Source organism: Myxococcus sp. CA051A (assembly GCF_013336705.1).
In the GTDB taxonomy this organism is placed as follows: Bacteria; Myxococcota; Myxococcia; order Myxococcales; family Myxococcaceae; genus Myxococcus; species Myxococcus llanfairpwllgwyngyllgogerychwyrndrobwllllantysiliogogogochensis.
Map to the genome: position 1 here is coordinate 57,672 of NZ_JABUMS010000010.1, position 56,762 is coordinate 114,433.

48 protein-coding genes (2 of these 48 cut by a window edge) are annotated in these 56,762 nt (G+C 69.2%); 22 read left to right on the top strand and 26 right to left on the bottom strand.

The window, feature by feature from the left end; genetic code table 11:
• The 3 genes in view from HUA74_RS27250 to HUA74_RS27260 are tightly spaced (at most 33 nt apart) and all read right to left on the bottom strand, a layout consistent with a single transcriptional unit that may run on beyond the window.
• Positions 1 to 978 carry the 5' portion of a hypothetical protein gene (locus tag HUA74_RS27250; RefSeq protein ID WP_217443581.1) on the bottom strand. It extends 639 nt beyond the left edge of the window, so the window shows 978 of its 1,617 coding nt (coding positions 1-978); it begins with the start codon at positions 976 to 978; its stop codon lies beyond the left edge, outside the window.
• Positions 975 to 1,553, bottom strand: coding sequence for a DUF1175 family protein (locus tag HUA74_RS27255; RefSeq protein WP_141643096.1), 579 nt, complete (start codon positions 1,551 to 1,553; stop codon positions 975 to 977). Before HUA74_RS27255 ends, HUA74_RS27250 begins: the two co-directional genes overlap by 4 nt.
• Positions 1,554 to 1,586: 33 nt before the next feature.
• Positions 1,587 to 2,486, bottom strand: a complete 900-nt coding sequence (locus tag HUA74_RS27260) for a DUF2135 domain-containing protein (protein ID WP_174456902.1) — start codon at positions 2,484 to 2,486, stop codon at positions 1,587 to 1,589.
• A gap of 242 nt (positions 2,487 to 2,728) precedes the next feature.
• Between HUA74_RS27260 and HUA74_RS45200 the strand changes: the two genes are divergently transcribed.
• From HUA74_RS45200 to HUA74_RS27305, 9 genes are all read left to right on the top strand, one after another.
• Complete coding sequence (locus HUA74_RS45200) at positions 2,729 to 3,418, top strand: hypothetical protein (RefSeq protein ID WP_217439214.1); 690 nt, start codon at positions 2,729 to 2,731, stop codon at positions 3,416 to 3,418.
• A gap of 125 nt (positions 3,419 to 3,543) precedes the next feature.
• A complete protein-coding gene (locus HUA74_RS27270) occupies positions 3,544 to 4,161 on the top strand; it encodes a hypothetical protein (protein ID WP_217439215.1) in 618 nt (205 codons plus the stop codon).
• On the top strand, positions 4,158 to 4,727 hold the full coding sequence (locus HUA74_RS27275; RefSeq protein ID WP_141643094.1) for a hypothetical protein: 570 nt from the start codon (positions 4,158 to 4,160) through the stop codon (positions 4,725 to 4,727). The genes HUA74_RS27270 and HUA74_RS27275 overlap by 4 nt, the downstream gene beginning before the upstream one ends.
• 211 nt (positions 4,728 to 4,938) lie before the next feature.
• Complete coding sequence (locus HUA74_RS27280) at positions 4,939 to 6,786, top strand: glycoside hydrolase family 15 protein (RefSeq protein WP_174456903.1); 1,848 nt, start codon at positions 4,939 to 4,941, stop codon at positions 6,784 to 6,786.
• A 16-nt stretch (positions 6,787 to 6,802) separates the two neighbouring features.
• Positions 6,803 to 8,161 carry a glucose-6-phosphate dehydrogenase gene (locus HUA74_RS27285; RefSeq protein WP_174456904.1) on the top strand — a complete coding sequence of 453 codons (1,359 nt, stop codon included), beginning with the start codon at positions 6,803 to 6,805 and terminating at the stop codon, positions 8,159 to 8,161.
• Between the two features lie 96 nt (positions 8,162 to 8,257).
• Positions 8,258 to 8,701: a DUF3302 domain-containing protein gene (locus tag HUA74_RS27290; RefSeq protein ID WP_174456905.1), complete on the top strand. Its 444-nt coding sequence runs from the start codon at positions 8,258 to 8,260 to the stop codon at positions 8,699 to 8,701.
• Positions 8,701 to 9,882, top strand: a complete 1,182-nt coding sequence (locus tag HUA74_RS27295) for an HlyD family secretion protein (RefSeq protein WP_174456906.1) — start codon at positions 8,701 to 8,703, stop codon at positions 9,880 to 9,882. Before HUA74_RS27290 ends, HUA74_RS27295 begins: the two co-directional genes overlap by 1 nt.
• A 13-nt stretch (positions 9,883 to 9,895) precedes the next feature.
• Positions 9,896 to 11,326 (top strand): efflux transporter outer membrane subunit, encoded by a 1,431-nt coding sequence (locus tag HUA74_RS27300; protein WP_174456907.1) that lies wholly within the window; start codon positions 9,896 to 9,898, stop codon positions 11,324 to 11,326.
• A gap of 150 nt (positions 11,327 to 11,476) precedes the next feature.
• A complete protein-coding gene (locus HUA74_RS27305) occupies positions 11,477 to 11,839 on the top strand; it encodes a cupin (protein ID WP_141643088.1) in 363 nt (120 codons plus the stop codon).
• 8 nt (positions 11,840 to 11,847) lie between these two features.
• On the opposite strand, the gene HUA74_RS27310 is transcribed toward HUA74_RS27305, so the two are convergent.
• Positions 11,848 to 13,458: a hypothetical protein gene (locus tag HUA74_RS27310; RefSeq protein WP_174456908.1), complete on the bottom strand. Its 1,611-nt coding sequence runs from the start codon at positions 13,456 to 13,458 to the stop codon at positions 11,848 to 11,850.
• A 260-nt stretch (positions 13,459 to 13,718) separates the two neighbouring features.
• Between HUA74_RS27310 and HUA74_RS27315 the strand changes: the two genes are divergently transcribed.
• Positions 13,719 to 13,937 (top strand): hypothetical protein, encoded by a 219-nt coding sequence (locus tag HUA74_RS27315; RefSeq protein ID WP_174456909.1) that lies wholly within the window; start codon positions 13,719 to 13,721, stop codon positions 13,935 to 13,937.
• Positions 13,938 to 13,947: 10 nt separating this feature from the next.
• Here HUA74_RS27315 and HUA74_RS27320 read toward each other — a convergent pair whose 3' ends face one another.
• Positions 13,948 to 14,556, bottom strand: a complete 609-nt coding sequence (locus HUA74_RS27320) for a DUF1579 domain-containing protein (protein ID WP_174456910.1) — start codon at positions 14,554 to 14,556, stop codon at positions 13,948 to 13,950.
• Here HUA74_RS27320 and HUA74_RS27325 point away from each other — a divergent pair.
• The 3 genes from HUA74_RS27325 to HUA74_RS27335 all read left to right on the top strand — a co-directional run bounded on the left by HUA74_RS27325 (position 14,547) and on the right by HUA74_RS27335 (position 17,603).
• The gene (locus tag HUA74_RS27325; RefSeq protein ID WP_174456911.1) at positions 14,547 to 15,656 is read left to right on the top strand and encodes an ATPase, T2SS/T4P/T4SS family; all 1,110 of its coding nucleotides are present in this window, start codon (positions 14,547 to 14,549) and stop codon (positions 15,654 to 15,656) included. The genes HUA74_RS27320 and HUA74_RS27325 overlap by 10 nt on opposite strands.
• 160 nt (positions 15,657 to 15,816) lie before the next feature.
• Positions 15,817 to 16,452: a hypothetical protein gene (locus HUA74_RS27330; RefSeq protein WP_174456912.1), complete on the top strand. Its 636-nt coding sequence runs from the start codon at positions 15,817 to 15,819 to the stop codon at positions 16,450 to 16,452.
• Between the two features lie 290 nt (positions 16,453 to 16,742).
• Positions 16,743 to 17,603 (top strand): TonB family protein, encoded by an 861-nt coding sequence (locus HUA74_RS27335; RefSeq protein WP_174456913.1) that lies wholly within the window; start codon positions 16,743 to 16,745, stop codon positions 17,601 to 17,603.
• Here HUA74_RS27335 and HUA74_RS27340 read toward each other — a convergent pair.
• Complete coding sequence (locus tag HUA74_RS27340; RefSeq protein ID WP_174456914.1) at positions 17,584 to 19,128, bottom strand: DUF4153 domain-containing protein; 1,545 nt, start codon at positions 19,126 to 19,128, stop codon at positions 17,584 to 17,586. The genes HUA74_RS27335 and HUA74_RS27340 overlap by 20 nt on opposite strands.
• Positions 19,129 to 19,264: 136 nt before the next feature.
• Entirely contained in the window at positions 19,265 to 19,672 is a 408-nt protein-coding gene (locus HUA74_RS27345; protein WP_141643080.1) for a low molecular weight phosphatase family protein, read from the bottom strand.
• A gap of 270 nt (positions 19,673 to 19,942) precedes the next feature.
• Here HUA74_RS27345 and HUA74_RS27350 point away from each other — a divergent pair, with 270 nt between their 5' ends.
• On the top strand, positions 19,943 to 20,923 hold the full coding sequence (locus tag HUA74_RS27350) for a TerC/Alx family metal homeostasis membrane protein (RefSeq protein WP_174456915.1): 981 nt from the start codon (positions 19,943 to 19,945) through the stop codon (positions 20,921 to 20,923).
• Here the strand turns inward: HUA74_RS27350 and HUA74_RS27355 are convergent.
• The 6 genes from HUA74_RS27355 to HUA74_RS27380 form a co-directional block, all read right to left on the bottom strand.
• Positions 20,920 to 21,777: a hypothetical protein gene (locus HUA74_RS27355; RefSeq protein ID WP_141643078.1), complete on the bottom strand. Its 858-nt coding sequence runs from the start codon at positions 21,775 to 21,777 to the stop codon at positions 20,920 to 20,922. The two genes, HUA74_RS27350 and HUA74_RS27355, sit on opposite strands and share 4 nt — an antisense overlap.
• A gap of 125 nt (positions 21,778 to 21,902) precedes the next feature.
• A complete protein-coding gene (locus tag HUA74_RS27360) occupies positions 21,903 to 24,170 on the bottom strand; it encodes a PAS domain-containing protein (protein WP_174456916.1) in 2,268 nt (755 codons plus the stop codon).
• 284 nt (positions 24,171 to 24,454) lie between these two features.
• A complete protein-coding gene (locus HUA74_RS27365; protein WP_174456917.1) occupies positions 24,455 to 24,940 on the bottom strand; it encodes a thermonuclease family protein in 486 nt (161 codons plus the stop codon).
• Positions 24,928 to 26,784 carry a lamin tail domain-containing protein gene (locus HUA74_RS27370; protein WP_254625278.1) on the bottom strand — a complete coding sequence of 619 codons (1,857 nt, stop codon included), beginning with the start codon at positions 26,782 to 26,784 and terminating at the stop codon, positions 24,928 to 24,930. Before HUA74_RS27370 ends, HUA74_RS27365 begins: the two co-directional genes overlap by 13 nt.
• 75 nt (positions 26,785 to 26,859) lie before the next feature.
• On the bottom strand, positions 26,860 to 28,965 hold the full coding sequence (locus HUA74_RS27375) for a hypothetical protein (RefSeq protein WP_371817314.1): 2,106 nt from the start codon (positions 28,963 to 28,965) through the stop codon (positions 26,860 to 26,862).
• A 106-nt stretch (positions 28,966 to 29,071) separates the two neighbouring features.
• Complete coding sequence (locus tag HUA74_RS27380) at positions 29,072 to 29,263, bottom strand: hypothetical protein (protein ID WP_141643074.1); 192 nt, start codon at positions 29,261 to 29,263, stop codon at positions 29,072 to 29,074.
• Positions 29,264 to 29,481: 218 nt separating this feature from the next.
• Here HUA74_RS27380 and HUA74_RS27385 point away from each other — a divergent pair, with 218 nt between their 5' ends.
• Positions 29,482 to 30,255, top strand: coding sequence for an alpha/beta hydrolase (locus tag HUA74_RS27385; RefSeq protein ID WP_174457110.1), 774 nt, complete (start codon positions 29,482 to 29,484; stop codon positions 30,253 to 30,255).
• 10 nt (positions 30,256 to 30,265) lie between these two features.
• Positions 30,266 to 30,838, top strand: coding sequence for a TIGR02265 family protein (locus HUA74_RS27390; RefSeq protein WP_174456919.1), 573 nt, complete (start codon positions 30,266 to 30,268; stop codon positions 30,836 to 30,838).
• 10 nt (positions 30,839 to 30,848) lie between these two features.
• On the opposite strand, the gene HUA74_RS27395 is transcribed toward HUA74_RS27390, so the two are convergent.
• From HUA74_RS27395 to HUA74_RS27405, 3 genes are all read right to left on the bottom strand, one after another.
• Positions 30,849 to 32,012, bottom strand: coding sequence for an acetyl-CoA carboxylase biotin carboxylase subunit family protein (locus HUA74_RS27395; RefSeq protein ID WP_141643072.1), 1,164 nt, complete (start codon positions 32,010 to 32,012; stop codon positions 30,849 to 30,851).
• A gap of 155 nt (positions 32,013 to 32,167) precedes the next feature.
• Positions 32,168 to 33,220 carry a GNAT family N-acetyltransferase gene (locus tag HUA74_RS27400; protein WP_174456920.1) on the bottom strand — a complete coding sequence of 351 codons (1,053 nt, stop codon included), beginning with the start codon at positions 33,218 to 33,220 and terminating at the stop codon, positions 32,168 to 32,170.
• Positions 33,213 to 33,920: a hypothetical protein gene (locus HUA74_RS27405; protein ID WP_246137801.1), complete on the bottom strand. Its 708-nt coding sequence runs from the start codon at positions 33,918 to 33,920 to the stop codon at positions 33,213 to 33,215. The genes HUA74_RS27400 and HUA74_RS27405 overlap by 8 nt, the downstream gene beginning before the upstream one ends.
• 357 nt (positions 33,921 to 34,277) lie before the next feature.
• On the opposite strand from HUA74_RS27405, the gene HUA74_RS27410 reads away from it, so the two are divergent.
• Together HUA74_RS27410 and HUA74_RS27415 are read left to right on the top strand one after the other, a co-directional pair.
• Positions 34,278 to 34,877, top strand: a complete 600-nt coding sequence (locus HUA74_RS27410) for a PH domain-containing protein (RefSeq protein WP_174456921.1) — start codon at positions 34,278 to 34,280, stop codon at positions 34,875 to 34,877.
• On the top strand, positions 34,870 to 35,664 hold the full coding sequence (locus HUA74_RS27415) for a PH domain-containing protein (protein ID WP_174456922.1): 795 nt from the start codon (positions 34,870 to 34,872) through the stop codon (positions 35,662 to 35,664). The genes HUA74_RS27410 and HUA74_RS27415 overlap by 8 nt, the downstream gene beginning before the upstream one ends.
• A 292-nt stretch (positions 35,665 to 35,956) precedes the next feature.
• On the opposite strand, the gene HUA74_RS27420 is transcribed toward HUA74_RS27415, so the two are convergent.
• From HUA74_RS27420 to ettA, 3 genes are all read right to left on the bottom strand, one after another.
• Positions 35,957 to 37,597, bottom strand: coding sequence for a LysM peptidoglycan-binding domain-containing protein (locus HUA74_RS27420; RefSeq protein WP_174456923.1), 1,641 nt, complete (start codon positions 37,595 to 37,597; stop codon positions 35,957 to 35,959).
• A 433-nt stretch (positions 37,598 to 38,030) separates the two neighbouring features.
• Complete coding sequence (locus tag HUA74_RS27425) at positions 38,031 to 38,531, bottom strand: hypothetical protein (protein WP_217443582.1); 501 nt, start codon at positions 38,529 to 38,531, stop codon at positions 38,031 to 38,033.
• A gap of 94 nt (positions 38,532 to 38,625) precedes the next feature.
• Positions 38,626 to 40,305, bottom strand: a complete 1,680-nt coding sequence (gene ettA, locus HUA74_RS27430; protein WP_141648596.1) for an energy-dependent translational throttle protein EttA — start codon at positions 40,303 to 40,305, stop codon at positions 38,626 to 38,628.
• A gap of 246 nt (positions 40,306 to 40,551) precedes the next feature.
• On the opposite strand from ettA, the gene HUA74_RS27435 reads away from it, so the two are divergent.
• Complete coding sequence (locus tag HUA74_RS27435; protein WP_174456925.1) at positions 40,552 to 40,983, top strand: SprB repeat-containing protein; 432 nt, start codon at positions 40,552 to 40,554, stop codon at positions 40,981 to 40,983.
• Positions 40,984 to 41,056: 73 nt separating this feature from the next.
• On the opposite strand, the gene HUA74_RS27440 is transcribed toward HUA74_RS27435, so the two are convergent.
• The gene (locus tag HUA74_RS27440) at positions 41,057 to 44,104 is read right to left on the bottom strand and encodes a carboxypeptidase-like regulatory domain-containing protein (RefSeq protein WP_174456926.1); all 3,048 of its coding nucleotides are present in this window, start codon (positions 44,102 to 44,104) and stop codon (positions 41,057 to 41,059) included.
• A 253-nt stretch (positions 44,105 to 44,357) separates the two neighbouring features.
• Here HUA74_RS27440 and HUA74_RS27445 point away from each other — a divergent pair, with 253 nt between their 5' ends.
• The 3 genes from HUA74_RS27445 to HUA74_RS27455 all read left to right on the top strand — a co-directional run bounded on the left by HUA74_RS27445 (position 44,358) and on the right by HUA74_RS27455 (position 47,897).
• Positions 44,358 to 45,299 (top strand): ABC transporter ATP-binding protein, encoded by a 942-nt coding sequence (locus HUA74_RS27445; RefSeq protein WP_141649503.1) that lies wholly within the window; start codon positions 44,358 to 44,360, stop codon positions 45,297 to 45,299.
• 87 nt (positions 45,300 to 45,386) lie between these two features.
• Positions 45,387 to 46,148 (top strand): ABC transporter permease, encoded by a 762-nt coding sequence (locus HUA74_RS27450; RefSeq protein ID WP_141648493.1) that lies wholly within the window; start codon positions 45,387 to 45,389, stop codon positions 46,146 to 46,148.
• 99 nt (positions 46,149 to 46,247) lie between these two features.
• Entirely contained in the window at positions 46,248 to 47,897 is a 1,650-nt protein-coding gene (locus tag HUA74_RS27455; protein ID WP_174456927.1) for a serine/threonine-protein kinase, read from the top strand.
• 27 nt (positions 47,898 to 47,924) lie between these two features.
• On the opposite strand, the gene HUA74_RS27460 is transcribed toward HUA74_RS27455, so the two are convergent.
• The 6 genes from HUA74_RS27460 to treZ form a co-directional block, all read right to left on the bottom strand.
• Positions 47,925 to 49,508, bottom strand: a complete 1,584-nt coding sequence (locus tag HUA74_RS27460) for a carboxylesterase/lipase family protein (protein ID WP_174456928.1) — start codon at positions 49,506 to 49,508, stop codon at positions 47,925 to 47,927.
• 326 nt (positions 49,509 to 49,834) lie between these two features.
• Positions 49,835 to 50,410, bottom strand: coding sequence for an imm11 family protein (locus HUA74_RS27465; RefSeq protein ID WP_174456929.1), 576 nt, complete (start codon positions 50,408 to 50,410; stop codon positions 49,835 to 49,837).
• Between the two features lie 19 nt (positions 50,411 to 50,429).
• Complete coding sequence (locus tag HUA74_RS27470; RefSeq protein ID WP_174456930.1) at positions 50,430 to 51,764, bottom strand: AHH domain-containing protein; 1,335 nt, start codon at positions 51,762 to 51,764, stop codon at positions 50,430 to 50,432.
• Between the two features lie 103 nt (positions 51,765 to 51,867).
• On the bottom strand, positions 51,868 to 53,298 hold the full coding sequence (locus tag HUA74_RS27475) for a M20 family metallopeptidase (protein ID WP_141648488.1): 1,431 nt from the start codon (positions 53,296 to 53,298) through the stop codon (positions 51,868 to 51,870).
• Positions 53,299 to 53,506: 208 nt separating this feature from the next.
• On the bottom strand, positions 53,507 to 54,742 hold the full coding sequence (locus tag HUA74_RS27480) for a discoidin domain-containing protein (RefSeq protein WP_174456931.1): 1,236 nt from the start codon (positions 54,740 to 54,742) through the stop codon (positions 53,507 to 53,509).
• Positions 54,743 to 55,054: 312 nt separating this feature from the next.
• Positions 55,055 to 56,762 carry the 3' portion of a malto-oligosyltrehalose trehalohydrolase gene (treZ, locus tag HUA74_RS27485; protein ID WP_174456932.1) on the bottom strand. It continues 155 nt past the right edge of the window, so only the last 1,708 of its 1,863 coding nucleotides appear in the window; the start codon falls outside the window, past its right edge; its stop codon occupies positions 55,055 to 55,057.

A 56,762-nucleotide genomic window follows, 5' to 3' on the forward strand; every position in this document is an offset into this window, starting at 1 on the left:
GGTGCCCTCCATCAGCTCGCCGGCGATGCCCCGGCCCACCAGGCGGTCACCCTCCACGCCGAACTGGAGGCGCGTGTCCGGCGACAGCCCCAGCACGTGCGCGAACAGCTGCGCGTCGCGGCCGAACGACTCGGGCTGGAAACCCAGCTCCACGTCGACGTTGTCCTCGGCGCTCAGCTCCGGCACCTCGGCGCACAGGCCCTGGAGCACCGCGACGGGGTGGCGCGCCATGACCAGACGGTCCGGCGTCTTGCCCGCCCACAGCGTCTGCTCCGCCACCAGCCAGCGCTTCAGCTCCAGCCCCTCGGCGACGGCGGTGGGCGTGCCACCCGGGCACGTCTTCGCCGTGAGGGTGCCTCGGCTCGCCACCGCGTCCAGCGCGTTGAAGGCCGCCGTCGCGGACTTCGTCGCCTTGGGAACGATGAACGCGGGCGTGCTCGCGCGCGCATCACCAGCGAACCACGCCACGCGGAACGGCGTGTTGCCCACGCGGCCCACCAGCAGGTCCAGCACCGCGCCCTTGAAGTCGCCCTTCAGGTCCTCGCCCGTGGAGCCGAAGAACGCGGCCCAGCCGCCCACGAAGCCCTGCCCCAGCGGCTGCGACAGCTGCGAGCGCAGCCACGCGTTGCGCGCCAGCGCGTCACGCACCTTGGGCGGATGGTGCACGTCCAACCAGACGGCCTGGGGAGCAACAGTACCGGGCACCTCCAGCTCCGCGGTGGTCGGCTCCGGCAATCCCTCCACCTGCGCGGCCGCGACAGGGTTCGTGCTCGCGCCGCTCATGAGCGGAGTGCTGGGACCCTCGTCACCGCCGGAGGACGAGCTGGAGCGACGGCCGAGGACAAAGGCCCCCGCCACCGCCGCGCCCACGACGACAACACCCACACCAATCAACAGGCCCTTGGGAGGACCGCCGCGACCAGGCGGTGGGCTCGCCGGAGGCGGCGTGCCCGGGGAAGGGCTCGACGGAGATGTCATGGCATCCACTCCTTGAAACGAAAGAAGCCGAGGAAGGCGCCGTTGGTGGGCACCGGACGCCACTCTCGTGGCGCCTCGTCGGCGAGGTTGTGGAGGAGCCCGGTGCGCACGGCGGCGCCCTTCTCCCCCGGATGGTAGACGACTCGCGCGGGTGCATGGGCCCGGTCCTCCGGGCGCACCACCAGCATGAGATGGAAGTTGGGACCTGAGTCCTGCTCCTGGCGGAACGCGAGCACATCACCGGTGCGCACCGCGTCGCGCGTGGCCTCGTCACGGCCCAGGAACACCAGGCTGTGGTGCAGCAACGTCTCCGCGTCCGCGAAGTCGGAGGGCTTGCCCCGCGCGTCCGTCCACAGCGGCGTGGCGAGGCGCTCCGGGGCGATGCGCTTGTAGGCGGTGCGGAAGGCGAAGCGGATGAGGCCCGCGCAGTCGCGCTGGTCCGGGTGCCACAAGGCGTCCTGCTGCTTCAGTTGCGCGAGCGCGACCTGGGCCACCTGCCGGCGCAGCAGCACGTCGCGCGACTCGGGCGCGGGCGCGGCGGCCTCCAACAGCAGGAGCAGGGACAGGGCGAGCATGGCGGTGGACGTGGGCGCGTCAGACAGCGCGCGTCAGTAGTCGCCCTCGCCGCCGCCGTCGCCATTCGTCTGGAGTTCCTTGAGGGCCGCGTCCAGGTTCGTGGGCCAGCCCTTGCGCGTGGGCTTCGGGTCCTGCGAGGGGACGTAGACCTCCGCCTGGCCGTCGCCGAGGACATTCACCCAGGCGAGCACGCGCGTGGTGCCGGGCGTGGCCAGGGGGATGCGCACCATGCGGCGGACCTCGTTCGGCGTGCCCTCGAAGAGCGCGAGGTTGAGCGTGGCCAGGGTGTGGGCCTTGTCGCCGCTGGGCCAGTAGTTGGTCGCCACCAGGTACACGCCCTTGGGCGGCGCGCGGTGGATGTAGAGGTACGGGCCATACGCGGGCTGGTCGAAGTCACCGCCCTGCGAGTTGAGGAAGAAGGTTCCGCCGGACGGGCTGGAGGTGTCCGCCCAGTACACGTGGGCCATGGAGGAGACCGCGAGCTGGCCGTCCTTCTCGCTGGTGTCGGTGGGCTCGTAGACGTGCAAGTCCGTGTACACGCCGTCGGTGTCGCTGGTGAGGATGACCTTGAACGGGACGGGCGGCACCTGCGCGTAGCTGGTGGCCTGGGTGCGCGCGGTGCCGGCCTGATTCGTGGCCATCACCGTGACGACGTTCTTCCCGCTGGCCGCGGGGAACTTGCGGCTGAAGCGCCCGTTGAAGGTGCGCATGAGGTAGCGGTCGCCGTTGAGGGACACGACGATGGGGTCGATGGAGGGGTCGCTGACGGTGCCCTCGATGAGCAGCATCCGGTCCACCGTCCAACCGCCGGAAGGCGCGCTGAGGCGCACGGTGGGCAGTATCTTGCCCTTGCCGATGGGCACGCCCTGTTGGCGCGGGTTGGCTGCGGGCGGAGTCTGCGACAGGAGCAGGGCGAGGATGACGGGAAGCATCGCGCGTCCTTGAAAGGGAAAGGGGTCCGACAAAGGCGTCGGTGATGGGCACACTGCGCCCGCTTCACCTTCCATTTCAAGTCGCCTGCCAATCGTCAATAGGGGCGGAACCCCGTGGAATCACGGCCACGCGTGTCACCAGGCGCGGGCCTGGGGACACGTGGCTGGGGCCAGCACGAGGCCCTTCTGCCGCACCAGGAGTCCCGGCAGACTCACGCGCCACGACAGGGGGAGCGGCGAACATGATTCAAGGGCTCGATCACATCCAGCTCGCGATGCCCCGAGGCGAGGAGGCAAGAGGCCGTGTTTTCTACGGCGACCTGCTCGGGCTGCGAGAGATTCCCAAACCCCCAGAACTCGCGAAGCGGGGCGGGCTCTGGTTCGAGCTGCCGGACGGGCGGGGGCTTCATCTCGGCGTGGAGGAGCCGTTTCTTCCGGCGAAGAAGGCGCACCCGGCCTTCCGCGTGGCGACGCTGGATGCGCTGGCCTCGCGCATGTACGAGGCGAAGCGTCCGGTGACGTGGGATTTCGCGGTGCCGGGGGTGCGGCGGTTCCACGGTGAGGACCCGTTCGGGAACCGGCTGGAGTTCCAGGAGCAGCCGAGCGAGCACAAGCTGACGGAGGACGAGGTGCTCGCGGTGCTGTACGCGCTGGAGCGGGGTGAGGTCACGATATCGACGCGGCAGCTCCAGCTCGTGGAGGACTCCGGAGGTGGCGACACGCCGATTCTCTGCTCCAACGGGTGGTGCTTCGTCATCTTCAACGACTCGTGCGAGTGGGACTACATCTCGCGCGTCACCGCGCCGGATGGACGCTGGCTGACGTACGAGGACATCGCCGGTGGACCGGGCGAGCCCGTGCCCATGCCTCGGCTCGAGGACTACCGACCTCCGCCGGACATCGCGATGGATGTGTGGGGATTGCCTTCGTGAGGGCGCGCGTCGCCCTCCAGTCCGGGGCTGTGCTCGCGCTCGCGTGCGCACCCGCGCGTCCGAGTGACCCCGACATCGTCCGCCCCTCTCCAGGACAACCCATCCTCGAGAAGCTCCCTGGCCCCATGCTGGGACCGTTCGAGTCCTACTCAGATGCGCTGCTCGCGGCATGCGGAAGGATTCTCACGAAACCGCATGCGAGCGCGGGACGCGCGGACAACCAGGAGGCCAGCACGTTCTGGCGCGTGTCGAGCGAGTACTGCGCCTGGGTGTATTACACGCCGGATGACCAGTACATGGTGAGCAAGCTCACGAACCAGTCCGCGGTAGACCCACTCCATCGACTCAAGACGTGCCTGCTTCCCTCTACCGTCGAGGATTCGCGCTACCCTCCAAACAGCATCAAGTACATCTATGCGCTCCACAACCATCCGTTCGGAAGCTCGCTGTCCAGGGGTGACATCCGCTTCATCGTGGAGCAAGGCTCCGCCCATGGCTTCGAGGCGCGGACCAAGGACGGCGTCGTTCGGCTCTCCATCGTCGCGTTCTTCGCGAACGACCTCTCGAAGCCCGCCTGTGACGGGTTCCACCAATACGTCCCCGTGACGGGTCACATCATGAAGTGGACTCGAGAAAGAAATCGCTGGAGCTGCGAACAGACCGCGCACGTCTCCTGGAACGAAGACGCCACTGACTTCACGCTCCGCGCCACGAGAAGCCCCTGCTTCGAGAAAGCCCGATGAGACGATTGCTCGTTCCATGGCTCCTGCTCGTCGCGGGTTGTCCGCGAGCCATGCCCCCTCGCCCCATCGATGTGGACCCAGCTCTTCGCTTTCCGGAGTTCTTCGCCCAGCCAGCGCGCGGGATGGAAGATTCCGGCAGCGCCCTCGAATTGGATGGCGTGGTGCTCAAGGCCCTGATGCTCGCGGCGAACGACTTCCTGCCCTCGGGGAACCAGGGGAAACACTGTTGGGAGCGACAGGATGCTCGCCTCTTTCGCTTCATCCGGGAGGGCGACATCATCTTCATCCGGATGGACGTGGACCCCTCGGCCTGTGACGGCAAGGTCCTTCCATTGGACTCGGGCGCCGCCTATGCCGTCCATGTGGATGGTCGCATCCTTCGTCGCGTCTTCGATGGAGAGCCCGGCTCCGGCATGGACCTCGAGTCCTTGGACGCGGGCACACGCGAAGACGCGGGACCTTTGACGGTTGACGCGCCTGTCGGCTCGACCTGGGGCGCGCCTTCCGACACGACACCGGCACGATGGCTGGATGGCGGCGTCCTCGACGCGGGAACTTCGCGCTGAGACTTCGCGCTGAGACCTCGCGCATCGTTCGTCGCCACTGTCCTTCTTCGAGGCTCCGGGGCTGCACGCAGCACGCCTGACCCGAACTCCCTAGCGCTCCGCCGCCCGCGTGCTGGGGCTTCGCGACGACGAGCCCTGGGCTCGAATTGCATCCGAAGTGTCGGCGCCTACCTTTCTCGCACAACGCACAGACATACCCAGGGGGGATGAAATGGCTTCGACAGAGACCGTGCAGACGAGGGAGGCCCCGAGGACCGGGTGGGGCAGCGAGACCCAGGCGGAACCAGGCCTGCTCATCGAGGACCATGCGCTCCTGGGCGACCTGTACACCGCCGCGCTCGTGGCCAAGGACGGCTCCATCGACTTTCTCTGCCTCCCGGACTTCGACTCGGACGCGTGCTTCACCTCGCTCCTGGGAACCGCCGACAACGGGCGGTGGAAGGTGGCTCCGACGTCACCCGTGCGCGAGGTGAAACGCCGCTACCGCGGCAAGACGCTCATCGTCGAAACGGAGCTCGTGACGGACGAAGGCGCGGTGCGACTCGTGGACTTCATGCCCATCCGGAAGGGCAGCCCGCACCTGGTGCGCCAGGTGGAGGGAGTCCGAGGCACCGTGAAGATGCGCTCCGATCTGCGTCCCCGTTTCGGCAACGGCTACACCGTGCCCCTGGTCAGCAAGCGAGACGGTGCCTCCGCGGCCGTCGCCGGCCCGGATGCCCTCTACCTGCGAGGCGGAGCCGGTGAGGCGCCCCCGCCGTTCGAATCGGAGTTCACGGTTCGCGCCGGCCAGCGGATTTCCTTCGTGCTGTCCTGGGGCCGCCCCTACAGCGACATCCCCGACGTGCTGGACGCGGAGGCCGCCCTGCGGGAGACGCAGGCCTTCTGGGAGGACTGGGCCTCGAAGATCCGCCTGCCCGCGAAGTACCAGGACGAGGTCGTCCGCTCCCTCATCACCCTCAAGGCATGCAGCTTCCGACCCACGGGTGCGCTCGTCGCCGCGCCCACCTTCGGACTCCCGGAGACTCCAGGCGGAGAGCGCAACTGGGACTATCGCTTCTGCTGGATTCGCGACGCGGTCCTGACGCTGCACGCGCTCATGCGCGGCAACCTCACCGACGAGGCGGAGGCCTTCGGCAACTGGATGGTGAATGCCATTGGAGGCGCCCCGACCCAGCTGCAAATCATGTACGGCATCCGGGGCGAGCGACGCCTCACCGAAGTCTCGCTGGACTGGCTGAACGGCTACGAGGGGGCCCGCCCCGTGCGCATCGGCAACGGGGCCTACTCGCAGTTCCAGCTCGACATCCTCGGCGAGTTCGCCGGGGTGCTCTACCTCCACGCGAAGCTGAAGGGCACGTTGCCGGAGCGCGCCCGGAAGGCCCTCAAGAGCGTCGCGACGCGCGTGTCCGAGGTCTGGAGAAATCCGGACCATGGCATCTGGGAGATGCGCGGTCCGAAGCACGACTTCACCGCCTCCAAGGTGTCGGCATGGACCGCCGTGGACCGCTGGGTGCGAGTGATTGAGGAGTACGGCTTGAGCGAGGACAAGGCGCCGTGGGTGAAGCTGCGGCAGACCATCTTCGACGAGGTGTGCAGCAAGGGCTACGACGCCAAACGCAACACCTTCACCCAGTACTACGGCTCGAAGGGAGTGGACGCGAGCCTGCTCTTCATCCCGCTCAGCGGGTTCCTCCCGGCGGACGACCCTCGCGTCGCGGGAACGGTGCTCGCCATCGAGCAGGAGCTGATGCCGGACGGGCTGGTGCTGCGCTACCGGACGGAGGACAGCGTGGACGGGCTCGAAGGTGAGGAGGGCGCGTTCCTCGCCTGCTCCTTCTGGCTCGCGGACACCTACCACCTCATGGGGCGCCAAGAGGACGCCCAGCGGTTCTTCGAGAAGCTCTTGGCGCTCAGCAACGACGTGGGCCTGCTCGCCGAGGAGTACCTGCCCAAGGAGCGCAGGCTGTTCGGCAACTTCCCCCAGGCGTTCAGCCACCTGACGCTCGTGAACTGCGCCTACCTCCTGGCTGAAGGATACAAACCCCCGCTGGACTCGTAGACCGGAGGGTGAGGGAATGATCGACCCGTTCGTCATCATCGGCGCCTCGGGAGACCTGACGGCGCGGCTGCTCCTCCCCGCCGTGGCGGAGCTCGTCGAGCAGCAGAAGACTCCCGAGGGGCTGACCCTCACCGGGGTCGATCGGATGGACTGGACCGAGGAGCAATTCCGCGAGCGCATGCGCGAGGCCCTGGACACGCATGCGACGCGCGCCTCCGCGCGGACTCGCACGGAGGTCCTCCGCCGCCTGCGTTACCGGCGAGCGGATGCCACGCGCGGCGAGGACCTCCGGCGCGCGCTTGGCGGCATCCACCCGTCGGTCCTCGCCTACCTCGCCCTGCCAGCACATCTGTTCGAGCCGGTGCTCGCGGCCCTCTCCGAGGCGAGCCTCCCGAAAGGCAGCGTGGTGGCGGTCGAGAAGCCCTTCGGCGTCGACCTCACCTCGGCCCAACGCCTCAATGAACTGCTGCGGCTGCGCTTCCCCGACACCCTGGTCTTCCGCATCGACCACTTCCTGTCGGACGAACTGGTCCAGCGCGTCTTCGCCCTGCGGTTCGGCAATCGTGTGCTCGAGTCCATCTGGAGCCAGCAGCACATCGAGCGGGTGACCATCACCTGGGACGAGATGCTCACCGTCGAGGGCCGCGCGTCGTACTACGACCGCGCAGGCGCGCTCCGCGACATGATTCAGAACCACCTCCTGGAGGTGCTGGCGCTGGTCGCGATGGAGCAGCCCGCGCGCTCCGACGAGCGCTCCATCCGGGACGCCCGCGCCGCCGTGCTCCGGACGATTCCGACCATGACCGCGGAGCAGGTGCGCCAGCGCAGCGTCCGCGCCCGGTACGTGGACGGCGGCATCGATGGACACAAGGTGCCCGCCTACTCCCGGGAGCGGGGAGTCGAGGCCTCGCGCGAGACGGAGACCTTCGCGGAGCTCACGCTCGAACTGGCGAGCTGGCGCTGGGCGGGCGTGCCCTTCGTCCTGCGCACGGGCAAGGCGCTGGCCCAGTCACACGCCGAGGTGGCGGTGTACTTCCGCTTCGAGCCGGACCACGCCTACCGAGGCCAGACTGGTGGCCAGAACGTGCTGCGCATCGGCCTGTCGGAGCCCTACGTCCGCCTCGCGGTGAACATCAACGGGCCGGAGCTGACGCTGGTCACCCAGGACCTGGAGCTGCGGTCGCATGCCACCGGACGGCTCGCGTACTCGAACCTCCTGCTCGACATGTTGAGAGCACAGCCCATGCTCACCCTCCGGGACGACGAGGTGGAGGAGGCGTGGCGAATCGTCGAGCCGGTGCTCGCGGGCTGGCGGCGAGGTGAAGTCCCCCTGCGCGAGTATCCGGCGGGAAGCGCGGGGCCCTCCGGTCGCTGAACAGTGATGCCAGACGGGAGTGCCGCGCGCTCGAACGTCCCCTTGACGGTAGGGAAACCCCTCATAGCTTGTCGTCGGAGCAAGGGGGCGGACATCATGAGATGGCCAAGGGGGGCCACCACCGCGCTGCGATGGTGGGGGCTGGCGGCGTGGGCTCCGCGTCCAGCGCACGCGTCGCTTCTCAGCGGCGACGCGATGGACACCGCAGCGGAGGTGTTCAGCTGGATTGTCATCATCATCGGCCCGGTGATTCTCATCTCCGGGTTCTGGCTGCTCCACATCCTCCCGGAAAAAATCGCGGAGAAGCGCCATCACCCGCAGCTGGATGCCATCAAGACCCTGTGCCTGCTGTCGCTGTTCTTCGGCGGGCTCCTGTGGCCGCTGGCATGGCTCTGGGCCTACTCCAAGCCGTCCCTGTACAAGCTGGCCTACGGGCATGACCGGGTCCCTCCTCCGCACGGCCCCGAGGCCGCGCTCCCGGCCCCCCCAGGCACACCCTCCGAAGGACCGTCCCCCGAAGAGAGAGGGGAGCCGCACTGATGGAACTGCTGCTGCTCCTCGTCTACGCGGGCGTCGTCTGGCTGATCTTCTTCAAGCTCAAGCTGCTGCCGTGGAACTTCGTCTCCCAGGTCATCATCATCACCCTGCCCATCATCGGCATCACGGTGCTCATCCTGCTGGCCAACGTGTACGCGCCGTCCTCGTCGGACGCGCGGGTGATGAACTACGTCGTGCAGGTCGTCCCGCGGATCTCCGGACGCGTCATCGAGGTGCCCGTCCAGCCCAACAGCGCGGTGAAGAAAGGGGACGTGCTCTTCCGTATCGACCCTGAGTCCACGCAATTGGAGGTGAATGGGCTGAAGGCCAGGGTGCGGGAGCTGGACGCGAAGGTCGCGGGTGCTCGCGCCATCGAGAAGCAGCTGTCACTGGAGCGCAAGACGGCCCAGGGCAGAAGGGCCTCCGTCGCGGCCCGGCTGGACCTGGCCCGGCGGCGCGTGCGGCAACACAAGGTCCTCGCCTCCAATGGCTCCGGCACTCAGTTCGACTTGCAGCAGGTGGAGACAGAGGTCCGCAACCTGGAGGGTGAGCTGGCCGCGGCGAACGCCGCCGTGGGGCAGGTCACCCAGAGGCTCGAGGCGCGGACGGTGGACGGCACGCTCGTGGAGCTCGCCCAGGCCGAAGCCGGACAGCAGCAGGCGCTCGCCTCGCTGGCGGATGCGGAGTGGCGCCTCCGGGAGACCGTGACGTACGCGCCCGCGGATGGAACGGTGGTGAACCTCCAGCTTCGCGCGGGCTCCTACGCGGCGGCGCTGCCCATCTCGCCTGTCATGAGCTTCGTGGAGGACGAGCAGAACGTGGTCGCCTACTTCCATCAGAACGAGCTGCACCAGGTCCAGCCGGGCGACGAGGCGGAGGTCACGCTCCAGGCGTTCCCGAACCGCGTCATCAAGTGCCACGTCAAATCCGTGGTCTGGGCGACCGGACAGGGGCAGCTCCCCACCTCGGGGGTGTTGCCCGAGACGGGCGGGGAAGCCCTGCCTCCCGGACGCTACGCCGTCACGCTCAAGGTCGAGAAGTCGGAGGCGGACGAGGTCCTCCCGGCGGGAGCGCGCGGCCACGCCGCCATCTACACCCAGTCGTTCCACCCGGTGCACGTGCTGCGCAAGGTGATTCTCCGGGTGGGCACCAAGCTGGACTGGCTGATTCTCAAGCTGCACTGAGGAAGGGTGGAGCATGGTCGAGCGCCGGCGGTGGGGATGGCTCCGGGCCTGGGCGGTGCTCGTCGTGGGCGGGGGCGTCTGCGGCTGCCCCACACGCGCTCCGCCGCGAGGACCCGAGGTCGTCAAACAGGCACTCCCTCACACCTCGCTCGCCACCGCGTGGTCGGCGGCGGGCGCACCGGAGGGCGGCATCCAGGACGGGTGGCTGGCGACGTTCCAGGACGAACAGCTCCAGGCACTGGTCGCCGAGGCGCTCGGACACAACCCGGACCTCCGCTCAGCCTCGGCGCGGGTGGACCAGGCGTCGGCGATGCTCGGCGTCGCCCGCGCGGGGCTGATTCCCACAGTCGACCTGGAGGGGAAGGAATCCATCGGGTTTGGCCAGGGGCTGGATGGTGTGCTGCGCGGCATCGAAATCTCCGCCGGCTGGGAGGTCGACCTGTGGGGCAAGCTCCGCTATCGCCGCAACGCGGCCCGGGAGACGCTGGCCGCGGCAGAGGCCGAATTCGAGTTCGCCCGGCAGTCCCTCGCGGCGACCCTGGCCAAGGGCTGGCTGCTGGCCACCGAAGCCCACCTCCTGCAATGCATCGCCGTCGAGCGGGTCAGGATGGGAGAGGAGCTGGTCCAGCTCACCACCACGCGGCTGCAGGTCGGCGTCATCAGTGAGCACGAGCTGGTGCTGGCGCAGGCGAACCTGGACTCGTACCGCGACACCGTGAAGCAGTTGGAGCTGACGCGGGTGCAGGCGGTGCGCGCGGTGGAGCTGCTCGCGGGGCGCTATCCCTCGGGGACCCTGGAGCCCAGGGGCACCCTGGTCGAGCTGCCCGGCCCGGTGCCCGCGGGCATTCCCGCCTCGGTGCTCGAGCGGAGGCCCGACCTGATGGCCGCCGAGCGCCGCGTGGCCGCCGCGTTCAACCACGTGCAGGAGGCCAAGGCCGCGCGGCTTCCCTCGCTGCGCCTCACGGGCGCCGTGGGCCTGGTCGACAGCGACGTGGTGGTGCTGAAGGAGACGCTCACCAATCCCACGGGCGGCGTGGCGGCGGGATTGCTCGCGCCCCTCTTCCACGGCGGGGCCCTGGCGGCGCAGGTGCGCGCGCGGACGGCGGAGCAGGAGGCGGCGCTCGGCGCGTACGCGTCCGCGGCCCTGCGCGCCACGAACGAGGTGGAGAACGCGCTGACGAGCGCGCGAGTCCTCGGCGAGCGGCGCGAAATCCTGGAGCGGGCCGTCGCCGAGCACGCGCGCGCGTTGGAGCTCCTGAACGTCGACTACCGCGTCGGGAAGGTCAACCTGCTCGCGCTGCTCCAGCAGACCCTCCTCGCGGACGCGGCGCGAATCGCCCTGCTGCGCGTGCGCAGCGAGCAGTTGATTCAGCGCATCAACCTCCACCTCGCCCTGGGTGGCGGCTTCTCCGTCCCGGCCGAGCCGAAGCCCGCCGCGAAGTAGCCCGCGTGACATCCGGTAGCGACGGACTGTTCCTGTCGCGTCGAACAGTGGCAGGTGCCGCGGTTCACTCGGAAGGGGTGGGTGTCCGGAGCCGCGTGCTGTAACGTGTCCAGCCCAGACACACCACCCCGCGGTCTCTCTGAGCCTTCGATGCCAACCCTGATTCCCGCTCCCATGCGCGTGACAGCCGTGGGCAACAAACCGAAGCTCATTCATGAGTTCGTCGGCCGGGCCACCACCAAGACCTCCGACGTCAGCGTCGCCCACATGAACAGTCCGGGCGGCTGGGAGGAGCCGGGACAGAAGCCCGAGTTCAAGGAAATCACCCTCGTCCTCGCCGGCGTCCTGCGCGTCGAACACAAGGGCGGGTTCCTCGACGTGCGCGGCGGACAGGCCGTCATCTGCGAGCCGGGCGAGTGGGTCCGCTACAGCACCCCCGAGCCCGAGGGCGCCGAGTACGTCGCCATCTGCCTGCCCGCCTTCTCCCCGGGCACCGTCCACCGCGACGCCTGACGCGCCCTTCAGCGCGCGTTCACCATCGTCACGAAGAACTCGCGCAGCGCGCGGAACAGCCGCTGCGTCACCCGCTCGTACCAGGCCTGGTCCTCGTCGGACTCGAAGAACTCGTCGTTCCACGAGCCCATCCCGCCAAAGACATCCGCCACCGAGCACGCCAGCAGGCCCCTCAGCCGTTCCTCGGACGAGGGGAACACCTGGAACAGCGTCACGAGCGAGAAGCGCCGCTCGAACGCGTCGCACGCCCGCTCTCCCAGCCCCACGCTCCGCAGCGCCTCGCGCACCGCGGCCAGCCGCTCCGGCGCGGCGTCACGCAACTGGAAGCCGGTGTTCTCCAGGATGAAGCGCGCCAGTCCGAAGGCCTCGGCGAAGGGCGAGCCCTTGCGCGTGGCGAACTCCTCCGCGTCCTTCAGGCTCGACAGCAGCTCCGCCCGCGTGTTCGTCGTCGCGCGCGGTGACAGGAGCGGCGAGCGCGCCACCTTCAGCGCGTTGAACAGGTACATCTGGTAGCGCGAGTCATTGGGCACCAGTCGCAGTCGCTCCCGCTCCGGAATCAACCCAGGGTCCTTCGCCTGCTGCTCCTTCGTGTACCCCTGCGCCCGCACACGCTCGCGCAATGGCTCCGGGATGATGAGCTCCGCGCCGCGCGCCTTGCAGGTCATCTGGAGCTCCTCCATGAGATTGCCGGAGGGAATCCCATGCACCGCCGCTGGCTCCGCCGTGGCCAGCAACTCCTTCAGAGACTGGGAGGTGTATGGCGTCGCATCCGGCGCGGTGAACCGGTTGAGGTTCTCCGCCGCGCGCGCCCAGACCTCCTCCGCGAAGGGCTGCGCCTCCACCAGCGTCACGAAGTCCCGCCCGAAGTCATCGCCCGACAGGTACACCCGCTCGTCCGACGGGACGAACTCCGCCAGTCGCTCCGGCGGCAAGAGGCTCCGCTCGAAGTCGTCCGGGTCCAGTGTCTGGAAGAAGGGGCGGAAGTCCTCGGAGAGCACCATCGCGCCGCCGTGGCGGAGCACCGTGGACTGGAGCTCCTTGAGCAGGTCCCCGCCAATCAAATCGAACAGCGCCGCCCCCTCGCGCGAGCACAGGTAGTCCGCCACCTGTGACGCCGACACGGCGGGACGCTGGTTCATCGTATTGGAGTCGGTGATGACAAGTGAGAGTGCCTCCAGCACGCGCTCCGCGTTCGGCTGGGCCCGGGCGAAGTCCACGAACTGCCGGGGAGTGATGAGCGAGGAGCTGCTGAAGACGACCTCCAGCTGGTAGAGGGTGTTGCCCTGCTTCGTGCGCACGTCCAGCACCAGGGCCTCCGAGTTGACGAAGGCCGCGGCCACATGGTCCGGCAGCTCACCGGGTCCCAGGCCCCCCAGGTCCATGGCGCGGACGCTCACCAGCTCCTCGCCATCCAGCACCTCGCGCCACGCCTCCAGCGACAGCTCCCGACCCTCTCGCGTGCGCGCGCCCACCGAATACGTCCCTGGCACCTCCAAGAGCCGCAGCGTCCACCCCGACCCCAGGTTCGTCTCCAACCGCGTCAGGACGTCCAGCCACTGCTCGCGCTCCACGCGAAGCAACGAGACAGTCAACGCCAGCACCAGGTCATCCAGCTTCATGCACGTCCTCTCACCGGGCCCTGGGCCCTGCCCGCGCGTCCCTCCGGTCGCGCACGCCGTCCGTCCGCCAGGGTTATCCCATGCGCAACGCCCGGCGGGCGCTCCTCTTCCTGCTATTGTCCATCGCCCTCACCTCCGCCCGCGCCGAGGAGTCCACGTCCCAGGATTTTTCCCGGGGCGCGCGGGACACGCGTCCAGCTCACGCCCCAGGGCGCGGTGAAGGAAGCGGCGACGCTGCCCGAGCCCTGGAACACCCTGCCGTGCGGGCTGACGAACTCGTCCAGGGCGGGGTGGCAGTGGACCGGCGGAGAGTGCGCTCCATCGCCGTGCGAGGCGTGGAGCTGGCCGCGCGGGCGAGGGGACTCCTCCTCTCGGTCGAGGGCGGCTTCGAGCACACCTTCCCCTCACGCAAGGAGGCCGAGCACATGCGGGTGGCGGTGGAGCCCGGCGCGAAGGCCTCGCTCCGCCGCGTGCGCTGAAGCGCGGTGACTATCCCTGACGGCGGCGCGTCAGCCGCGTCTCCACCGCGCGGTCCTCGCGGCCCTCGGGCCAGATGTTGAAGGACTCCAGAACCACGGTGTCCGCGTCCGGCTGGTGAATCACCGTGCGCCAGCCCCAGCGCTGCTTCTGCGTGACGCCCTGCTCGTCGCACATGCTCGCCGTGTAGCTTCCGAGCATCGACACGCGTCCGTCGTCCCGAGGCGCGCCGGTGGAGACCATCATGTTCGCGCTCATGTGGAAGCTGTCCACCCAGGCCGCGGTGTAGTGCTCCTCCGTGCGGTCGAAGCCGAGGATGAACTGGCCCGCGTGCGGCTTGCCCATCGCCGTGGAGTGGTAGTCGATGCGCACGAAGCGCCCGCCGAGCAACGGCTCGATGCTCGCGTGGGTGCGCGACTCCTCGGGCGCACCGGACGGGTCGAACCACGTGCGCGTCAGGCCCTCCCAGGCGCCCACCATTCCGGTCAACACCCGGTGCTCCGCGCCCGGGTCGAAGTCCGCCGTGGGCGCGTTCGTCGCATTCCAGTCCTGGCTCATGCCCTCTTCGTAGCCCCGAGCCTCGTCATCGTCACCACAAAGACTCGTGACGCATGCCATCATCGGCACCCCACGGGAGCCCACGCCTGAGCACACTCGCCACGACCCTCTCCGCGCTGATTGCCGGTCTGCTCGAACAGTTCGCCGACGAGGGCATCCCCGTCCCCAGTCCGCCGCCCCTCCCCGCTTCACCCGAGGAGGCCGCGGCGGCCCTGTTCTCCATCGCCGCGCGGACGCGCACCCTCGTCTTCTCCGTGTGGGCCGACGCCGACGGGGACGACCTCACGGCGGGCGCCTCGTTCTTCACCGTCCGCGCCGATGCGCCCGGGCATCAGGGCATGCTCGGACAAGACCGGCTGCCCGTGCGTCAGCCCTTCGCTCCCGCGCTGCATGCGTCGCTGAGCGAGGCCCTCCACACCCTGTCCCAACGAGGCCAGGACGAGGCGCGCCCCGCGCGTGGCACCGTCGAGTTCCCGCCCGGCGCCGAGGACCCGGAGGTCCTCTTCTGGGTGACGTTCCAGGAGGGCCCTGTCGCCCCCAGCGTCACCGTCTACGCCCGGGACCGTCAGCTCCGCGCCGCGCAGCCTCCGTTCAGCTCGCTGGGCATGCAGCCCTCGGAGGCCGCGTTCCTCACGGAGCGCTTCCTGCGGCTCGATACGCTGTTCCAGGGACAGCCGGTGGTGTTCTCCGGCGCGCGCGGCACCGGGCGCGGCACGTCCCTCCACGCGGCGATGGAAGCACTGCCTGACTTCACCAACGTCCTCGTCGCGCTGGAGCAACCGCGCGCCGTGGATGCGCGGCTCGGGATGGTGAAGGTGGGTGACACCGCGCCGCTCGCGCAGGTGGTCCGCGCGTTCCTCCGGCAGGACCCGGACGTGATTCTGGCGGACGAGCCTCGCGGCCCGCAGGACCTCCAGGTGCTCATCAACTCCGCGCTCACCGGCCACGCCACCGCCTTCGTCCTCGAAGCACAGAGCCCCGAGGCCGTCCTCGCGAAGCTCCACGAAGCCCTGCCCGAGGTGCCCGTCACGCCGCTCATCGTCCACCACGTGCTGGACGCGGCCACCGGCAAGCCGGTCCGCACGCTGCACACCGTCACGCGGGGCGACTCGGGACAGAGCCACGTCGGGGCGTGGGCACCTCCCGCCGTGGCCAAGGGCTGAAGCCCACGCGTCTTGGCGTGACGCACGAGCGTCTTCCGCGAACGCGGGCCCTGCATCCTGGCGGGGACACCCGTCCTCTCGGGCCCCTCGTACATGCCTTGCTTCGCGGACCCAGGTCGTCACCAGGCGCGGCACCGTCATCCACTACATGGAAGTGAAGGTGAATGACGCGCAGTGCTCGAAAGCCCAGCGCAATGCCCAGGAGTTCGTCGAGGACCGCCTCAAGAACGCGCTCAACGGCCAGTACGGCATCCCCGCCCAGCAAGGCGCGCAGACCATCGAGCAGGCGATGGGACGGGGCGCGGACTTCGAGCTCCATCTCATCCGGGTGTCCATGCCCCGCAACGGCACCTTGGAGTACCGGCAGGGCAACCCCATCACCGCCACGTGCTACCCCTGGGGCGAAACCGGCGGACGCGGCGGGCAGCCTGTCGTCATCCTCCAGCGCTGCGACAGCATCACGTACATGGACAGCGCCTGGATTGGTGACACCGGGGAGCGCATCGCCCACGACTTCCTCAAGCACCTCGGCTTCGACGTCCGGGGCGCGGTGCAGAACAATACGGGCAATGGCGTGGACCTCGCCGCCAGGCTCTCCTGCACGCCGACGAGCCCCCGGTGGGCCTTCTTCGAGGTGAAGGCCAGCACCGTGAAGTTCCAGACGGCGCTGGAGCACCCCGACCATCCCCACGCCTCTCTTCGTGGGCTTCTCCAACAACACCTCCGGGTCGACCTTCAGCATCCCCAAGGTCTCCGTGCAGACGCTCGTCCCGCATCCCTTTGGCGGGCGCTATGACAACCAGCACAGTTGCTTCGTCCTGAACTGTGACTGCCGTCAGTTCGTCGCCGCCTCCGGTGATGCGCGGCAGTGCCGGAGCTGCGGCCACCCTCACGGGTCCTGAAGTGAGGTCTGGTGGACACGTTCCTCATGGAACGCGCATGAATCGGGCAGGAATTCAGCACTGTCGCCTGGCGCCCTGGGGCAGGTCCCCTTCACCGCGACGAGGACCGGCACTACCCACGTGTCAGGTGGGTGGGGCCTCCCGCTAGACTGTCGTTCCAAGCGGGAGGAAAGGGGGTTGGGACATGCCGGACGAACGTCCGAAGGACGGCCACGCCGAGACGCCGCTTTTCGCCTCCGTCGCCCACGCGCGCTCACGCCGGGCCGCGGACAACTCACGCACCTTCTGGGTGGTGCCGCTCGCGGTGGCCTTCCACGTGCTCGCGCTCGTGGGACTGGACACCCTCTGGCACGGCTCCACCCTCGCGCCCCGGCTCGTCACGAAAGACGAGGACATGCTCGTCCTGCGCCTGCTCGCCGCGCCTCCGCCGCCGCCCCCCGCTCCCGCCGCCAGCTCGCCGTCCACGCCGCGTCAGGCCTCCGCGCGACGCGCACGCCCCCTGTCGAAGCCCCACCCGTCGAAGGCCTTCACCCGGCCCTCGGAGCCTCGGCCGCTCCCGGCTCCCGAGGCGCCACCTCCGCATGAGACAGCCGACGCGAAGTCCGCGGACGAGGCCCGCGCCACGGCCACCCCTGGCGGCGTCTCCGGTGGCGTGGCGGGCGGGGTCATCGGCGGCGTGGTGAACAGCGTCCTCGCCGCGAGCAGCGCGGGGCTGCTCCCCGTCGCGCAGCCGCCCCCCTCCCGCGAGGAGCGCAACGCCTGGGAGGAGGAGTACTTCGAGGTGATGTTCCGCGACCGCTTCGAGAACGTGCGCTACCCGCACCAGGCCGCGATGGCCGGAATCGAAGGCCGCTTCTCGCTGCGCATCACCGTCGGAGCCCGGGGCCAGTTGCTCGAGCTGTCCGTCGTGGGCCACTGCCCCCACTTCGTCCTGTGCGACGCGGCCCAGGCGGCGGTGCGTGACGCGGCCCCCTTCCCGCCTCCGCCCGCCGCGCTCGGCCCTCGCGTCACGGTGGAGCTGCCCTTCAACTACCACCTGCGCTGACGCGCTCCTCCGCCGACTCCAGCGCCCGGCACGCCCGCCAGCGCGCCAGGCTCCACTCCGGCCAGGACACGTCCTCGCACACGTCCACGTAGTGCTGTTTCAGATGCGCCACCCCCTCGAGCTTCCCCGAGGAGAGCCCACGCACCAGCTCCGGCACGGCATCCCCGGAGAGCGAGTGCAGATACTCGCTATCCACCGAGGCCCCCGGCTCCCCCCGCGTGAGGTTGAGCCGGACGATGAGCGCGTCGGGGTTGATGACATTCACGGCCAGCACCGCGCCCAGCGCCGTGACGAAGGCGCCCACGGCGAAGCGCTCCGGTCGCCACCAGAGCGTCACGCCGCGCCACGCCAGCACCACCCCCAGCGCGAACATGAAGACATGGGTGAACAGGCGCAGGCGCGTGTAGCCGAACGCGTCCTCATACAGCGTCATGCGCTGCACCGCCGAGGCGACGATGACCAGCGTCAACGCCACCATGACGGAGGCCCCCGCCTGGAAGACCGTCCTGGCCAGCGGTGACTCGCGGCGGGTCCACCGCGCCAGCGCCATGACCAGGCCCAGCGTCAGCATGGACACGACCATCAGCTCGAAGAAGCCCCGGCGCGCGTACTCCGCATACGAGTACCCGGGCGCCGGAGACGACGCGTCGCCGATGAAGAGGTACGCCACCTGGAAGCCCGCGAAGGCGAAGAACAACGCGTCCACCGCGAGGATGAGCGTCAGCGCCTCCGTGAGCCCCAACCGTGGCGACGCGGGCGCCACCTCCGCCTCTCCCGCCTCGCTCCCCGTGCGCCGCCGCAGCGCGTGCCCCAGCGCGCTCGCGGCCAGGCCCGCGCAGAGGAACACGCCCATCCCCCTGATGAGCGATGCGCCCAGCAGCGCGCCCACGTCCACGCTCCACACCCGCTGCACGGCCGAGGCGAACATCGCGTCCGCCGACGACAGCAGCATGGCGAACACCGCCAGCACCGGCACGGCGAGCAACACGCCCCTCGCGAAGGGCATGAGGCGCGGCGCCTGCCGCTTCGCGGCGCCCAGGTCCACCGAGTCGCGCACCAGCGCGGGCGGATGGAGCAGGCCGCGCAGCGCGGTGCCCAGCACCACCCCGGGATAGCCTCCCAGCCCCAGCCGCTGCACCCGGCCCGCGCCCCAGAAGTGCATCAGCAGCAAGAGCAGCGTCCCCGCCGTCAGCACGTTCAGCACCACGAGCCACGGGCTGTCACGCACCGCCACGAAGCCCGCCACGGCGAGCAGCGGCGCCAGCAACCACGCGTTGGGCCGCGCGCGCTGCCAGCCCTCGCGTCCGCCCAGGCCCACGAGCACCGCCACCAGCGACAGCGCCATCAATGGAAAGGACACGCCCCAGTGGGGCCGGTCCAACAGCACCTCCGCCAGCACCCCCAGCGCCAGGGCGGCCACCAGCGTGCGGCGTGGCGCGCGCGCCTGGGGCAGCCAGGGCGTGGACGGCAGGGGTGGCGGCGCGGACGGCGCCACCAGGGGCATGGGAGAGAGAGTCGAAGACATGACGGCGCACCTCGGACGGACATCGGCTCGAACGTCCGCAGGATGCGCCCGGGGCCCGGCGCCGTGCGGCCAGAGCGGGCGAGCGGTCGGCCCCCCACCCCAGCCGGCTCCCCGGCCCCACTGGCCGGCCGGCGGCTCAGCCGGCGCGCATCCAGCCCTCGCGCTCCAGCAGGCCCGCGACGCGCGCGGCCACCTCGTCGCGAATGCGGTGCACCAGCACCTCCGACTTGCCCTGCGGGTCGTCCAGCGGCCAGTCCTCGCGCTGGAGCCCCTTCACATGCGGACACGCCTCGCCACAGCCCAGGGTGATGAGCCAGTGGGCGTCCCGGGCCAGCTCCTCCGTGAGCTGCTGGGGCCGCGCGTCCTTCAAATCCAGACCCGCGTCACGCATCGCCTCCAGGACCTCCGGATGCACGCGCTCGCCAGGCTGTGTCCCCGCGGAGATGGCCCGCGCCTTCTCCGGGTCCGCCAGCACGTTGAAGAACGCCGCCGCCATTTGCGAGCGGCCAGCGTTGCGCACGCAGGCGAAGATGACCTTGTTCATCGGTACGACTCCTCCAGATTCCATGGCTCGTCGCGCCCCTCCCCCACGCGACCGTCTTGGGCCTCCCCTCACGGGCTGCCCCGCGCGGAAACTGACACATCCCGTGAAGGGATGCTCGCAAAGAGAGCGAAAAGCCCCCTGCCTGCCCGTATGGGTTCGTCAGCCCACATCCCCCTTGCCCAGGGGTGTCTGGCCCACCCCATTCCTGACGCGGCGCGTGCGGGAACCTCCTCCGCCCGCAGGGAGGATGCATAGGTTCAGACGACGAACATGCATGCGATTCCCACATGGCTCTGGGGGGTCTTCTGGGCGGCGGTGCTGACGCTGCTCGCGGTGGACCTGTTGTCGCACCGGGGGCATCACGGAGAGTCACGCCGGGCCGCCTGGATTTGGAGCGGGGTATGGATTGCGGCGGGCTTGAGCTTCGGCGGGCTGGTGTGGGCGGTGCTCGGGGGGCACGCGGCCCAGGAGTACGTGGCGGCCTGGCTCATCGAGAAGAGCCTCAGCCTGGACAACGCCTTCGTCTTCCTCGTCATCTTCCAGAGCCTGTCGGTCCCCCTGCGCGCGCAGCACCAGGTGCTCTTCTTCGGCATCTTCGGGGCGCTCGTCTTCCGCGCCCTCTTCATCTTCGTGGGGGCCGCCGCGCTGGCGCGCTGGAGCTGGGTGTCCTACGTCTTCGGCGCCATCCTGCTCGTCACCGCGCTGCGCGTGGCGCGCGAGGACCCGGCGAAGCAGAAGGACAACCGGGCGGTGCGCTGGCTGGCCAAGCACCTGCCAGTGACGCAGCAGGTCCATGACAAGAAGTTCATCGTCCGGCGCGAGGACGGCCACCGCGTGGCCACGCCGCTCCTGCTGGCGCTCCTGGGCCTGGAGCTGACGGACATCCTCTTCGCGGTGGACTCGGTGCCGGCCGCCTTCTCGGTGACGCAGGACACCTTCATCCTCTACAGCTCCAACGCCTTCGCGATTCTGGGGCTGCGGGCGCTGTACCTGGTGCTGGCGGGCACGCTGGGCCAGCTGCGCTACCTGCACTACGGCCTTGCGGGAGTGCTGGGCTTCGCGGGCCTGAAGATGGTGGTGGAACCCTGGCTCCACATCCCGCCGCTGCCCTCGGTGGCCATCATCGCCACGCTGGTGGGCGCCTCCGTCATCGCGAGCGTCCGCGCCCGGCGTCGCGACACCCTGGGGCACCCCGCTCCGGCCTCCTCCGAAGGGGAGGGGCCGGAGCCGGAGACCCCAGCGCGACGCTAGTCCTGGAGTTCCCCGTCGGCGCCGGCGCCCGCGCCGCTCAGCTCGTCGGTGGCACCGCCGAGCACGAAGCCGTCGAAGGCCGCGTTGGCCATGACCTTGACGCGCTCCTCGTGCTTCTTGAGCAGCGCCATGTTGGCGGCGGCGGCCTGCTTCGCCGCGTCGGACAGGCCCTCGGCGCCGGTGCCGTTCGCGGCGTCCGACAGGGCTTCAATCTGCTCCTGGAGCCCGGTGCGGGACTCCTCGAGCTCCGCGCGCTCCTCGGCGGACAGCTTCGCGTTCTCCAGCTTGCCGTCCACCATCTTGAGCTGCTTCTGCATGGCCTCCACGGCCTTGGCGCTCATCTTCTGGACGGCCTCCGAGCCCTCCGCCACCATCGACGCGTAGACGGTGCTGGTGATGGTCTGGAACTCGTTGGGCGACATCCCGTTCTTCTTCAGGCTGGCGATGTACGCGGTGCGCACGTCCGCCATCATCCCCATCGCCAGGTTGGCGGCCTCCATCGCGGCGTTGAAGGACGGGTTCGCGTCCGCGTTCTTGGTGTCGTGCTCCTCCTGGAACGCCTTGGACTTCTCCTCGTAGGTCGTGAAGACGGGCAGCGCCGACTCGCGCACGGAGAGGTACGTCAGCAGGCGCTCCTCCCGCAGCGGCAGCACGTCACCCTCGGCGGGCGCCTCGAAGGGGTGGCTCTTGTTCAGCTCCGCCATCTCCTTTTGCTGCACCTGCATCTTCTGGACGGCCTCGATGCTGCCGCCCGCCTTCTTCGCGACCCACACGCCACCCACGACGACGGCGGCGATGACGCCAAGGATGAGGACGCCACAACCGATACCGAGCCCGATGAAGACCTTCTTCATTCACCCCTCCGAGGGAAGTAATACTGAGGCCCCCGTGCTAGCCGGGTGCGCCTCCCGGAGCAAGTGGCCGATGCCTGCCCGGTCGCTGCAGGACACCTCGCGGGCAACAACCGGAGGGCAGGCCCTCAAGGCCCTGGATTCATGGGTGTCTGGGGAGTGGGCGCGCGTGGCAGCCGCACCATGAAGAGGGTGCCGCCCTGCTGCGAGGAGCGCACACGCAGCCGGCCGCCGTGCGCATCCACGATGTGCTTGACGATGAAGAGGCCCAGCCCCAGGCCACCGCGTCCGTCCTGGGACTCCAGGCGCTCGGCGCGCTTCATGGGCTCGAACAGGCGCGGCAGCAGCTCCGGGGGGATGGGCGTCCCCATGTTGTGCACGCTGAGCATCAGCGCGTCGCGCGTGCCATGCGTGCGCACCAGCACCGGGCAGTGGCTGGGGCTGTAGGCGAGGGCGTTGTTCACCAGGTTGGTGATGACCTGCGCCAACCGGTCCGGGTCCCACGCTCCCGCGCCGTCACCGCGGGACTCCAGCTCCAGGACCCGCTCGGGGTGGGCCAGCCGCACCTCATCCAGCACCTGCCGCGTCAGCTCGTGCAGGTCCTGCGGCCGGGGCTGCATGGGGATGCCGCCGCCCAGCCGCGCCTGGGTGAAGTCCAGCACGTCGCGAAGCATGCGCGTGGCGCGCTCGGCGCTGGAGAGGATGCGGTCGATGACCTTGCGCTGCCGCTCATCCAGGCTTTCGCGTCGCAGCAGCGTGGTGGACGCCATGGTGATGGCGGAGAGGGGGTTGCGCAAATCGTGGCTGACGATGCCGATGAGCAGCTGCTCGAACTCCGCGCGACGCCGGGCCTCCTCATCCGCGACCCGCCGCTCGGTGACGTCGTGCATGGCGCCCACCATGCGCAGGGCCCGTCCCGCCGCGTCGCGGACCACCTGCCCCCGGTCCTCGATGATGGCCCACGAGCCGTCTCCCCGGCGGAAGCGGTACTCGTCGCGCCAGTGGTCCAGGCCCATGTCGATGATGCGCTGCATGTCCCGGCCAACGCGCTCCCGGTCTTCCGGATGGATGGACCGCGTCCACCCCTCGATGTCCAACCCCGGCATCTCCGGGGGCAGGCGGAACTGCCGGTTGGCCAGCTCGCTCCACTGGATGTGCCCGGTGGACAGGTTCCAGTCGTAGATGACGTCACGCGTGGCCAGCGTGGCCAGCCGGTAGCGCGTCTCCGACTGGCGCAGCACCTCCTCGGCGCGGCGGCGCTCGGTGATGTCCAGGGACACGCCCGACACGCTCATCACCCGTCCATCCGGCCCCAGCTCCGGGGAGATGAAGGCCATGAACCAGGCACCGCCCACCTCCAGCTCCAGGGAGAACGTCTCCCCTTCCTGGGCGCGCCGCGCGGCGTCCAGCAGCTCCGGTCGGCTCGCGTACACCTCGGAGGTGTTCCGGCCCACGACATCTTCCGTCCGCACGCCCATGGCGCGCAGGCCCGCGCCCTCGAAGAGGGTGATGTTGCCCACCGGGTCCGTGGCCCACAGCACGACGGGCAGCTCGGTGATGACCCGGCGCAGGCGCTCGCGGGCCTCGTCCCGCTCGCGCTGGATGCGCCGGACCTCGGTGACGTCCGTGGAGATGCCACACACCGCATGCGCCTGCCCCCCGACACCGAGCAGGGGGAACTTGAGCGACTGGTAGATGTGCCAGCCGTCCTTGAACCGCACGTGCTCGTCGGACTCCAGGGGCTGACCCGACTCGAGGACCCGCCGGTCATTGGAGGAGAACTCGGCCGCCGCCTCCGGAGTGAACAACTCGTCGTCCGTGTGGCCCACCACCTTCTCGCTGATCAGGCCGCTCCCGCGCTCGAAGGCACGGTTGACGAAGAGATACCGGCCCGTGGCGTCCTTCGCATAGATGGCGGGCGGTGCGTGGTCCAGGATGTCATGCAGCTTCGCTTCCGTGAGCCGCAGCGTCTGCTCATGTGCCGCGGCGTGCCGTGTCACCGCGTCGGCGATGCTCGCGTCGATGGCTCGGTTGAGCGCGCGCAGGCCCTTGAAGTCCGGCGGCCACCCCGACTCCTCCAGCACCTCGACGAGCACGTCGCGCAGCAGGCCGTACTCGCGCACCACCGCGGCGATGTTCGCTCCCGCCCGGTAGCGCTCGGCGCCCTGTCCGTCGGTGGGGAGCTGGACCTCGTGCTCGGCCGAGACACCGAAGAGCCGCAGGAGGTCCACCACCGAGTCCACCCACTCCAGCGAGCCCGTCGTCTGGGTCGGAAGCCGCAGCAGCCCCTCGCCGCGCGACGCCCCCGCGCGTTCCTCCCACCTCCGCGCGATGTCCTCCCGACGGGAGGACAGGAGGTCCGACAGCGGACCGATGGGCGCGGGGCAGGGATTCATGCGAGCGCCCCGCCCGTCTGGGTCCAGGCGTCGTCCAGGTGGGGGTGAAGCCAGGCCGGGCAGGCTCCAGTCGGACAGCGCATGCCCCCCCGGGTGCGCGCTTCCGCTGGCCCGCCCTTCGTCGGCCACTCGCTGGAGTGGCTCGACCTGGATGATTGGCGCGTAGGCATGGCCGTCAGGATTGGAATAGGGAGCCCGAAGCTTCCAGGCTCCTGTCTTCTCGGGCCGCATGGGTGACCCCCCGCTCGGGAGGCGGGCACGTGGGCGCTCCGTGTCCCAGTGACTCATCGCGAGCACGGCACCGGCGAGCAGGCGCCCCACAGGCCCCGGCGGGCCCTTCGCGCCTGGAACTCCAGCGCCTCGAACTCGACCCGTCGGGAGTCGCCGGCGGGCGGGACATGGAGCACGCACGCGAAGCCCCGCTCCACCAGCAGCGCGCTCACGTCATGTCCATCGACGGTGACGTAGGCGAGCCGTCGGCCGAAGCGGTCCTCACACGCCTCCGCGTCGACGAGCGTCACCCGCCGTCCTTCGACGAGGCTCCGGTTGAAGGCCAGGGCCTCCTGCCCGAAGCAGTCGTGTCTTCCCGCCGTGCTCTCCGGTGTGTCCGCGAGCAGGTAGCGGATGCGCTCACCGCCTTCGAGCAAGACGGTGTCACCGTCGATGACCTCCACCACCCGGCCCGTGTCGGGTCCACACCTCGTCCCCGCGTCACCCCCACAGGCCACGAGCAGCCCCAGCAGGGCGAGCGCGGCGCTCAGGGCACGCATGCGCGGTTCTCCAGGCCCGGCGTTCCCCGGTCTCCCAGGCCATAGCGCGCCGACGAGGGCGCGAGACAGAAGCTCCCCGGCGCGTCATTGCGCTGAGGGTCGCTGTTCGCCGGGCTGACCTGCAGCGACACCCCCGGCGTCGCGGCGCTCGTCCAGGTGATGACATCCAGCACCCGGCTCCCCAGTGACAGGCGGAGCGAGTGGCTGCCCGAGGCATTGGACAGGTTGAAGGAGAACGTGGCGAGCACCGAGGGAAGTCCACCATTGAGCGCAGTGTCCGCGCCGCGCGCGAGCACCCCTCGGGCCCCGGCCTTCAACGACAGACAGAGCGTCGCGTCGAGCACCACACTCATGCCTCCCTCATTCATCAGCGTGACGCCATTGAGGTCCACCTCGCGCAGCGCGAGGACCTCCACCCACTCCCCCGCGCTGTCCGCCACCGCGCTCGGGTCCGCCATGAACTCCGTGAGCACGAGCGAGCCCACCTCCGGTAACCGGACCGGGCGCGGGGTGCCCGTCACCCGGTCGATACACGTGCGCGCGGGGCTCCCCGCGTCCGGAACACCGGCGTCTCGGAGACCCCCGTCCTGTCCCGCGTCACGGGTTCCTCCATCCGTGGAGCCCGCGTCGAAGCCACCACTCGGGTCGCGCCCTCCATCGGGAGCGCCACCATCCGGTGCACCGGAATCCACCCCGCCCCCGCCCGACACGCAGGCCCGGTTCGCGCGCCCCGGGGTGCCCAGGTTGCCGCGCGAGCCATACGCCTCCGAGGCACGACACCACACGTCCGCTGAGTCATTGCTGGACGCATTCGTCATCCCCGCGGACACCTGAATCGCGACACCGTCTTCCGCCGCGCCATATGCGACGGCATCGACGAGCACCTCCCCGGCACGCACCTGCACGACACCTCCCGTGTTGCGCAGGTCCACACCGAACGTGGCCACGGGCGCGGGCAGTCCTCCGTTGAGTACGGCCTCGGAGCGTCGGGCCAGCACCGCGTACCCTCCAGAGGGAAGTGACAGACAGTTCGCGCCCTGCACCTTCGTGCTCGTGGTGTCGGTGCCCAACGTCAAGCCATTGAGGTCCACGGGAGCCGTGGCCAGGACCTCCACCCACTCGCCCACCGTGTCGTCCCCGAGTGGATTCACCATCAGCTCCGTGATGACCAGCTCACCCGCGCGAGGACGCTTCACCTCGCGAGGAACCTGAGAGCCCAGGGAGAGGCAGGTCTCCGTGCTCCCGTTCTCCTCGGATGCGCCTTCCGCTGGCGCACAGGGGGGATTCGCGGTGCCGGGGCTTCCCTGGGACACCCCTGCCACGTCCGAGCCCGAGCCGTCACACCAGCGCGCCGGGTCATCATTGCCAGCGGAGTCCGGCACGAGCCGTCCGTCATAGCCACGGGCCACGCCGCTCTTCGCCGGCGCCGAGAGCGAAACCTCGTCAATCACCCGCTCGCCACATCGAACACCCAGCCTCCCCGACGTGTTACCCAGCGCGCCCAGCTCTTCGCCATAGGACTGGTCCACGTGCGCGGGCACGGGTCCCTCGCGGACATCTCCCAGCACCAGGTAGTCACCGGGCGCCACCGCCAGCGGGCCCCCGAAGAAGAACCCCTTCTCCTGCGAGCCGTCCGAGCGAGCCGCGTACAGCGTCATCGACTCCAGGCTCACGGGCACCTTGAGGGAATTGAGGAGCTCCACGTACTCCCGCCCCGTATCGGTCCCCTCGGGGTCATTCAGGTACTCGGTGATGACGAGGTCCCCGGGCAACACGCCCGAGCAGGCGGCCTCCGTCCCTTCTTCCAACGGCGCGCCACACGCGCCCACGCCCAACAAGCACATCCACCCCAGCCTCCATCCCCAACCCCTCATATCGATGCCTTCCCTTCTCGGCTCACTGCGTCTCCAGGACACGCGTCAGAAGCGCGTCTCCACTTCCAGTTGGAACAGGTGTCTCGGCGCGTCCGGCGGCGTCCTCGCCGCTCGCGCATCCTTCAAATCCACCACCCAGACATACCGGCCACGCACCGTCGTCGCGGACAGGAGCGTCCACCCCAGGTCCACCGTCGCGCGGACCTCCTGTCGAAGCCGGGTGCGCTCGGAGAGGTCCTCGTCCTTCCACTGGATTCGGGCCCCCAGTCGCAAGTCCTCCACGGGACGCAGCTTCAGCTCGACGAGGGCGCGGCCATCGTTTCGGGCCTTCGAGGTCCCCGGCTCGACCACCCGTGTGTAACCGGACTGCGCCGCGACGCTGACGGACTCCGAGAGCTCTGAACGGACTCGCGCGGTGACGCCCCACCGGCTCCCTCGGGAACAGGCGGGCACCTCCTCCAACTCCGCGCTGTCTTCCGTGTCGGAGCATGCGAGGGCCTGCCCCAGCCCCGCCTCACGCGCCTCCAATTGCAGGGACGGTCGCAGCCACGTCCACGCCAGCCAGTCCACGCGTGCGGAGGCTCTCACCTGCGTCAATCCCGCCGTGCCCTTCACCGCGCCATCGGCGGGCAGCGTCCAACCATCCACCTGGCCGCGAAACCGCCACGTCGCCGCATCGCGATACAGATAGCGCAGCCGTGCACCCAGCTCGTTGCGAACCCGCTGTCCTTCCAGCAGGTCCGGTCCCGAGGTGGCACCGCTGTAGGGATTGGCGAACCCACGTCCGTAGTAGCGCAGTGCCAGTTCCAGTTCCTGACCCGTGCCGGAGAGCACCGTGCGCTGAAGGGCCGCCCAGCTCCCACCACCGGCCGGCGCGGAGTCGAAGCTGCGCGAGCCCTCGAAGAAGAGGTCCACCGCTCCCAGCCCCCACGAGGCATCGAGCCCCACCGCGCCGAAGCCGCCACCCATCGGGTAGCGAGCGTGCGGTTGGAAGTCGAGCGTGGCGCCCTTCACCGGCCACACGGGCCTCGCGGCCCAGCCCGTCACTCCCACTTGCGCTCGCGGCGACAGGGCGAGCGTCGCGTTGCCACCACCGGCCCACTCGCTGAAGACACCAGGCAGCGTGCGCGCCCGAAGCGGCTCCAGCCGAGCGCGCGACAAGGGGACGAGGACCTCTGGCGCCTCGCAGCCCGACGCGCCCATTCGCGACGACTCACATGTCGCCCGGTCCAACACAGCGGACCGCTGGAGTGAACGGCTCTGGTAGGAGCCGAAGCCCGTGAGCGACAGCTCCAGGCCACGACCCACCGCGCCGCGCACGGTGCCCGCCACGCCACGAAAGCCCTCGTCCCAGCGGAAGTCGGGGGTGACGTCCGCCTCGCGTTCGGCCTCGGCACACGCGGCGCTCGACAACAGACACTCCCGCTCTAGCGCGCCGGGAGGCCGCACGCCATCGTCCGCGAGGAAGCCCTCCGGTGAAGGAAGCGCCGTCGTGTCCAGCGTGAGGCGCTGTCCGAACCCCAGCCGATAGGTGCCCACCAGCACGGAAGCACTCGTGCCCGTCCATTGCGCGTGGAACTTGGGCAGCAACACCGCCGAGCCGGGCGCGTCCACCACGAGGCTCCGCGTGCGCGCGTCTCGTCGAAGTGTCCCCAACCTCCGACGTGCCCACGTCGCGAGCACGCCCACGCGAAGTCCCGCGAGCCCACCGGCCCGGACCTGCAAGGCCACCGGAGGAAGCACCGAGTCGGACAGGGCGAAGGCTGTCAGCAGCCTCGCGTCCCCCGACAGTTCCCCTGGAACTCGATTCACCAGGAAGGGCGCGAGTCGACGTCGCTCCTCGTCCGTGAGGACTTCGGGCATCGAGGCCCCGCGCTCCCTCAATCGCTCATCGACCTCCGCATAGGTCAGCCCGGGCAGTGAATAGAGCGCCGCCCGGGTCGCCTGCTCGGGCTCCACGCCCGCCCGCCGCAGCGCCACCAGCGCGGCCCACGTCTCCGCGGAGAGCGTCCCGTCCTCCAGCAGCGCGAGCAGCTCCAGCTCACCGTCGACTTCGGGCTCCACCTCGTACGGCGCGGCGAGCACCGGCGACGCGCCGAGCAACCACCCACCCAACAACCCATGGAACAACATCCCGAGGAACCGAGGCACGCGGCGCCGGCACTGCACGCCCGAGACCACCGTTCCCTACAGGAGCGCCTCGCCCCGACGCCGTCCGAGCCTCGGACCGGCCGTCCACGGGCCAGACGCAACGGCGTCACACCCGGACATCGGGAGGCGCCGCCAGCAGCAGCTCCTCCGTGACGGACTTCGCCGCCACCGCGAGCGCCTGAGCGGCGGCATAACGCAAGCGCGCCTCTTCACTCCCATCCAAGGCGGCCCGCGCGCGACGCACGTCGGCCTCGGTCGACATCAACAACGCGGAGAGGTGCAGTCGGTTCAGTTCCATCGAGGGGGACTCCGGAGGGGGCGGCCCGCTGCCTTGTCAGTATGACAGGGGGGACCGACGGCCTCATGTTTCCCGACGTCCCGTGCAGCCCCGGCGCCAGCCTCCTTGCTCCAGGTGCGAGCAGCCCACGGCCTCCCGTGGGGTGTGGGGTCCATGACCACCGGCCGGCCAGGGGCGGAGCAATGGGGGGACATCCATGTATGCTGCGCCTCGCATTCATGGGCCACGTCCACATCGTCCGAGACTTCCCCTCCCCGCAGGAGGGCTTCTCCCGCACCGTGCGCATCTACACGCCGGATGCCTATGACTCGATGCCCTGGCATCGCTTCCCCGTGCTCTACATGCACGACGGGCAGAACGTCTTCGCGCATCCGGAGTCCGCCCTCTTCGACACCTGGTGCGCCAACCTCGCGCTCGAACAGGGCGTGGGCGAAGGCCACCTGGAGCCGTGGATCATCGTCGCGGTGGACTCGGGCACCGGGCGGCTGCAGGAGTATTCGCCCTGGGACGACTCGAGCGGCAAGGTGAAGGCGCGAGGCGAAGCCTACGGCCGCTTCCTGGTGGAGCACCTCAAGCCGCTGGTCGACCTGAACTACCGCACGCGCGAAGGCGCCGAGTGGACCGGAGCCATGGGCTCCTCCCTGGGCGGCCTCATCTCGCTGTACCTGGGCTGCCGCTACCCGCAGGTGTTCGGCCGCATCGGCGCGCTGTCCCCCACCGTCATGTGGAGCGACGGCCGCCTCTTCTCCGAGTGGGGCGCCCACCCCCGCCGCTGGACGCGCATCTACCTGGACGCGGGCGCCCAGGAGTTCATCGACGCGGACGGCCTCCCGCTCAACTACGGCGAGGCCACGCGCGCCTTCTACGAACACCTCAAGGGCCTGGGCTACGCCGACCATGAGGTGTCGCTCGTGCTGGAGCCTGGGGGCGAACACCACGAGAAGGACTGGCAGCGCAGACTGCCCACCGCGATGCGCTGGCTGCTGACGTGAGGCGCACGGCGTGAAGTCCGGCAAGCACGTCCCGCTCGAACACCGGCTGGTCTACGTCCAAGTCGTCGAGGGCCTCATCCAACACGGCCTCCAGGGCCGCATCTCCCCCCGCCTCAAGACGCGACTGCGCCAGGTGGGCGTCGACGTGGACCGGCCCCTGCTGCCGGCCTACCCCGTGCTCATGTGGGCGCAGTGCCTGCGCGTCATCGCCGAGGAGACCTGGCCCGGCATGCCCCTGGAGGAGTCCTTCCGCCACCTGGCCGCCGCGCACGTGGATGGCTACGGCCGCACCCTCATCGGGCGCGCCGTGTACGGCGTCATGCGGCTGTTGGGCCCGAAACGGCTGGTGCAGCGGATGCCGCAGACCCTGCGCGGCACGGACAACTACACGGAGGTGGAGCTCGTGGAGAAAGGCCCCACCACGTACGAGATGCGGATGAACTCCGTGCTCGACTGTCCCGGCTACTCGGAGTCGCTGTTCGAGCACATGATTCGCGTGGGCGGCGGCGAGTCCCCGAAGGTGACGACGCTGTCCGTGGAGGAAAGCCACACCACCTACCTGCTCACGTGGACGGAGCGCTGACGCGGCGGCGCTAGGCCGTGGCCTGGATGAAGCGCACCGCGTCCCGCATCGCGTCCAGGTCCGTGTGGCGCGTGAGGTACATCTCCTCGCCCAACAGGCTGTGGTAGATGGGCGGCAGCTCGCGGTGGAGGATGAACGCGGACCCGAGCCGCTTCACCACCTCTTCATGCGTGTGTTTGTAGCGACGGCCGTGACGGCGCGCGCTGTGACACACGTGGTAGCGCGGGGTGTAGCGGAAGTCCGCCACCGGGTCCCCCGTCATCACCCGCGCCCAGAGCCGGTACACGTCGATGTCGCACGTGTAGTTCATCATGTCGGGGATGAAGCCACCGGGAGGCCGCAGGTTGGCCTCCAGCACGACGAAGCGGCCATCCGGCAGCCGGAAGAACTCCAGGTGGAACCAGCGCTCGCGCAGACCGAAGGCGGCCACCACCTGCCGGCCGAGCACGTCCAGCGCGGGGGGAATCTCCAGGTGGCTCCAGAAGGAGATGTCCCGCCGCTCCACCACCGTCTCCATGCCTCCGTCGCTGTACTCGTGGCTGAGGGTGAAGACGATGACGCCGTGCCGGTCGACGATGCCGTCGTACGTGACGATGGTGCCGCGCACGAAGGGCTGCCCCACGTACGTGGTGGGCAGCGGGTGCGCCAGGGCGGCGTCCACGTCCGCGTCGCTGGAGACCTTGAAGGTGTTGGCCGCGCCCACGCCCACGTCGGGCTTGAGCACCAGCGGGTAGCCCACGCGGCTGGCGAACTCCTTCACCTGCGCGGCGTCGCGCACGCGGATGAGGTCCGGGTGGGGCACGCCCGCCTGATGGAAGACCTGCGCCATGCCCGACTTCGAGCGCATGCGGTGGATGTCCGCCGGCTGGAGGCCCGGGACATGGAAGTCCTCGCGCAGGCGGGCTTCGACCTCTAGCCAGGACTCGTTGAGCGAATCGATGCGCTCCAGCCGGCCATGGCGCCACGTGAGGTAGCCGGCCGCGCGCGTGAGGGAGTCCTCGTCGTGCAGGCTGGAGACGAAGTAGTACTCGCGCAGGGAGTCGCGCAGCTCGGGGCGCAGGGACTCATAGGCCGCGTCGCCGATGCCCAGCACCGTGACGCCCCGCTCGCGCAGCGCGGTGACGAAGTGGAAGAAGTGGGACGGGAAGTGCGGAGAGATGAAGACGAAGTTCATGGCTCCTCGGGGCGACAGTCCCGGTACCCATGGACCATAGCGCGATGCGCGCCCGCGCCCACTTCCTTGTCGTCGCCCACCTGTCGCCCCGAGGGGGGCGTGCCCGCCCGCGCCCCGGGACTCGGACCCTGAGCGGGCCGCCCGCTCGGAGTCCTTCAGCGCAGGTGTGTGAAGACTCGCGGGGCGGTGGGCCACTCCACCTCTGGAGATGGCAGCGCGCAAATCACCCGGGTGCCCCCCGCCCAGGGCAGCCACCCCGTCCCGAGCATCAGCCGACTGGACACACACGGCCCCCGGAGCATCACCGCGCAGCTCGCCCCCTGCTCCACCATGTCCTGCATGGCCACACGCAAGAGGCGCTTCTGCTCCGCGCGGGGCACCGACTCGTGGAAGGCGAGCAGGTCCACCAGGGCGATGGTCAGCGGGCCCCGGGCATTCATCTGGAGCGTGTAGAAGTTGACCAATCCTCGCACAGCGCCGTCGCGTTCCAGGACGAGGGTGCGTGGGACGTCCCGGTACTGGAGCTGATGCGCGAGCCGCTCGGGCGTGTAGGCGTATCCCAGGCTCACCGACTCCATCATCCGTTCCACCAGCGCCATGCACGCGGGCAGGTCCTCCGGACGATAGGGCCGGATGCCCTCCACTGTGTCCACGGACGGAGCGCTCCCGCGCAGCCATGGCCGCGCGAGCGTGAAGAGAGCGCGCTCGGCCGCCGTCTTGGACCAGCGCGCCACCGCCGCCGCGTCGAACACGCGAAGCCACAGACCCAGCGTGTCGAAGGCTCGCAGGCCAGGAGTCTTCCTCCAGAAGCGCTCCGCCACACTGCCGTCCTCCATACAGCCCAGCATCAGCAAGGCCCCGCGCTCGCGCTGACGCGAGGACATTGTCTCCGTCAGCTTCTGCCCCACGCCCGTTCCTCGGAACGCGGGGTCCACACTGAGCCAACTCCCGTACGTGCCTTCCACGGTACGAGTCCCCAGCCGGAGCCGGATGGGCTCCGCGAACAGGACTCCCGCCAGCTTCCCGCCCGAGTACGCGGCCAGACGGTACTCTCGCGTCGCGAGCCTGTTGCCGAAGAGAAACCAGTCCAGCATCCGAGGCTGGAAGTCCGTCAGCGGCCCCTGCGCTCCGTAGTATTTGCCCCAGACGCGGTTGACGAACTGGGACGCATCCACCGCGTCCCCTTCGTAGGTCCGCACCTCAACCATGCAGGCGCTCCGACGGAGCGGGGACGCTGGCGGTCTGCGCCGGATGCGGACCGAACAGGTGCGTGTAGAGCGCGCGGGTGGAGGGCGTCAGCGCCTCCCACTCGGGAAGATGGATGCGCTCCGACTCCACGAGGACCTTCGAATAGAGCGCCTCGTAGACGCGCTTCACCTTGCCCGGGGCGATGGCATCCACGTCGAAGGCGGGCACCAGGCCCACCAGCTTGAAGCCCTGGTTCTCCGCGTTGCGCTGCGCGCGCGCCGTCTTCAGCGTGGAGTAGTAGAGCACCACCTCCGCGCCGATGTTGCGGCCCACGATTTCCAGCGCCGCGGTGCCCAGGAAGCCGATGCCCAGCCCGCGCCGCGAGGGCTCCAAGACACCCAGCGCCGCGGAAAGCTGCAGCCCGCGCACGTTCCGCTCCATCGTCAGCAGGCCGATGATGTCCCCGCTCGCGCGGTCACGCACGAGGATGCCGTACAGCGAGCGGTCCGGAGACTCGCCTCGCAGGAAGAACTCCCGCTCGTAGAACGAGGGCTCCAGGTGACGACTCTCCGTGCCGACCCGGATGTCCGGATACCAGCTCTCCAGCAGGGCCGTCAGTCGAGGGAGGTCCTCCCGCGCGAGCTGCTCCGCGGAGCAGCCCTCCGGTGTTTCAATCCCCGACAACATCTCCTCGAGACTCAGCCAGCGCATCAGGTTCATGCGCGCCACGGTAGGGTGCGCGGATGCGGAGCAAAGACCCGCGGGCCGGAATCCTCGCGGGTCTGTTTTTGATGAATCAGCCCTGGCCCGCAACCGTGACGTGCCCCACAGGCAACACGTCTCGGAGTGGGGCACCGCCGAAGCGGCCTCTCGACTTCTCAAGGACCGCTGTCCATGAGCCGACGAGCCCACGCCTCGCAAGGCGCCGCACGCGAGTCTCGGGCGCGGTGGCCTGGTGGACGCAGCCTCATCCCGGGGGACATGACGGCACAGGTGGACCAGCGTATGAAATGGGTGTCGCGCCCACACGTTGAGAACAGACAGCGATTTCCGGAGGAGCACCCAGGTGAGCCCTTCATGACTCTCGGCGGTCCCGTGACATCCCCGCCCGGACCCCAGCCCGCGCTCGTGCCCGCGCGGCCCGCCTCGCCGTGGAAGCTGCCCACGGTGCTGCAGCCACACTCGAGCCTGCTCACCAACTACCTGCTCGGCTCGCTGCTGGCGGGACCTGGGTTCCCCATCCTCGCGCTCTTGCGCTACTTCAAGTTCCGCACGCTGCGCTACGAGCTGGACGAGGAGGGCATCACCATGCGGTGGGGCATCCTCTTCCGACGCGAGGTGTCCCTCACCTATGCGCGCATCCAGGACATCCACCTGTCCAGCCATGTCGTGGAGCGGTGGCTGGGACTCGCGCGCATCCAGATTCAGACGGCGAGCGGCAGCGCCCAGGCGGAAATCACCATCGAGGGCATCCAGGACTTCGAGGCGATGCGCGACCTGCTCTACTCGAAGATGCGCGGCACCCGGGACCGGGGCTCCGCCGTGGCGAAGTCTTCCGCGCTGGCGACAGGTGAGTCGGAGGCGCTGACGGCCGCGCTGCGCGAGGTCGCCGCCGAGGTCCGCGCGCTCCGTCAGGAACTGGGCGCGCGCACCGCGAAGGAGCAGGCGGATGAGTGACGTGCCCCATGCATGGCTCCTGCGGTTCTTGAAGGTGGACCCCGAGCCCCAGCTTCCCGAGGGCACGGTGCGCGTGTTCCGCGCGGCGCCGCAGTACCTGCTCTATCGACGGGTGCTGCTGGGGTTCAAGCATGTGGTGGCCGTCGTGGGCGCGGTGGTGGCATGGGCCTTCCTGAACCAGATGCTCACGCCCATGCTTCGCGGCCTTCCCGCCACGACGCTCGTGACGACGCTCATCTACGCGGTGGAGGTCGTCGCGTGGCTGGGCTTCCTGGTGCTGGTGCTGCCCTTGAGCTTCTTCGTGGTCCGGCTCGACTACGAGCTGCGCTGGTATGCGCTGACGGACCGGAGCCTGCGCGTCCGCGAGGGCGTCATGTCGCTGCGGGAGAAGACGATGACCTTCGCCAACATCCAGCAGATCTCCATCCAGCAGAACCCCGTCCAGCGGGTGCTGGGCATCGCCGACGTGAAGGTGGAGACGGCGGGCGGAGGCAGCGGCTCGCGCTCCCGCGAGTCGGACACGGACATGCAGGAGCACCTGCACGAGGCCCGCTTCCGGGGCGTGAGCAACCCCGAGGCGATTCGCGACACCATCATGGAGTGCGTGCGGCAACACCGGGACACCGGCCTGGGCGAGCCCTCGGAGCTGGCCACGAGTCCGGAGCCCACAGTCGCGCCGGCTCCGTCGACACTGGAGGCGGCGCACGAGGTGCTTGCCGAGGTCCGCGCGCTGCGAGGCACGCTGGCGGAGCGACCGGCGGCGCGCGCGACTCCTCGGGCCTCGTGAGCGGCTCGATTGGCCATTGCGCCGGCGGGGCCGCCTTCTCGCCGCGCACGACTCCTCGGGCCTCGTGTGCGTTACCCCTGCCCAACGGAGCCAGCGGCGCGCGCGACGCCTCGCGCCTCGTGAGCAGCAACCTTGGCCAGTGTGCTGGCGGGACCGCCCTCTCGCCTCGCTCGACTCCTCGGAACTCGTGAGCGGTGCCGACGAGCCACTCCGCTCCAGTTCGTGGACATGAAGAAGCCCGGTCGGCCACCTGGGCCGCCGGGCTTCTGTCCTTCCGCGCGTCAGGCGACGACTACGCGTTGGGGCGAATCATCGACACGTCGAACTGGCGGCCGACGACGTAGCCCGTGCGGGGCCCCGGGCGGGTGAGGCCGCCGGTGTTCTCGTCGACGTAGAAGCGGTTGTTCGGGTTGGTGTCCGCGCCACGGCTCTGGTTGCGCGTCGCCGGGTCGTTGAACGTGTAGTAGGTGCGGCCCTGCTGGTCCACGCCACGACCGGTGATGACGACGAAGTGGTCGGTGATGCCGTCGGCGTTGCCCACGTTGGCGGTCGACTTGTGGTTGACGCCCACGACGACCGGCTTGCCCGCGGCCAGCTGCTGGTCGATGTAGTTCCGGCCGCGCTCCGCCGCCTGGCGGTCCACGGTGATGCCGTTGGGGCCCTCGCCCGTCGCGACCTGGATGCGGCGGGTGACGTCCGTCACGTTGGCGCCGCTCTGCCGAGCCATCGCCGTCGCCGCGCGGAAGCACGCCTTGTCACCAGCGCGCTCCACCTGGCTGGCGTCGTACTGGCTGATCCACGGGGTGCGCGTCTGCACGGCCGCGCGGTCCGTCGTCGCCGCGACGCGCTCGGTGTCGTTGAGGTTCGTCGGCGTCGCGCCGTTGGTCGTGGTGGCGGGGCGCTCGGAGGCCGGGCGCGGCGTGGGCGCGGCCGTGGGGCGCTCGGAGGCCGGGCGCGGCGTCGGGGCGACCGTGGGGTTCTCCGAGACGGGGCGCGGCGTGGGCACCGGGACCTGGCCCTGAGGAACGCCGTCGGCCTGCGTCGTACCGGAGCGATAGCCACGCGCATCCAGCGCCGTGACGAGCGCCGTCTCGCGGCGCGTCTGGTCGGCGCGCAGGCGGGACTCGCTGTGGTTGAAGCCAGCGGCGCGCAGGACGCCCTGGTCGTTGCGGTACGCGTTCACGCGCGCATCGATGAGCGAGTCGCGGGTGACGCCGCGCGGGTCCTGCGCCAGCCGGGGCATCTCACGGTTGATGAAGTTCTGCGCGGCGCGAGGCGACTGGGTGTGCAAATCGAAGTACGTGGACGCCAGCAGCGCGTTGTTCGGGTCCAGACCCGCGGCGCGGGCGGCGGCCTCGTAGCGCGGCGTGGCGTTGGTCAGCTCGCGGTTCCAGATCTGGTCGGCCTGCTGCGGGGTGTTGGCGCCCGTGCCCTGGTAGGAGAACGAGCCACGGTTGTGCGCCGCGTTGCCCGGGTCCGTGTGGCCGCCGTAGCTGGCCGTGAAGGAGCCGTCCGGACGGCGGTTGCCCTCGGAGGTGCCGACGACGATGGCCGCCTCGGAGTTGGAGCCGCCGCGGGTGAAGGCGCCCAGGTCCTGGATGTTGCGGTAGCCGTTGTTCGTCCCCGACGCGTTGGGGGACGTCAGGCCCGCCGCCGCGGTGGTGCCCGCGTCAAAGGTGTCGCCGGGATTCTGCCGCGCGCCCACGTTGGTCTGCGTGGGGTTGGCCGTCGTGCCCTCGAACCCGTCGCGGGCCGAGGGAAGCTGGATGGTCGTCCCCGCCCGAATCCGGTTCGGGTCGGCGATGTTGTTGAGCTGGGCCAGCGCATCCACGGTGGTGCCGTTCCGGGCGGCGATCTTGCTGAGCGTGTCGCGCTCCCGGATGCGGTAGCTGTTGCTGTTGTCCCTGTTGCTGACGTTGTTCCTGACAGTCATGTGGATGGCTCCCTATGAGGTCCGAGGCGCCCCTCCCCAATTGCTGCCACCCGGGAGGGCATCCACAGACACCTCCCGGATTTTCAAGATCATCCGCGAAAAGTTGCGAACCCACCGAACTTCGCCCTGCCCCAGAGGGAGCGCTACAACCCCGCACGGGCTGTCCGCCTGTTAATGCAACGCGTTAATCCAGTAGACCCGGAGAGCCCGTGACCAATCCGTCACAAATCGCGTTCAACCTCACGACTATTTTTTGATCAAACTGATGCAATCAATTGCGGGCCGGGAGTCTGGGCTGACCACGAGGGTGTCTGTCCTGAAGACAACAATGCCCCGCCGGCCGGAGCCAGCAGGGCACTGTGATTGAAAAGATTCCGTACTGCGGTACTCACGTCAGCGCGGCTTCGGACGTGGGAATCCGCGGGGCTTCCGGCTACTGGCAGTTCGCGGGCTCCTTGCAGGAGTACGTGCGGGTGATGCTCATGCGGAAACCATCCGTGCGGTTGGGACCCAGCGGGACGCAGGTGCCCAGGGAGTCAGAGATGGCGCAGCCACCCGCCGGGCACCTCGCGGCCACGGTGGAGGTCAGCAGGCTGCGCGCCTGGGTGGCCGCGGCGCCGCAGGTGGCCCCTTCACCGGACCGGGTCGCCGTGTAGCGCGTCGTGCCGCAGGTACACGCCGGCGGACAGTAGGTGCGCACGCCGTCGCACTCCACCCAGCCACCGTTGTCAGGGCCCGAAGTACAGCCTGTCGTCGGAGAGGAGCATGTCACCGGCGTCCCGCTCGGACACGTCTGCTCCACACTGCAGAGCGCGGCCTCGGACGTCTCCAGCGAGCCATTCTCCTCGCCGCTCACGTCCCCCGCGTTGCAGGCCGCCAGGCCCAGCACCACGGCAATCACTCCACTCCACATCCATCCGAGTCGAAGGTTCATTCCCCAACGGTAGAACCGCCAGTGAACCTTCATCAACCCCCGAAAAACCGGTCCTCCGCTCCCTCTGGGAGAGAGCGGAGAGATTCCCGTCTGACTAGTTCTTTGAAATGGGGCGGTAGCGGATGCGGTGCGGCTCCAGGGCGTCGGGGCCCAGGCGCTTCTTCTTGTCCGCCTCGTAGTCCTGGAAGTTGCCCTCGAAGAAGAACGCCTTGCTGTCGCCCTCGAAGGCGAGGATGTGCGTGGCGATGCGGTCCAGGAACCAGCGGTCGTGGCTGATGACCACCGCGCATCCGGCGAAGCTCAAGAGCGAGTCCTCGAGGCTGCGCAGCGTCTCCACGTCCAAATCGTTGGTGGGCTCGTCGAGCAGGAGCAGGTTGCCGCCGCTCTTGAGCATCTTCGCCAGGTGCACGCGGTTGCGCTCGCCGCCGGACAAATCCTTCACGCGCTTCTGCTGGTCCTGCCCCTTGAAGGCGAAGCCCGCCAGGTACGCGCGGCTGGGCACCTGCCCCGCGCGGCCCAGGTCCAGGTGGTCCAGTCCGCCGCTGACCTCCTGGAACACGCTGTTGTCGCCGTTGAGCGCGTCGCGGCTCTGGTCCACGTAGGCCATCACCACCGTCTCGCCAATCTTCAGCTCGCCCGCGTCCGGCTTCTCCGTGCCCGTCATCATCCGGAACAGCGTCGTCTTGCCCGCGCCGTTGGGGCCGATGACGCCCACGATTCCGCCCGGCGGCAGCTTGAAGTTCAAATCGTCGATGAGCAGCCGGTCACCGTACGCCTTGCGCAGCCCCTTGGCCTCCACCACCAGGCCTCCGAGCCGGGGGCCGGGAGGGATGATGACCTCGCCGGTGGCCTCGCGCTTGTCCTGCGTCTGGTTGAGCATCTCCTCGTACGCGGAGATGCGCGCCTTGCTCTTGGCCTGACGGGCCTTGGGCGACTGGCGCACCCACTCCAGCTCGCGCTTGAGCGTCTTCTGCCGCTGGCTCTCCGACTTCTCCTCCAGCTCCAACCGCTTCTGCTTCTGCTCCAGCCAGCTGGAGTAGTTGCCCTTCCAGGGCACGCCCTCGCCGCGGTCCAGCTCCAGAATCCACTCGGCCGCGTTGTCCAGGAAGTACCGGTCGTGGGTGATGCAGACGATGGTGCCCTTGTACTCCTTGAGCGCGACCTCCAGCCACGCGACGCTCTCCGCGTCCAGGTGGTTGGTGGGCTCGTCGAGGAGGAGCAGGTCCGGCTTCTCCAGCAGGATTCGGCACAGCGCCACGCGGCGCTTCTCACCGCCGGACAGCTTCGTCACGTCCGCGTCGCCCGGGGGCAGGCGCAGCGCGTCCATGGCCATCTCAATCGTGCGGTCCAGCTCCCACCCGTTCGCCGCGTCGATGGCGTCCTGGAGCCGACCCTGCTCGGCGAGCAGCTTCTCCATCTCCGCGTCGCTCATGGGCTCGGCGAACTTCGCGCTCACCTCGTTGAAGCGGTCCAGCGAGGCGCGAATCTCCTTCAGCCCCAGCTCCACGTTGCCCTTCACGTCCAGCGAGGTGTCGAGCTGCGGCTCCTGCGCCAGATAGCCGACCTTGGCGGTCGGGTCCGGCTTCGCCACGCCGAAGAACTCCGTGTCCACGCCGGCCATGATGCGCAGCAGCGTCGACTTGCCGGAGCCGTTCGGGCCGATGACGCCAATCTTCGCGCCCGGGAAGAACGACAGGTAGATGCCCTTGAGGATCTCCTTGCCATTCTTGACCTTGCGCAGGTCCTGCATCGTGAAGATGAAATTCTGGGCCATCTGGGGCTTCCTGCTCTGGAGCGGGTGGGGGCTCGCGGATACCAGGGTGGAACAGCGCACTCAAGGCGAGAGAGTCCCGCGGTCACCCACCCTCTCTGCACCGGACGTCCGCCGCGAAGCACCCGGGCCCTCGTCAACCGCGCCTTCGGTCCGCACTGAACGATTCCATCAATATCCAGTCTTCATTGAATTGTTTGAATTACACACTTAGCCTCCCGCCTTCATCCCGTTGCCCTGGAGGCAGTCATGAAGGTTTCGCCGAGCGTCCATCTCCCCCTGGTCCTGGCCGCGGCCATGCTGTCGGTGGCCTGTGGAGGCGCGCTGGAAGAGGGGCCCGACGAGGTGGAGGAGACGGCCATTGCCCAGGGTGAGCAGGCCCTGGCGCCGCTGGCCTCGAGCATCTCGTTGTGCACCCCGCAGGGCGCCACCAGCCCCACCGCCTTCCCGTCGTTCCGGTGTCTCGGAAACGCCAGCGGCGGCACGCCCCCGTACAGCTATTCGTGGACGGGCGTCACGCACAGCCTCGTCACCTCGTGGACCACCAACGCGACGAGCTCGCGGGTCAGCGGGCTCTGCGACCCGGACGTCACGGCCCGGGTGGAGTTCACCGTCACCGACTCGCTGGGCGCCACGGCCTCCGCCACCCGGTCCTTCTTCTGCTTCGTCGTCGTGCCCTGACGCGCACACCGCGCACCGCCCCCGAGGTGTAACCCCCGGAGGCGGTGTCGGTCCGCTTCACCTCACCCGAGACTCAGAACGGGCACGGGTCGGCGGGCGTCCACCCGGAGATGCCCGCGTTGCCCAGGACGTTGGGCTGGTGCGGCGTCGTGCTCAGCCAGAAGTTCTGGTACGTGCGCTTGGCGTGGGGCATGCGCCGGAACGGCGAGCACACCGCGAAGTAGATGCTGCCCCGCTCCTGGAAGTCGTTGTTCGTGCCCGCCAGGCTCCAGTACCGCCAGCTCAACTGGTTCTCACGCGTGCTGTGGCAGGCGCGGCATGACGGCCCCTGCACCTGGAGGTACTCGTTCGTCTTGCCAGCCAGCGCCCAGTTGGGCTGCACGTAGGTGGAGTTCTGCGTCGCGGAGGGCAGCGTGGCCCCGCCGTACCAGCCCTGCACCAGCTCCTGGATGGTCGTCGTCACGTTGGTCTCCAGCACCGCCTTGTTCAGCTCCCGGAACTGCGCCTCCTGGCTCGCGCGGGAGAACGGGAAGATGCCGCTGACGGGCGGCGATTCGATGGTGGAGTAGCGATAGCTCTCCAAGTCGAACGGGATGAAGCGGGCGTTGAGGTCCCCGCGCGGGTCCGCGGAGAACGGGTCTCCGCCATGGCAGACGTTGCACAGATGGGGCACGTACTTGTCGCCGTTGCCGTCCAGGTCCGCGCGGTCCACGCGGTTGCCCACGGCGTCGAAGACGTAGAACTTCGTGTACTGCGCGCCCGGCAGCGTCGGATGAGGGCTGTACTCCATGGCCACCGTGGCGATGGGCGCCACGTTGGCGGTGGCGAAGTCCACGCTGGCGTGGTTCGTCACATAGAAGGCCCGGTTCGCTCCCGCGCGCTTCATGTGCATGCTGCGCCCGAAGCCCAGGTCCCCGTTGTTGAAGTAGTAGGCCGTGGCGTCGTCCGCGCCGAAGCCGTTGAGCGTCTTCCACGTGGCCAGCGTCAGCTTCGCGCTGCCCGGGTCGATGGCCGCGTAGTAGGCCGCCGCCGTCACCGCGGAGCCATCGCCGTAGTTGTTGAGGAAGTCCGTGCCGGTGGGCACGCCCAAGGTCAGCGTCACGTCCGACGTGCAGACGGAGTACGGATAGGGCACCGTCAAGTCGTTGGTGCCCGCGTTGCCCGGCCCCGTGGTCGGGTTCACCGTCGCGGTGCTGATGACCAGCCCGTTGGAGTCGAGCACCTCGATTTTGATGACGGTGCTGGCCGGCAGTCGGGTGACGGCGTTGAGCGCCGCATCCAGGGTGGTGGTGTACACGGTGGGGGTGATGGTCCCGTTGGGGATGGTGAGGCGCACCGTCAGCGGCACCGGCAGCCGCCCGGTGTCGATGTGCACGCGCATGCAGTCCGCGCCCGTGGAGACGATGTCCGCGTTGAACACGGAGAAGTGCGGCACCGCGCCCACGTACGAGTCCCCCTGCAGGAACAGCGTGCCCTCCTCGCCCCATACGCCCTTGCTCTCGTCGTAGAACCACAGCGGCATGGACTCGGGCAGGCCCGCGGGCAGCTCCGCCTGCCTCGGGTCCACGGGGAAGAACACCTGCGCGGGCGTCTCCTTGCGCAGGTTGAAGCGACGGCCCTCGTCATCGAAGATGTTGACGTCCAGCGCGCCGAAGCTCGTCAGCGTCACCACGTTGCCCTCTTGGGTCACCGCCGACAGGTCTCCGGGCATGCGGCCCTCCGGGTCCCTCAGGTCCACCGGCGCGAGCCACGCCGTGAGCGGCTGGTTCGCCGGATTGCCTTCCGCATCCACCAGCGAGTTGGCCTGGAGCCTGAGCACCACGGGGCGCTGGTCGCCCGACACGCTCGCCTCCAGCGTCATCTCCTCTTGCGGAATCAGCGTGAAGCGCTGCGCGGGCACCAGCCGGTACTGCCCGTCCGGCGCCTGGTCCAGCAGCACGCGAGACAGGAGCTGGAAGCCGGTGGCGCGCACGTTGAGCACGTACCGCGCCGACTCCTCCACCATGAGCTGGAAGCCGCCCCGAGCGTTGGTGATGGCCTCCTTGTTTCCCACCGTCACCCGCGCACCGGCCACCGGCTGGTTCAGCGCGTTGAGCACCTGCCCACCGAAGTACGCCACCGGCCCCTGCGTGCTCACGCGCACCTCGCTCGTCGCCACGCCACCACGTCCGTCGGAGGCCACCGCCCAGACGCTGAAGCGCCCCTGCGCCGAGGGCAGTGTCCACAGCACGTCCGCGTTGGGCTGCGCCGACACCGCGCCCGAGCCCGCGGACGCCACCCAGCGCCACGTGAGCGCGTCACCATCCGAATCGCTCGCCAGCGCCGTCAGTCGCAGCGTTTCACCCGGCTGCGCGTTGCGCAGCGCCTGCGTGCCCCGCCACGCCACCGGCGCGCGCAGCACCGGCCGCGCGTTGCGGAACGTCAGGTCCCGCCGCACCACGACGCTGCCCACCTGCACCGACGCCGCCGCAAGCTCCGCCTCCACCCGCGCCACCACGTTCCAGCTTCCCGCCGGCGCATCACCCACCGCGTACTGGCCCAGGGCGTTGACCTGCACCTCCGAGGACACCGTGGCGTTGGTGGCCGGATTCACCAGCCGCACCCGCGCCGCGACATTCACGCCCAGGAAGTTGTTGCGCGACAGGGGCACCGAGCCATCGCGCAGGAGCGCCCGTCCCCACACCAGCGGCCGCACCGGCACCAGCGGCAGGTGGATGGGCATGACGAACGTCTCGTCCGCCAGGCTGAAGTTCGTCGTCTGGCATCCGCTCACGAAGCCCGGCGCGCTCCAGCACAGCCGGTACGTTCCCGCCGGCTGACGCGGCACCCCGAAGAAGCCATGCACGTCCGAGAACACGTGCACGCTGTCCACGCTGGTCGCGACATTGCGCACCCACAGCTCCACGTTGGGCAGGTACACCCGCCCCGCCCAGCCCGACCCGAAGGCCTGCGTGTAGACGTGGTTGTGCACCTCCGCTCCATCGTTCTGCGCCGCCTGCGCCACACCGCGTGTCGTGTCCGCGCGAACAGGCGCGGCCGGCTCCCGACTGCACGCCACCGCGACCACCATCGCACTCAAAGTGAAGAACGCCCGCGCACTCGCGCGTTGCAGACCTGGCATGAGGTACCCCCAGCTTCCGTTGGAAGACTCCCGGTTTCGGGCGCCGCGTCCCTCGGGGGACTCCCGCGCCTCCCCACCTCCGGGCCGGCGTGGAGGCTCAACCGTGTCAAAACAAGAACATTGTGGAAAGCCACTATTTCATGACGCGAGCCGCCACGCGGAGTGTGACCCGGCGCGACCCGCGGCGGACGCGTCTCACGGCGGGGCAGGGAGTTCTGACGGCGAAGGTCCGAGGTGTTAGGAGAAGCGCGCCATGTCGACGCCCACTCCCGCCCTCGAGCTCACGGGGCTCACCAAGCGCTACGGTGACTTCACCGCGTTGCAGCAGATGGACCTCACCATCCAGCCCGGAGAAATCTTCGCGTTGCTGGGGCCCAACGGCGCGGGCAAGACGACGATGATTGGCAGTGTGTGCGGCCTGGTCCGCAAGACGGCCGGCACCATCCGCGTCTTCGGGAAGGATTTGGACCAGGACCCGGTGGGCCCCCGCTACCAGTTGGGCCTGGTGCCACAGGAGATCAACTTCGACCCGTTCTTCACCGTCGCGGAGTCCTTGCGCATCCAACTGGGCTTCTACGGGCAGCGCCAGGACGAGGCCCGGGTGGACGAGGTGCTCACCGCCCTCAACCTGCACACCAAGAAGGACTCGCTCACGCGCGCGCTCTCCGGCGGCATGAAGCGCCGGCTGCTCATCGCCAAGGCGCTGGTGCACAAGCCCAAGCTCGTCTTCCTGGACGAGCCCACCGCGGGCGTGGACGTGGAGCTGCGCCGCGACCTCTGGACGTACGTGCGCAAGCTCGCCTCGGAGGGCACCACCATCCTTCTCACCACCCACTACCTGGAAGAGGCCGAGGAGCTGGCGGACCGGGTGGGCATCATCAACGAGGGCCGCCTGCTGATGGTGGAGAACAAGGCCACGCTCTTGCGCCGCTTCGGCGAGAAGCGCGTGGTCGTCACCTTCCAGGAGCCGCAGACGACGCTGTCGGAGGCCACGCGCCGCTTCACGCCGCGCCTGTCCGAGGACGGCCGCTCGCTCACCTACGTGGAGCGCGAGGGCGTGGCCCCCGCCGGAGACCTGCTGCGCGTGCTGTACGCGGAAGGGCTGCCCATCGCCGACGTGGAGACGCGTCGCTCCCGCCTGGAGGACGTGCTGCTGGAAGTCCTCCGGGGACGTCCCTCGCCCCAGGCCGCCTGACCCCCTTCCCTTCTTCCGCGCCCCCGCCCCACCGCGAGGCCCGTCACGGGCGCGCGAAGGCGGCGTGCGCCACGCAAAGACACCACCATGAACGTCCTCGGGATGCAGACGCTGTTCGTGAAGGAGGTCCGGCGCTTCATGCGAGTGCCGGGGCAGACCGTCCTCTCACCGCTCATCAGCACCACGCTGTACTTCATCGTCTTCGGCTACAGCATCTCCGGCCGCGTCCACGAGGTGGAGGGCTCGCCCTACCTGCACTTCATCGTGCCGGGCCTCGTCTTCCTGGGCATCGCCAACAACGCATTCCTCAACAGCTCCTCGTCCCTGTTCATCACCAAGATTCAGGGCACGGTGGTGGACCTGCTGGTGGCGCCCCTGGGGCCCGGGGAGCTGATGGCGGGCTTCATCGGCGGCGCCATGGTGCGCGGCCTCGTCGTCGGCGGCCTGACGTGGGCCGTGGCGGGCGCCTTCACCGGCTTCAGCCTGGAGCACGCGTGGGTGGCCGTGTACTTCCTGCTCATCGCCTCCTACGTCTTCAGCGTGCTGGGCATGCTCGCCGCCGTGTGGGCGGAGAAGTTCGAGCAGATCAACTTCTTCCCCACCTTCGTCATGCTGCCGCTCACGTTCCTCGGCGGCGTCTTCTATTCCGTGCGCGAGCTGCCCGCGCCCTGGAACACCATCAGCCTCTTCAACCCCATGGTCTACATGGTGGAGGGGCTGCGCTACGGGATGCTCGGCCGCAGCATGTACTCGCCCCTGTTCGGCGGCGGCATCCTCGCCGGCGTCGCCGTGGTGGCCACCGTCGTCGTGTACTTCGTGCTCCGCTCGGGTTACAGGATGAAGGCGTGAGTCCCACCCAGACCTTCACTGTCCCGTGTCAATGTGGGGTGACAGCCGACCGGTCATTTCCCGCACGGTGAGAAAGGGAGATATTCTCCCGAGCACATCATGGCGGTGCCATTCGGTAAGTACGAGTTGCTGCGGAAGATTGCCTCGGGAGGCATGGGACAGGTGTTTCTGGCCCGTGAGCACGGAACGGGCTTCGAGCGGCTGGTGGTCCTCAAACTCATCCTCCCGCACCTCGCGGAGGATGATGAGTTCCTCTCCATGTTCCTGGATGAGGCCGGGCTGGTAGCCCGCCTCACCCACCCCAACCTCATCACCATCCTCGACCTGTCCCAGATTGAGGGTCGGCACTGCCTGGCCATGGAGTACGTCCAGGGTGACGATGTGCGTCGTCTGGAGAAGTTCTCCCGGGCGCAGAACAAGCCGATGTCGGTGGGATTGATTCTGCGCGTCATCGCGGATGCCGCGGCGGGTCTCCACTACGCGCACCAGGCGCGGGACGTCCAGGGCCGGCCCATGCGGCTGGTACACCGCGACGTGTCACCGCAGAACATCCTGGTCGGCTTCGACGGAGGCGTGAAGGTCATCGACTTCGGTGTGGCCAAGGCTGCCACCAGCAGCGCCAACACGGCGACGGGCGTCCTCAAGGGCAAATACCCCTACATGTCCCCCGAGCAGGCGAGCGGCCTGGCCATCGACGCGCGCAGTGACTTGTTCGCGCTGGGCGTCGTCATGTGGGAGATGCTGACGGGCAAGCGGCTCTTCAAGGGTGACTCGGACTTGATGACGCTGCGGCTGGTGAAGGACTGCCAGGTTCCGCGCCCCTCGCAGCTCAACCCCAAGTTGCCGCCGGGCCTGGACGAAGTGGTGCTCAAGGCGCTGGCGCCCACGCCGGACGAGCGCTACCCGGACTGCGGCGCCTTCCGGCTGGCGCTGGAGGACTACACGCTCAACCTGCGGCTGCCCTCCAGCAGCGCGCACCTGTCGGCGTACCTGCGGGAGCTGTACGCGGACCGCATCTCCACGGAGACGGACCCGGCGAAGCTGGACCAGCTCGCGGAGGACGCGGACCTGGACTCGCGCTCCAACTCGTCGCTCAGCGGCGTGGGGGGCCCGGGAGGGCGCACGTCCGCATCTCGGCAGCAACCTCGCAACGTCACGCCGGGGACGCGCTCGCGGCAGCAGCTGGCGGCCGCCGTCGGAGGCCCCGTGGTGCAGGACCGCACGCGCGGCACCGCGCCCATGGAGCGCGCGCCCAGCGCGGAGGTGCGTCGCATTCCGTGGGTGCCCGTCGTCGCGGCGGGCGCGGGGTTGCTGGTGGCGGCCGCGGCCGTCATCTTCCTGCGCGGACCGGCGGGCGCGGCGACGCTGCCGGAGAAACCGCCGACGCAGACGCAGCAGGTGCACGTGGAGCGCGAGCTGCCCCCGACTCCACCCAAGCCCACGCCGGAGCCGGTGAAGATGGTGGAGCTGCCCGTCATCACCGAGCCGCCCGGCGCCACGGTGAGCATCGCCGGCGAGGAGCGCGGCGTGACGCCCATGAAGCTGGAGCTGGAGCAGGGCGCGCCCATGGTGGCGGTGACGCTGGCGCTCAACGGCTACGAGCCGGTGACGCGCGAGGTCTCCGCCGCGGACGACGAGCTGCGGCTGGAGCTGCGGCGCCAGGGCGGCAAGTCCCCTGGCACCACGAGCACCAAGCGCCCCGGGAATTCCCAGCAGGGTGGGAACCTGGGCATCAAGACGGGCCGCTGAGGCGGCGGCCCGGGTCCGCGGGCCCTCTTAGGGGGTGGCCTGCGGACGCGACTTGCCCTTCGCGGCCGTCGACGACGTCGACGAAGTCGAAGACGCCTTCGGCAGCGCGGGCGGAGGCGGCTTGGCGAAGGAGTCGATGAGGGGCATGACCATCTGGGCCACGTCCAGGATGGGCCCCTCGAAGTTGTCCACCATCCTGACGGTGGTATCCAACCTCAAGAGCTTGTCGCTCTCCGCCGTGTGCTCGTTCCAGGCGACGCCGCCCACGGGCCCTGGCGTGCCGGTGCGCAGGAACTGGACAAGGGAGTCCACCAGGTTGCTGGTGAACTTCCGGTCCTCGTCCCCGAAGAGGTCTCCCGTCGGCGGGACGTGGTCCGCCGTCTCCAGGAAGAAGGAGACATCCCCGCCGTGGGGCACGCCCAGGGGCTGCCGGGGCGCGAGCACCTTCGCGCGGTACTCGAAGTAGTAGCGCCAGGCGTGGGCCCCATGGTGGGAGTGGAAGGACGCCAGGTGGCGCGGCGTGACGGAGAAGACGAAGTCGCGGCACATCCGCCGGCCAATCTCCCGGTCGTCATTCACGTCGGGGTAGAGCTGGCGAATCATCTCGCCCAGGGGGCCCAGCTTCTCGATGATGGTGGCCGGGTCGATGCCGAACGAGGACACCACGCTCGAGTCATCGCTCGTGCTGCCGAGGATGAGCGGCAGCTTGAGCTGCGAGCCCGCCTCGAAGCTGGCGCGAATCGTCTGGGGGAGCACCGAGTCCCCGTAGATGGGGCTGGGCGCGTTGCCGCTGTCCGAGGGGAGCGCCCAGAACTTCTCCGGGTCCAGCTTGCGCAGCTTCTCCATGGTGGCCTGCTGCCAGGGGACGCCCTGATGGTGGGCGAAGGCCACGCCCGCGAGCTTCGCGTCGGCCACGGACTTCTCCTGGAGCACGTAGGAGCTCATGGCCACGCCGCGGCGGAAGGGGTTCTTCTCCCGGATGAGCGGCGAGGTGAAGAACGCCAGCACGCTCTTGGCGCCGGCGGACTGGCCCATGATGGTGATGTTGCTGGGGTCTCCTCCGAACTGGGCGATGTTGTTCCTCACCCACTCCAGCGCGAGCATCTGGTCCAGGATGCCGAAGTTGGCCGGGCCGCCCGGGTTCTCCTTCTCCAGCTCCGGGTGCATGAAGAAGCCCAGGTGTCCCAGGCGGTAGTTGAAGGTGACGAGCACCACGTCGCGGGCGGCGAGCTGCGTGCCGTCATAGGGAGGCACGCGGCCCGTGCCGATGATGAAGGCGCCGCCGTGAATCCAGAACAGCACGGGCAGCTTCGCGCCCGGGTCCGTCTTGGGTGTCCAGACGTTGAGGTAGAGGCAGTCCTCGGCCATCTTCCCGGGGTCACCGCCGCCGCCCGCGATGCAGGCCTCGCGCGACTGGAGCGCGGAGGGACCGAAGTCGAGCGCCTCGCGGGGGCCGGACCATGCGGGGATGCGCTCCGGCGCGCGCCAGCGGAGGCTGTCCACGGGCGGCTTCGCGTAGGGGATGCCCTTGAAGACGGAAACCTTCCCTTCCACCTTGCCTATCAGCTGGCCTTCCTTGGTGGTGACCGGGGGCGTCTTGATGACATTCATTGTCTGGCTCCGTTGGGGGTGAATGGGGACGTGTCCACGTGCGGGGGCACACGGTCGGAGCCGGGAGAGGGACTACCTGTCGAGGAGCAACGCGAGCGAATCGCCTGACCACCGTCCGGGTGGGGTGCGTGACATAGAATTACGCCGCAATGTCTAGCAACCCGTGTGGCGAGAGGTTCAGCCCAAGCGCGGGTTATGAAACAGAGCCGGTGTGACGCACCTCCCTGGGGGCCCTGGCGACTGTCGGCAGAAGCGCGGAGAGGGTGCCCCGTGGGGCGCGTGTGTCGTCTGAATGTGACACTTCCGGTGAGGCCCGCACCCTCCGCTCAGACTTCCTCGAACTTCGCCCCTGTGACCTTGGCGCGTTCCATGGCGAGCTTGATGTCCTCGGAGACGATGAGGGCGATGGACCAGCCCCAGGTGCGGAAGACCTTCGCGCCGCCCAGCTTCGTGAGGTCGATGCGCATCCCGTCGACGCTGCGGTACTGGCCCAGCTTGTCCGGCCGCTCATCCTCGGGCTTCCAATACAATGCCTCTTCCGAGGCTTCGTCATCGATGCACCGGATCAGCTTCGTGGCGACGAGCATGACATGTTGTTCCGGGCGACCTTCGACATCGACGGGAATCAATTGCACATCATCGGGCGCCAGCTCCGCGAAGAGGTTGGCCACTCGGACATGGACAATGGGAGCCATGCCAACTCCCGCGGTACAGAAATCCAACCACTTTCCAGGATCACTGATGGGAAACTTCAGGCGACCCGCAAGCTCGATGGGCCGCCCCCGGGCGAACTGCCAGATGTCTTCGACCTCGGTGCCCGTCTCATCGAGCGGGTCTCCCAGGTACCAATACCCACCCCGCACGTCTTCTCTGAGCCTGAAATACCGCGACGGATTCGACATGGCGGACTTCCTAGATTCCTCACCGGTCTTGAGTCAAAAGCCTGTGGATTTTAGTTCCCTGGGTCTGCGCTTCTCTGGCGAGATCGCGTAGCGCATCCAACAGGGCCTTCCGGCAATCTTCCACCTTGCGGCACTCTCCCAAGGATTCCTTCAGTCGATCATGGACGTACTCGTGATAGCGCTGCGGATGCGGCCCCTTGTGGCCCACGACTTCAACAACGTTCTCGGGGTCCTTCAACTTCATCCCAGCCCTTGCGAACAGCTTCCTGAACCTTGGCGTCCAGGGTCCTCCGCGCGCGGCGGAGACGTCGTTCTTGTTCGTGGCGATGTGATGACGCTCGCTACGCCCTCCCCGGCTCGCCATGGCCACGGCGTTCGGGGCCAGCGCGATGGTGAACCCCTCGGCAGTCAAGGCGACCGAACTCACGCTGCCCACGGCCGCGTACTGGAAGCCTGCTTGGGACTCCACGGCCAGGGCCGCTTGGGCGGAGCCCGGCAGTCCCACTGACTTCGCCGCCAGCCCCGCTGTGCTCCCAATGGCCACTGTGGCCAGCATGACGAAGACGCGCGCCGCGTTCTCCCCGAGCACCTCGCCGTACGCCTCACCCGCCGCATGGAGTTGCTCGAAGCTCGTCGCCCTATCCACCTGGCGCACCAGCGTCAGCCACCCATCCAGCATGCTCCACACCATGTCCACGCCCAGGTAGGCGATGAGGCAGGCCGTCAAGGTGGCCGCTACGCCTTTACTCACCGGCTCGGGCAGCGACCACAAGAGCAGGTACATCGTCGCGGAGGCGGCGATGCCAGCCACGACTGCCTGGGGGTCCGTCATGCCCTCCAGTGCTTCGGAGGTCTCCTCCCACACCGAGTCCATGGCGATGGCCAGGGCCCACGTGTACTTGCCATCGCTGGCCAGCAGGGGGCCCTCGTCCAGCAGGCGCAAGCAATCCCCAGGTCGGTCCTTCCGCTTGCACCACTGGCCGTAGGCACGCGTCAGCGCTTCATCCGCGTAGTCCTCCAGCAGGCGGGGGCCATCCACATCCCCTCCACGCTGGGGGATGAGTCGCGAGGAATCACGCTCATACCCATACACTCCACTCCGGGACGGAACGCCGAAGCGCTCCCGCGCGACCTGCATGGGATTGCGAGAGGGAGGAACATCCCGTGCCAGCTCGGTGAGGGCCTCCTCGAATTCGTCGTCTTCGAGTACCGCCGCACTCACTTCCGCGTCAGGCTCCTCGCGAGGAGTGACGAGGAAGGAGTCCTCCCCGGTCTCCAGCCGCACGACTCGGCCCGTCGCGCACCCAGTGACAGCCATCAACAGGAGCAGCGACACCACCCAACGAAGCGTCATGGTAGGCCCTGGCGAGAGGCCCGCGGCGAGGCGGGCACCCCCGGCAATACCAGACGACACTGACAGGCGACCCGAGGCGTACCCCAGGCCACCTGGGTCCACGTCAGCGCTTGAAGTGGTCCGCGATGACGCTGGCCACGCAGCACGTCAGCTTCTTGCCGGTGGGGACATGCAGGAACTCGTTGGGGCCGTGCGCGTTGCTGCCCGGGCCCAACAGACCGGTGATAAGGAATTGCGCCTCAGGGAAGCGCTCACCCAGCATGCCCATGAAGGGGATGGTGCCACCCTCGCCCATGGCCATGGCCGGCCGGCCGAAGTACGTGCCTGACGCGGACTCCACCGCGCGCGACAGCCAGCTCGCGAGCGGCGGCGCATCCCAGCCAACGCTGGCCTTGTCACCCTCGAAGCTCACCTTCGCGCCGTACGGCGGATCCTTCTCCAGCGCGTCCTTGAGCGCCTTCTGCGCCGACTTCGGCTCCAGCCTCGGAGGAATGCGCATGGACAGCTTCACCGTGGTGAAGGGCCGCAACACGTTGCCCGCGCTCTGCAGCGGAGGCATGCCGTCCACGCCCGTCACCGACAGCGCCGGGCGCCACGTGCGGTTGAGCACCAGCTCCCCGCCGTCGTCCGACATGGGCCGCATGCCCGGCATCCACGGGAACTTGCCGAAGACCTCTTCGCCCAGCACCTTCGCCGCCGCGCTCGCCTGCTCGCGCCGCTCCTTCGGAATCTCCACGTGCAGGCCCTGCACCGTCACACGGCCCGTGCCCTCCTCCTCCACCCTCGACAGCACCTGGCGCAGCACGCGGAAGGACGAGGCCACGATTCCGCTCGCGTCTCCGGAGTGCACACCCTCCGTGAGCACATCCACGCGCAGGTTGCCCGCCACCATTCCGCGCAGCGACGTCGTCATCCAGAGCTGGTCGTAGTTCGCGCAGCCTGAATCCAGGCACACCACCAGCGACGGCTTGCCGATGCGCGGCGCCAGCGCCTCGATGTAGGCCGGCAAGTCGTAGCTGCCGCTCTCCTCGCACGCCTCGATGAGCACCACGCAGCGCGCGTGCGGCACGCCCTGCTCGCGCAAGAGGCGCAGCGCCGTCAGCGACGCGAAGGCGGAGTAACCATCATCCGCGCCACCACGGCCGTAGAGCTTGTCACCCTCGCGCACGGGGGCCCACGGCGTCAGGCCCTCACGCCAGCCCGTCATCTCCGGCTGCTTGTCCAGGTGGCCGTACATCAGCACGGTGTCGTCGCCGCGCGTGCCGGGCACCTCCATGTAGATGACCGGCGTGCGGTCCTTCCCCTGCTCGTCCTTGAGGCGGATGACCTCCAGCGTGAGGCCGGGCAGGTGCGGCGCCTGCGCGCGACACCACTCCGCGACGAGCTGCACGGCGGCTTCCATGTGCCCGGCCTTCACCCAGTCCGGGTCGAAGGCAGGCGACTTGTTGGGGATGCGGATGTAGCGCTCGAGCGCCGGGAGGATTTCCTTCTCCCAGATGCGGTCGGAGGACTCGGTGGCGGTCTGGACATTCATGGCCGCGATGCTGAGCACGGGACGCCGCCCCTGTCGACACCGACAAACCCCAGGTGAAGCCGGTAGTGCCTCGCCCCACCGGCCCCGCCCGCGCCTGGCCTGATGGCCTCCATCTGTGGGCCTGTCGAAAAGCCCTCCAACGAACCGAGGGCGCGAGAAGCCACCGCCCCTCGCGCCCTCCTGGAAGCACCGCGTCAGCGCCTGGGCGTCACGGCTGGATTTCGCGGACCGTCAACCACTTGAAGTCCACGTCGGTGGCGTTGTCCCAGCGGAACGTGGCGATGGGACCTCCCCACGTAATCGGCATGGCCCCGGTGGCGCCGCCGCAGTGCTGCGCATCACCGCCCCAACTGCCCGAGTCGACCATGTCGTAGACCTTCTTCCACGTCACCTTGTCGGCGTTCTCGTTGACGTACATCTCCAGCCGCACCGCCTCCTTGCCGCTCACGGTGGTGTTGCGCATCACCGCCTTGAAGCCCACCCAGCGGCCCTTCAGCGCCGACGTCGCCGTCTTGTAGGAGGCCTGCTCGTAGGAGACATGCCACGTCTCCTTCTGCCAGCGGGCGCGGCCGTCATAGTGCAGGCCCGCCTTGTAGCTGCTGCCCTCGCAGCCGGAGTGGTCGTCGTTGTGCTTGCCGCCGCGCGCGTACCAGTCGAAGTTGTCCTTCGCATCCGACGTGGCGTTGAGCTTCACGAAGCCCGTCATCTCCACGTTGCGCCAGTCATTGGCCGCCTGCATGTAGCCCCGGCTCGCCAGCACGTCCCGGTCATACGTGGGAATCTTCCGGTCGTCGTAGCCCGTGGAGGTGTAGACGAGCAGCCGCACCGCGCTGTTCTTCATCTTCCACGAGCCGTCCGAGTTACGGGTGATGGTCTTCTGCGGATTGAAGCGCGCATCGGACGTCGCGTTGTCCGCCAGCGCCCACGCCTCGCCCCCGCTCTTCGAGGGGTAGAGCATCGTCACACCGAACTTGTCCTTGCCCGTGGGCTGCGGCGTCCCGGTGTCGGTGGTGATGGCCGAAAGCTCGGAGATGCTCGCCCAGGTGTTCATCGTGCTGCCATTGACGGTGATGCGCACGTAGCGCGCGTTCACCGGCGAGAAGGAGACGCGCTCGAACGCCGTGCTCTTTCCGGACGAACTGCCCGAGGACACCTGCGTCCAGGCAGCGCCATCCGTGGAGGTGGAGATGACGTAGTGGCTGACGCGCTCGTTGCCTCGGAACCAGGCGATGTCCACCGCGCTCACCGACTTCGCGGCGCCCAGGTCGCCACGAAGCCACTGTCCCACGCCATCGCTGGACCAGCGCGTGGCGGTGTTTCCGTCGATGGCGTTGGCGGGCACGTTGCCGTCATGCCCGCTGGCGGTGACGGCGACGAAGCCGCCGGCGGCCAGCACGGGCGTGGAGAGCGCGAAGGCCGTCAGCGCGAGCGCACGGCACGGCATGCGCCAGCGAAATCCCAGCCGGGATGAGGTCCTGTGGTGTGGATTCAAGTTGCTACCTCGAGTGAGGCCACCGAGGGCCACGACCCACCGGACGGACAGCGCCGCCCTGGCACGCCGCGTTCCCCCCGCGGCGCGTTGGCTTTCCTCCGTCGACTCGCGCCTGGGAGCTCAGGGTCTCCTCGCGGCACGTCGCCCACGGTGTTGATGACTCAACGTTCGGACACTGCGGGCGCCAATACCCGAGGGGTCGACAGGTCATTCCCATCATCGACGCCCTCGGGCGGGCCTGCGGTCGTCCGCACGCCAGGGCAGCTACTGCTGGCTCTTGAAGCGCAACACGACGGCGGACGGCCCTTCCAGGCGCACGACTCCGTCCTGAAGCGGCGGCGTCCGCGTGTCGCCGCCAAAGCGCGGCTCCTCGCTCCACAACACCACTTCGGCGTCGGGAGGGACGCGGTGCTCCACCGTCCCGCCCAGGCCGAGCAGCACCTGGAGCACCTGCCCGCCCCCTCGCCGCTCCAGCACCAGCGCCCGAGGCCCCACGGCTCGCGCGTCATATGCGCCGCGCCGGGCCTCCCGCATCACGGAGTCCATCGCGCGCAGGCGGAGCAGCTCGCGGTAGAGCACTCGGATGCCCGCGTGCTCCGGCCTTTGGGCCTCGCTCCAGTCGAGCCTGGAGCGCGCGAAGGTGTCCTCGGCCTGCGGGTCCGGCACCTGCTCACCCGCGAAGCGAGCGAAGCCCGCGAACTCCTTGCGCCGCCCCTCCGTGACGAGCCGCCCCAGCTCCTCGTGGTGGTCCGTGAAGTAGAGGAACGGCGTGCTCGCGTTCCACTCCTGCCCCATGAAGAGCAGCGGTGTGTAGGGCGACGACAGCAGCAGCGTGCTCATCGCGCGGAAGGCCGCGGGGGACACGTCGTGTCCCAGGCGCTCGCCCAGCGCGCGGTTGCCCACCTGGTCATGATTCTGGAGGCAGTGCACGAAGCGCCACGGCTCCAGGCCCTCCGCGCGCGTGCCCCGCGCATGTCCCTGGTTCTTCGACACCTGGCCCTCGTAGAACCACCCCTGGCGCAGCGTGCGCGCCAGGTCCTCCGCGCTGCCCGTGTAGTCCTGGAAGTAGCTCTCGCTGTCACCCGCGAAGGCGCGCCGCATCTGGTGATGGAAGTCATCCGCCCAGACACCGTCCAGCCCGTGGCCTCCGTCGGACGCGGGCAACATGAGGCGGCGCTCGTTGCGCTCATCCTCGGCGATGAGGATGACTCGCCGCCCCGGCGCGCTGGCCCGGGCGCGCTCGGCGATTTCGGTGAGCAGGTGGGGCTGTGTCTCATCGAGGATGGCGTGCGCCGCGTCCAGCCGCAGGCCGTCCAGGTGGTAGTCGCGAATCCACATCTCCACGTTGGAGAGCACCATCTCCCGCACGGGCCGGCTGTCCTTGCCGTCGTAGTTCACCGCGTCGCCCCACGGCGTGTGGTGGCGTCCGGTGAAGTAGTGCGGCGAGTACGCGCGCAGGTAGTTCCCGTCCGGACCGAAGTGGTTGTAGACGGCGTCCAGCACCACGCCCAGGCCCTGCGCGTGCGCGGCGTCCACCAGCGCGCGCAGTCCCCTCGGCCCGCCGTACACGTGCGCGGGCGCGAAGAGGTCCACGCCGTCGTAGCCCCAGTTGCGCGTACCGGGGAAGCTGGCCACCGGCAGCAGCTCCAGCGCGGTGATGCCCAGCTCCTTGAGACCGGGCAGCTTGGGGATGAGCGCCTCGAAGGTCCCCTCGGGCGTGGCGGTGCCCACGTGGACCTCGTAGAGGACGAGCGCCTGGGGCTCCACGCCCTTCCAGCCCGAGTCCGTCCACGCGAAGTCCGGCACCACGACTTCCGAAGGGCCGTGCACGCCCCCAGGCTGTGAGCGGGACCACGGGTCCGGGAACGGCCCCGCGCCGTCCACGCGCAGCTTGTAGAGCACGCCCGCGCCCTGCCCCTCCAGCACCGCGACGAAATAGCCATCGCGCTCCGGAGTCATCGGCAGCACGCGC

Coding starts and splice junctions, on each gene's coding strand:
- HUA74_RS27255 (WP_141643096.1), bottom strand. CDS start 1,553: ATGCTCGCCCTGTCCCTGCTCCTGCTGTTGGAGGCCGCCGCGCCCGCG.
- HUA74_RS27260 (WP_174456902.1), bottom strand. CDS start 2,486: ATGCTTCCCGTCATCCTCGCCCTGCTCCTGTCGCAGACTCCGCCCGCA.
- HUA74_RS45200 (WP_217439214.1), top strand. CDS start 2,729: ATGATTCAAGGGCTCGATCACATCCAGCTCGCGATGCCCCGAGGCGAG.
- HUA74_RS27270 (WP_217439215.1), top strand. CDS start 3,544: ATGCTGGGACCGTTCGAGTCCTACTCAGATGCGCTGCTCGCGGCATGC.
- HUA74_RS27275 (WP_141643094.1), top strand. CDS start 4,158: ATGAGACGATTGCTCGTTCCATGGCTCCTGCTCGTCGCGGGTTGTCCG.
- HUA74_RS27280 (WP_174456903.1), top strand. CDS start 4,939: ATGGCTTCGACAGAGACCGTGCAGACGAGGGAGGCCCCGAGGACCGGG.
- HUA74_RS27285 (WP_174456904.1), top strand. CDS start 6,803: ATGATCGACCCGTTCGTCATCATCGGCGCCTCGGGAGACCTGACGGCG.
- HUA74_RS27290 (WP_174456905.1), top strand. CDS start 8,258: ATGAGATGGCCAAGGGGGGCCACCACCGCGCTGCGATGGTGGGGGCTG.
- HUA74_RS27295 (WP_174456906.1), top strand. CDS start 8,701: ATGGAACTGCTGCTGCTCCTCGTCTACGCGGGCGTCGTCTGGCTGATC.
- HUA74_RS27300 (WP_174456907.1), top strand. CDS start 9,896: ATGGTCGAGCGCCGGCGGTGGGGATGGCTCCGGGCCTGGGCGGTGCTC.
- HUA74_RS27305 (WP_141643088.1), top strand. CDS start 11,477: ATGCCAACCCTGATTCCCGCTCCCATGCGCGTGACAGCCGTGGGCAAC.
- HUA74_RS27310 (WP_174456908.1), bottom strand. CDS start 13,458: ATGAAGCTGGATGACCTGGTGCTGGCGTTGACTGTCTCGTTGCTTCGC.
- HUA74_RS27325 (WP_174456911.1), top strand. CDS start 14,547: ATGCCATCATCGGCACCCCACGGGAGCCCACGCCTGAGCACACTCGCC.
- HUA74_RS27320 (WP_174456910.1), bottom strand. CDS start 14,556: ATGATGGCATGCGTCACGAGTCTTTGTGGTGACGATGACGAGGCTCGG.
- HUA74_RS27335 (WP_174456913.1), top strand. CDS start 16,743: ATGCCGGACGAACGTCCGAAGGACGGCCACGCCGAGACGCCGCTTTTC.
- HUA74_RS27340 (WP_174456914.1), bottom strand. CDS start 19,128: ATGTCTTCGACTCTCTCTCCCATGCCCCTGGTGGCGCCGTCCGCGCCG.
- HUA74_RS27345 (WP_141643080.1), bottom strand. CDS start 19,672: ATGAACAAGGTCATCTTCGCCTGCGTGCGCAACGCTGGCCGCTCGCAA.
- HUA74_RS27350 (WP_174456915.1), top strand. CDS start 19,943: ATGCATGCGATTCCCACATGGCTCTGGGGGGTCTTCTGGGCGGCGGTG.
- HUA74_RS27355 (WP_141643078.1), bottom strand. CDS start 21,777: ATGAAGAAGGTCTTCATCGGGCTCGGTATCGGTTGTGGCGTCCTCATC.
- HUA74_RS27360 (WP_174456916.1), bottom strand. CDS start 24,170: ATGAATCCCTGCCCCGCGCCCATCGGTCCGCTGTCGGACCTCCTGTCC.
- HUA74_RS27365 (WP_174456917.1), bottom strand. CDS start 24,940: ATGCGTGCCCTGAGCGCCGCGCTCGCCCTGCTGGGGCTGCTCGTGGCC.
- HUA74_RS27370 (WP_254625278.1), bottom strand. CDS start 26,784: ATGTGCTTGTTGGGCGTGGGCGCGTGTGGCGCGCCGTTGGAAGAAGGG.
- HUA74_RS27380 (WP_141643074.1), bottom strand. CDS start 29,263: ATGGAACTGAACCGACTGCACCTCTCCGCGTTGTTGATGTCGACCGAG.
- HUA74_RS27385 (WP_174457110.1), top strand. CDS start 29,482: ATGGGCCACGTCCACATCGTCCGAGACTTCCCCTCCCCGCAGGAGGGC.
- HUA74_RS27395 (WP_141643072.1), bottom strand. CDS start 32,012: ATGAACTTCGTCTTCATCTCTCCGCACTTCCCGTCCCACTTCTTCCAC.
- HUA74_RS27400 (WP_174456920.1), bottom strand. CDS start 33,220: ATGGTTGAGGTGCGGACCTACGAAGGGGACGCGGTGGATGCGTCCCAG.
- HUA74_RS27405 (WP_246137801.1), bottom strand. CDS start 33,920: ATGAACCTGATGCGCTGGCTGAGTCTCGAGGAGATGTTGTCGGGGATT.
- HUA74_RS27410 (WP_174456921.1), top strand. CDS start 34,278: ATGACTCTCGGCGGTCCCGTGACATCCCCGCCCGGACCCCAGCCCGCG.
- HUA74_RS27415 (WP_174456922.1), top strand. CDS start 34,870: ATGAGTGACGTGCCCCATGCATGGCTCCTGCGGTTCTTGAAGGTGGAC.
- HUA74_RS27420 (WP_174456923.1), bottom strand. CDS start 37,597: ATGACTGTCAGGAACAACGTCAGCAACAGGGACAACAGCAACAGCTAC.
- HUA74_RS27425 (WP_217443582.1), bottom strand. CDS start 38,531: ATGAACCTTCGACTCGGATGGATGTGGAGTGGAGTGATTGCCGTGGTG.
- ettA (WP_141648596.1), bottom strand. CDS start 40,305: ATGGCCCAGAATTTCATCTTCACGATGCAGGACCTGCGCAAGGTCAAG.
- HUA74_RS27435 (WP_174456925.1), top strand. CDS start 40,552: ATGAAGGTTTCGCCGAGCGTCCATCTCCCCCTGGTCCTGGCCGCGGCC.
- HUA74_RS27440 (WP_174456926.1), bottom strand. CDS start 44,104: ATGCCAGGTCTGCAACGCGCGAGTGCGCGGGCGTTCTTCACTTTGAGT.
- HUA74_RS27445 (WP_141649503.1), top strand. CDS start 44,358: ATGTCGACGCCCACTCCCGCCCTCGAGCTCACGGGGCTCACCAAGCGC.
- HUA74_RS27450 (WP_141648493.1), top strand. CDS start 45,387: ATGAACGTCCTCGGGATGCAGACGCTGTTCGTGAAGGAGGTCCGGCGC.
- HUA74_RS27455 (WP_174456927.1), top strand. CDS start 46,248: ATGGCGGTGCCATTCGGTAAGTACGAGTTGCTGCGGAAGATTGCCTCG.
- HUA74_RS27460 (WP_174456928.1), bottom strand. CDS start 49,508: ATGAATGTCATCAAGACGCCCCCGGTCACCACCAAGGAAGGCCAGCTG.
- HUA74_RS27465 (WP_174456929.1), bottom strand. CDS start 50,410: ATGTCGAATCCGTCGCGGTATTTCAGGCTCAGAGAAGACGTGCGGGGT.
- HUA74_RS27470 (WP_174456930.1), bottom strand. CDS start 51,764: ATGACGCTTCGTTGGGTGGTGTCGCTGCTCCTGTTGATGGCTGTCACT.
- HUA74_RS27475 (WP_141648488.1), bottom strand. CDS start 53,298: ATGAATGTCCAGACCGCCACCGAGTCCTCCGACCGCATCTGGGAGAAG.
- HUA74_RS27480 (WP_174456931.1), bottom strand. CDS start 54,742: ATGCCGTGCCGTGCGCTCGCGCTGACGGCCTTCGCGCTCTCCACGCCC.